This window comes from Vibrio sp. SG41-7, assembly GCF_014164465.1.
Classification (GTDB): Bacteria; Pseudomonadota; Gammaproteobacteria; order Enterobacterales; family Vibrionaceae; genus Vibrio; species Vibrio splendidus.
Map to the genome: position 1 here is coordinate 1 of NZ_JACJFF010000010.1, position 57,671 is coordinate 57,671.

55 protein-coding genes and 1 riboswitch (1 of these 56 running past the window's edge) are annotated in these 57,671 nt (G+C 44.6%); of the genes, 24 read left to right on the forward strand and 31 right to left on the reverse strand.

Going from position 1 to position 57,671, the window contains the following annotated elements:
* Positions 1-731: 731 nt before the first annotated feature.
* On the reverse strand, positions 732-1,256 hold the full coding sequence (locus H5300_RS04235; protein ID WP_102549413.1) for a DUF3087 family protein: 525 nt from the start codon (positions 1,254-1,256) through the stop codon (positions 732-734).
* A gap of 256 nt (positions 1,257-1,512) precedes the next feature.
* On the opposite strand from H5300_RS04235, the gene trmY reads away from it, so the two are divergent.
* Both trmY and H5300_RS04245 read left to right on the forward strand, forming a co-directional pair.
* A complete protein-coding gene (gene trmY / locus H5300_RS04240) occupies positions 1,513-2,112 on the forward strand; it encodes a tRNA (pseudouridine(54)-N(1))-methyltransferase TrmY (protein WP_017083166.1) in 600 nt (199 codons plus the stop codon).
* Between the two features lie 245 nt (positions 2,113-2,357).
* The gene (locus H5300_RS04245) at positions 2,358-3,560 is read left to right on the forward strand and encodes a hypothetical protein (RefSeq protein ID WP_182795491.1); all 1,203 of its coding nucleotides are present in this window, start codon (positions 2,358-2,360) and stop codon (positions 3,558-3,560) included.
* A gap of 111 nt (positions 3,561-3,671) precedes the next feature.
* Here the strand turns inward: H5300_RS04245 and H5300_RS04250 are convergent, their stop codons facing one another.
* Positions 3,672-4,772: a permease gene (locus H5300_RS04250; protein WP_182795492.1), complete on the reverse strand. Its 1,101-nt coding sequence runs from the start codon at positions 4,770-4,772 to the stop codon at positions 3,672-3,674.
* A gap of 232 nt (positions 4,773-5,004) precedes the next feature.
* Here H5300_RS04250 and H5300_RS04255 point away from each other — a divergent pair, with 232 nt between their 5' ends.
* Together H5300_RS04255 and sigZ are read left to right on the forward strand one after the other, a co-directional pair.
* The gene (locus H5300_RS04255) at positions 5,005-5,301 is read left to right on the forward strand and encodes a helix-turn-helix transcriptional regulator (RefSeq protein WP_004733042.1); all 297 of its coding nucleotides are present in this window, start codon (positions 5,005-5,007) and stop codon (positions 5,299-5,301) included.
* Positions 5,285-5,899, forward strand: a complete 615-nt coding sequence (gene sigZ / locus H5300_RS04260) for an RNA polymerase sigma factor SigZ (RefSeq protein ID WP_182795493.1) — start codon at positions 5,285-5,287, stop codon at positions 5,897-5,899. The genes H5300_RS04255 and sigZ overlap by 17 nt, the downstream gene beginning before the upstream one ends.
* A 137-nt stretch (positions 5,900-6,036) precedes the next feature.
* On the opposite strand, the gene H5300_RS04265 is transcribed toward sigZ, so the two are convergent.
* Positions 6,037-6,651 carry a YitT family protein gene (locus H5300_RS04265; protein ID WP_136997082.1) on the reverse strand — a complete coding sequence of 205 codons (615 nt, stop codon included), beginning with the start codon at positions 6,649-6,651 and terminating at the stop codon, positions 6,037-6,039.
* 396 nt (positions 6,652-7,047) lie between these two features.
* Between H5300_RS04265 and H5300_RS04270 the strand changes: the two genes are divergently transcribed.
* The 4 genes from H5300_RS04270 to H5300_RS04285 all read left to right on the forward strand — a co-directional run bounded on the left by H5300_RS04270 (position 7,048) and on the right by H5300_RS04285 (position 9,887).
* On the forward strand, positions 7,048-7,275 hold the full coding sequence (locus H5300_RS04270) for a hypothetical protein (RefSeq protein ID WP_076644891.1): 228 nt from the start codon (positions 7,048-7,050) through the stop codon (positions 7,273-7,275).
* A 15-nt stretch (positions 7,276-7,290) separates the two neighbouring features.
* On the forward strand, positions 7,291-8,496 hold the full coding sequence (locus tag H5300_RS04275; RefSeq protein WP_017090862.1) for an MFS transporter: 1,206 nt from the start codon (positions 7,291-7,293) through the stop codon (positions 8,494-8,496).
* A gap of 224 nt (positions 8,497-8,720) precedes the next feature.
* Positions 8,721-9,446 (forward strand): sulfite exporter TauE/SafE family protein, encoded by a 726-nt coding sequence (locus H5300_RS04280; RefSeq protein ID WP_017083156.1) that lies wholly within the window; start codon positions 8,721-8,723, stop codon positions 9,444-9,446.
* 78 nt (positions 9,447-9,524) lie between these two features.
* Positions 9,525-9,887 carry an MmcQ/YjbR family DNA-binding protein gene (locus tag H5300_RS04285; protein WP_182795494.1) on the forward strand — a complete coding sequence of 121 codons (363 nt, stop codon included), beginning with the start codon at positions 9,525-9,527 and terminating at the stop codon, positions 9,885-9,887.
* 53 nt (positions 9,888-9,940) lie between these two features.
* On the opposite strand, the gene H5300_RS04290 is transcribed toward H5300_RS04285, so the two are convergent.
* Positions 9,941-10,687, reverse strand: a complete 747-nt coding sequence (locus H5300_RS04290) for a phosphatase PAP2 family protein (RefSeq protein ID WP_017090860.1) — start codon at positions 10,685-10,687, stop codon at positions 9,941-9,943.
* 387 nt (positions 10,688-11,074) lie between these two features.
* A riboswitch (FMN riboswitch) is annotated at positions 11,075-11,225 on the forward strand.
* Positions 11,226-11,413: 188 nt separating this feature from the next.
* On the opposite strand from H5300_RS04290, the gene ribB reads away from it, so the two are divergent.
* Both ribB and H5300_RS04300 read left to right on the forward strand, forming a co-directional pair.
* The gene (gene ribB, locus H5300_RS04295; protein ID WP_004733029.1) at positions 11,414-12,070 is read left to right on the forward strand and encodes a 3,4-dihydroxy-2-butanone-4-phosphate synthase; all 657 of its coding nucleotides are present in this window, start codon (positions 11,414-11,416) and stop codon (positions 12,068-12,070) included.
* Positions 12,071-12,451: 381 nt separating this feature from the next.
* Entirely contained in the window at positions 12,452-13,300 is an 849-nt protein-coding gene (locus H5300_RS04300; RefSeq protein WP_017090859.1) for a hypothetical protein, read from the forward strand.
* Positions 13,301-13,446: 146 nt separating this feature from the next.
* On the opposite strand, the gene H5300_RS04305 is transcribed toward H5300_RS04300, so the two are convergent.
* Positions 13,447-14,343, reverse strand: coding sequence for a LysR family transcriptional regulator (locus H5300_RS04305; protein WP_065681112.1), 897 nt, complete (start codon positions 14,341-14,343; stop codon positions 13,447-13,449).
* Between the two features lie 154 nt (positions 14,344-14,497).
* On the opposite strand from H5300_RS04305, the gene H5300_RS04310 reads away from it, so the two are divergent.
* The gene (locus H5300_RS04310; RefSeq protein WP_102449298.1) at positions 14,498-15,136 is read left to right on the forward strand and encodes an NAD(P)-dependent oxidoreductase; all 639 of its coding nucleotides are present in this window, start codon (positions 14,498-14,500) and stop codon (positions 15,134-15,136) included.
* Between the two features lie 77 nt (positions 15,137-15,213).
* On the opposite strand, the gene H5300_RS04315 is transcribed toward H5300_RS04310, so the two are convergent.
* Complete coding sequence (locus tag H5300_RS04315) at positions 15,214-15,867, reverse strand: cupin domain-containing protein (protein ID WP_102449299.1); 654 nt, start codon at positions 15,865-15,867, stop codon at positions 15,214-15,216.
* A 135-nt stretch (positions 15,868-16,002) separates the two neighbouring features.
* Complete coding sequence (locus H5300_RS04320; RefSeq protein WP_004733019.1) at positions 16,003-16,770, reverse strand: SDR family NAD(P)-dependent oxidoreductase; 768 nt, start codon at positions 16,768-16,770, stop codon at positions 16,003-16,005.
* Positions 16,771-16,875: 105 nt separating this feature from the next.
* On the opposite strand from H5300_RS04320, the gene H5300_RS04325 reads away from it, so the two are divergent.
* Positions 16,876-17,214, forward strand: coding sequence for a helix-turn-helix domain-containing protein (locus tag H5300_RS04325; protein WP_004733017.1), 339 nt, complete (start codon positions 16,876-16,878; stop codon positions 17,212-17,214).
* A gap of 57 nt (positions 17,215-17,271) precedes the next feature.
* Here the strand turns inward: H5300_RS04325 and H5300_RS04330 are convergent, their stop codons facing one another.
* Positions 17,272-18,177 (reverse strand): LysR family transcriptional regulator, encoded by a 906-nt coding sequence (locus tag H5300_RS04330; RefSeq protein WP_004733015.1) that lies wholly within the window; start codon positions 18,175-18,177, stop codon positions 17,272-17,274.
* Between the two features lie 210 nt (positions 18,178-18,387).
* On the opposite strand from H5300_RS04330, the gene H5300_RS04335 reads away from it, so the two are divergent.
* Entirely contained in the window at positions 18,388-19,107 is a 720-nt protein-coding gene (locus H5300_RS04335) for an SDR family oxidoreductase (protein ID WP_017083148.1), read from the forward strand.
* A gap of 106 nt (positions 19,108-19,213) precedes the next feature.
* Here H5300_RS04335 and H5300_RS04340 read toward each other — a convergent pair whose 3' ends face one another.
* Positions 19,214-21,031, reverse strand: coding sequence for a choice-of-anchor I family protein (locus H5300_RS04340; RefSeq protein WP_182795495.1), 1,818 nt, complete (start codon positions 21,029-21,031; stop codon positions 19,214-19,216).
* 202 nt (positions 21,032-21,233) lie between these two features.
* Positions 21,234-21,875, reverse strand: a complete 642-nt coding sequence (gene ompW / locus H5300_RS04345; RefSeq protein WP_004733008.1) for an outer membrane protein OmpW — start codon at positions 21,873-21,875, stop codon at positions 21,234-21,236.
* A 399-nt stretch (positions 21,876-22,274) separates the two neighbouring features.
* On the opposite strand from ompW, the gene glgC reads away from it, so the two are divergent.
* The gene (gene glgC, locus H5300_RS04350; protein ID WP_182795496.1) at positions 22,275-23,495 is read left to right on the forward strand and encodes a glucose-1-phosphate adenylyltransferase; all 1,221 of its coding nucleotides are present in this window, start codon (positions 22,275-22,277) and stop codon (positions 23,493-23,495) included.
* Between the two features lie 122 nt (positions 23,496-23,617).
* Here the strand turns inward: glgC and H5300_RS04355 are convergent, their stop codons facing one another.
* Positions 23,618-25,048 carry a YfcC family protein gene (locus H5300_RS04355; protein WP_182795497.1) on the reverse strand — a complete coding sequence of 477 codons (1,431 nt, stop codon included), beginning with the start codon at positions 25,046-25,048 and terminating at the stop codon, positions 23,618-23,620.
* Positions 25,049-25,459: 411 nt separating this feature from the next.
* A complete protein-coding gene (locus tag H5300_RS04360) occupies positions 25,460-26,044 on the reverse strand; it encodes a hypothetical protein (protein WP_004733002.1) in 585 nt (194 codons plus the stop codon).
* 420 nt (positions 26,045-26,464) lie between these two features.
* On the opposite strand from H5300_RS04360, the gene hpf reads away from it, so the two are divergent.
* The 3 genes from hpf (at position 26,465) to H5300_RS04375 (ending at position 28,144) form a co-directional block, all read left to right on the forward strand.
* The gene (gene hpf, locus H5300_RS04365) at positions 26,465-26,821 is read left to right on the forward strand and encodes a ribosome hibernation-promoting factor, HPF/YfiA family (protein ID WP_004733000.1); all 357 of its coding nucleotides are present in this window, start codon (positions 26,465-26,467) and stop codon (positions 26,819-26,821) included.
* A gap of 278 nt (positions 26,822-27,099) precedes the next feature.
* Positions 27,100-27,255 (forward strand): DUF3012 domain-containing protein, encoded by a 156-nt coding sequence (locus H5300_RS04370; RefSeq protein WP_017076890.1) that lies wholly within the window; start codon positions 27,100-27,102, stop codon positions 27,253-27,255.
* Between the two features lie 109 nt (positions 27,256-27,364).
* Positions 27,365-28,144 (forward strand): HAD-IIB family hydrolase, encoded by a 780-nt coding sequence (locus H5300_RS04375; RefSeq protein WP_061021483.1) that lies wholly within the window; start codon positions 27,365-27,367, stop codon positions 28,142-28,144.
* Positions 28,145-28,320: 176 nt separating this feature from the next.
* Here the strand turns inward: H5300_RS04375 and phnE (H5300_RS04380) are convergent, their stop codons facing one another.
* The 12 genes from phnE (H5300_RS04380) to H5300_RS04435 form a co-directional block, all read right to left on the reverse strand.
* Entirely contained in the window at positions 28,321-29,124 is an 804-nt protein-coding gene (gene phnE, locus H5300_RS04380) for a phosphonate ABC transporter, permease protein PhnE (protein ID WP_004732994.1), read from the reverse strand.
* Positions 29,124-29,948: a phosphonate ABC transporter, permease protein PhnE gene (gene phnE / locus H5300_RS04385; protein WP_017087092.1), complete on the reverse strand. Its 825-nt coding sequence runs from the start codon at positions 29,946-29,948 to the stop codon at positions 29,124-29,126. Before phnE (H5300_RS04385) ends, phnE (H5300_RS04380) begins: the two co-directional genes overlap by 1 nt.
* The gene (gene phnC, locus H5300_RS04390; RefSeq protein WP_004732991.1) at positions 29,936-30,706 is read right to left on the reverse strand and encodes a phosphonate ABC transporter ATP-binding protein; all 771 of its coding nucleotides are present in this window, start codon (positions 30,704-30,706) and stop codon (positions 29,936-29,938) included. The genes phnE (H5300_RS04385) and phnC overlap by 13 nt, the downstream gene beginning before the upstream one ends.
* 129 nt (positions 30,707-30,835) lie before the next feature.
* Complete coding sequence (gene phnD, locus H5300_RS04395) at positions 30,836-31,876, reverse strand: phosphate/phosphite/phosphonate ABC transporter substrate-binding protein (RefSeq protein WP_004732989.1); 1,041 nt, start codon at positions 31,874-31,876, stop codon at positions 30,836-30,838.
* Between the two features lie 300 nt (positions 31,877-32,176).
* Positions 32,177-33,397, reverse strand: coding sequence for a glycerophosphodiester phosphodiesterase family protein (locus H5300_RS04400; protein ID WP_182795498.1), 1,221 nt, complete (start codon positions 33,395-33,397; stop codon positions 32,177-32,179).
* 307 nt (positions 33,398-33,704) lie between these two features.
* Positions 33,705-35,057 (reverse strand): sigma-54 dependent transcriptional regulator, encoded by a 1,353-nt coding sequence (locus H5300_RS04405; RefSeq protein ID WP_182795499.1) that lies wholly within the window; start codon positions 35,055-35,057, stop codon positions 33,705-33,707.
* Positions 35,054-37,027 (reverse strand): ATP-binding protein, encoded by a 1,974-nt coding sequence (locus H5300_RS04410; RefSeq protein WP_182795500.1) that lies wholly within the window; start codon positions 37,025-37,027, stop codon positions 35,054-35,056. Before H5300_RS04410 ends, H5300_RS04405 begins: the two co-directional genes overlap by 4 nt.
* Positions 37,028-37,409: 382 nt before the next feature.
* Positions 37,410-38,396 carry an N-acetyl-D-Glu racemase DgcA gene (dgcA, locus tag H5300_RS04415; RefSeq protein WP_182795501.1) on the reverse strand — a complete coding sequence of 329 codons (987 nt, stop codon included), beginning with the start codon at positions 38,394-38,396 and terminating at the stop codon, positions 37,410-37,412.
* A 57-nt stretch (positions 38,397-38,453) separates the two neighbouring features.
* Complete coding sequence (gene dgcN, locus H5300_RS04420) at positions 38,454-39,461, reverse strand: N-acetyltransferase DgcN (RefSeq protein ID WP_182795502.1); 1,008 nt, start codon at positions 39,459-39,461, stop codon at positions 38,454-38,456.
* A 91-nt stretch (positions 39,462-39,552) separates the two neighbouring features.
* Entirely contained in the window at positions 39,553-40,443 is an 891-nt protein-coding gene (locus H5300_RS04425) for a LysR family transcriptional regulator (RefSeq protein ID WP_182795503.1), read from the reverse strand.
* A 99-nt stretch (positions 40,444-40,542) separates the two neighbouring features.
* On the reverse strand, positions 40,543-41,379 hold the full coding sequence (locus H5300_RS04430; RefSeq protein ID WP_182795504.1) for an SGNH/GDSL hydrolase family protein: 837 nt from the start codon (positions 41,377-41,379) through the stop codon (positions 40,543-40,545).
* Positions 41,380-41,489: 110 nt separating this feature from the next.
* Positions 41,490-42,002, reverse strand: coding sequence for an RNA methyltransferase (locus tag H5300_RS04435; RefSeq protein ID WP_182795505.1), 513 nt, complete (start codon positions 42,000-42,002; stop codon positions 41,490-41,492).
* 275 nt (positions 42,003-42,277) lie between these two features.
* Here H5300_RS04435 and H5300_RS04440 point away from each other — a divergent pair, with 275 nt between their 5' ends.
* Positions 42,278-43,939 carry a methyl-accepting chemotaxis protein gene (locus H5300_RS04440; protein WP_065206308.1) on the forward strand — a complete coding sequence of 554 codons (1,662 nt, stop codon included), beginning with the start codon at positions 42,278-42,280 and terminating at the stop codon, positions 43,937-43,939.
* A gap of 170 nt (positions 43,940-44,109) precedes the next feature.
* On the opposite strand, the gene H5300_RS04445 is transcribed toward H5300_RS04440, so the two are convergent.
* Both H5300_RS04445 and H5300_RS04450 read right to left on the reverse strand, forming a co-directional pair.
* Positions 44,110-44,787 (reverse strand): endonuclease III domain-containing protein, encoded by a 678-nt coding sequence (locus H5300_RS04445; protein ID WP_061021469.1) that lies wholly within the window; start codon positions 44,785-44,787, stop codon positions 44,110-44,112.
* A gap of 4 nt (positions 44,788-44,791) precedes the next feature.
* Positions 44,792-45,661 carry a LysR family transcriptional regulator gene (locus tag H5300_RS04450; protein ID WP_017076903.1) on the reverse strand — a complete coding sequence of 290 codons (870 nt, stop codon included), beginning with the start codon at positions 45,659-45,661 and terminating at the stop codon, positions 44,792-44,794.
* A gap of 262 nt (positions 45,662-45,923) precedes the next feature.
* Between H5300_RS04450 and H5300_RS04455 the strand changes: the two genes are divergently transcribed.
* Positions 45,924-46,271 carry a DUF3316 domain-containing protein gene (locus H5300_RS04455; protein WP_017076504.1) on the forward strand — a complete coding sequence of 116 codons (348 nt, stop codon included), beginning with the start codon at positions 45,924-45,926 and terminating at the stop codon, positions 46,269-46,271.
* Between the two features lie 176 nt (positions 46,272-46,447).
* Here the strand turns inward: H5300_RS04455 and H5300_RS04460 are convergent, their stop codons facing one another.
* The gene (locus H5300_RS04460; RefSeq protein WP_182795506.1) at positions 46,448-48,085 is read right to left on the reverse strand and encodes a methyl-accepting chemotaxis protein; all 1,638 of its coding nucleotides are present in this window, start codon (positions 48,083-48,085) and stop codon (positions 46,448-46,450) included.
* Between the two features lie 261 nt (positions 48,086-48,346).
* Between H5300_RS04460 and H5300_RS04465 the strand changes: the two genes are divergently transcribed.
* Positions 48,347-48,772: a DUF3010 family protein gene (locus tag H5300_RS04465; protein ID WP_010432976.1), complete on the forward strand. Its 426-nt coding sequence runs from the start codon at positions 48,347-48,349 to the stop codon at positions 48,770-48,772.
* 106 nt (positions 48,773-48,878) lie between these two features.
* Here H5300_RS04465 and H5300_RS04470 read toward each other — a convergent pair whose 3' ends face one another.
* Positions 48,879-49,778: a DMT family transporter gene (locus H5300_RS04470; RefSeq protein ID WP_102458992.1), complete on the reverse strand. Its 900-nt coding sequence runs from the start codon at positions 49,776-49,778 to the stop codon at positions 48,879-48,881.
* A 124-nt stretch (positions 49,779-49,902) separates the two neighbouring features.
* Here H5300_RS04470 and H5300_RS04475 point away from each other — a divergent pair, with 124 nt between their 5' ends.
* The 4 genes from H5300_RS04475 (at position 49,903) to H5300_RS04490 (ending at position 55,251) form a co-directional block, all read left to right on the forward strand.
* The gene (locus H5300_RS04475) at positions 49,903-51,330 is read left to right on the forward strand and encodes a PLP-dependent aminotransferase family protein (RefSeq protein ID WP_182795507.1); all 1,428 of its coding nucleotides are present in this window, start codon (positions 49,903-49,905) and stop codon (positions 51,328-51,330) included.
* Positions 51,331-51,449: 119 nt separating this feature from the next.
* The gene (locus tag H5300_RS04480) at positions 51,450-52,454 is read left to right on the forward strand and encodes a LacI family DNA-binding transcriptional regulator (protein ID WP_182795508.1); all 1,005 of its coding nucleotides are present in this window, start codon (positions 51,450-51,452) and stop codon (positions 52,452-52,454) included.
* A gap of 145 nt (positions 52,455-52,599) precedes the next feature.
* Positions 52,600-54,063: a Na+/H+ antiporter NhaC gene (gene nhaC, locus H5300_RS04485; RefSeq protein ID WP_182795509.1), complete on the forward strand. Its 1,464-nt coding sequence runs from the start codon at positions 52,600-52,602 to the stop codon at positions 54,061-54,063.
* Positions 54,064-54,075: 12 nt separating this feature from the next.
* Entirely contained in the window at positions 54,076-55,251 is a 1,176-nt protein-coding gene (locus tag H5300_RS04490) for a MalY/PatB family protein (RefSeq protein ID WP_054541518.1), read from the forward strand.
* Between the two features lie 90 nt (positions 55,252-55,341).
* Here H5300_RS04490 and H5300_RS04495 read toward each other — a convergent pair whose 3' ends face one another.
* From H5300_RS04495 to H5300_RS04505, 3 genes are all read right to left on the reverse strand, one after another.
* Entirely contained in the window at positions 55,342-55,890 is a 549-nt protein-coding gene (locus H5300_RS04495) for a carboxymuconolactone decarboxylase family protein (protein WP_054541517.1), read from the reverse strand.
* A gap of 237 nt (positions 55,891-56,127) precedes the next feature.
* Positions 56,128-56,697, reverse strand: coding sequence for a GNAT family N-acetyltransferase (locus H5300_RS04500; RefSeq protein ID WP_054541516.1), 570 nt, complete (start codon positions 56,695-56,697; stop codon positions 56,128-56,130).
* Positions 56,698-57,671 carry the 3' portion of a MerR family transcriptional regulator gene (locus tag H5300_RS04505; protein WP_182795510.1) on the reverse strand. The gene runs 259 nt beyond the window's last position, so 974 of the gene's 1,233 nt are visible here — the last part of the coding sequence; the start codon falls outside the window, past its right edge; the stop codon is at positions 56,698-56,700.

Sequence of the window (57,671 nt, forward strand, 5' to 3'; positions counted from 1 at the left end):
GCCCATTAACGCACCCGAAGGATTGTTAGTGTCGTTTCCGCTCGACTTGCATGTGTTAGGCCTGCCGCCAGCGTTCAATCTGAGCCATGATCAAACTCTTCAATTTAAAGTTTTGATTACCTAAACTAATAGGTGTGACTCAACGAATACTGACTTCAAAACTATTCTTTATAAATAAAGAGTGTAATTTTAAAGCTATTATCTTTCCAACAGAAAGATAATGAATTGACTGTGCTCTTTTTGGCTTTCACTTTAAAAAGTGAAATCAAACAGCTCAAGGCTGTACCAAATTGAATTGGTCACTCAGTTCATTGAAATCAATTTTGATTCCGAGGAATCTGTTTTACTTCTCTTTATAAAAAGGGAAAATAAAACGTTTTGATATTCATCAACGAGTGCCCACACAGATTGATAGGTTTAAATTATTAAAGAGCTTTGCTTATCGAAACTTTCTTTTTACAAAGAAACCTTTGAAAGCGGACGTGAATTCTAGCGATTTAATCTTAAGTGTCAAACACTTTTTAAAATTAATTTCTTTCGAACTTTCCGTCTTACTGACTACCGCTGAAGCCTTGTGGCATCTGCCGTGTCAGTGAGGCGGCATTATAGAGATCATCGAAAACATGGCAACCCCTATTTTAATAAAAATTCAAAAAAGTTGCTTAAGCGGCTACTTTTACGTCAAAACCCTCTTTCACAGGTTAAAGCTCATACAATCAAGAGCATATAACTTAGAATTTTGCGACTAGATCTTTCGAAAATGCCTCTATATCCAGTTCGATACTCCACTTTTCACTTAGCTCCACTATGTTATCTAGCGATTGCTGAACCGTTTTTATCGTCAATGTATTGTTATCTAGGTCGTATACCTGTTTTTGCGTAGTGTAATAGAAGTAAAGGATAGTTAATGCTTCTCGATCACCTTGCTCAGCTTTCGGTTGAATACGCTTGAGCTTACGATAGATTTGATTGTGAGTTTGTTTAAGGTTCCACACATAAAGCGCTTCCTTAAAATACTCATGCCCTTTCACTCGGCTTGCGATAAACGCATTCAAAGCGACAGATAAGATCACCCCAAGTACGTTCAAATGAAAGTTCCCTGTCGATTCACCAGTAATTGAAGTTGCCGAGCCAAACAATTCGATCAGAATGGTGCCGAATACAATGGCAAACAAGGCGAGTGACCCAACCAATGAAACCAACAGTAGGTTCATCTTCTTTCTATATTCTTCTTTATTTATCTTCTGTAACTTCATCGACTACTTCCTTATGTAAGTCACCTAATAATTTGCGCATACTATCTATGTAAACCTTGGTTCGCTTCAACCTTTACCATCTTGTAATGTGGTCACTCTCTATTTAATACGTATAGTTCTTCTGGTCAGTACTATACATAACTCCATTTGACTTCATTAATAGAAAAGAGTTACATACCGCCATAATTTTGGTTATTCATCAATTCATGTTGATAAAGTCTGTTTCGCTTTATCACATACTGACAAGGTACATTCCATGCGTTCATTTGTATTACGCGCTCGCGCAGCCCCTACAGAGAGCAAACTTATCTTAGAGGGTGTTGGGCAAGATGCTCATACTGAGATTCTGGCTCATACTCTGATGAACACGATCTTCGTTGCTCAATCTCACCGTGAGAATGTCACCGTGCACCTTGTGCTAGAGAGTACTAAAGACTTTTCACGTACCATTACATTCGATTCAAATGAAATCACCAACATTGGTGGCTTTCATGAATCTGCACTGTTATCTGCGGTAGTGAGAGCGGTTGACGCTTCTCAAGGCATGACAAAAGAACAGACACGTCAGGTAGAACCGGGCATCACTGTCCGTACCATGAGCTTTGAAAAGTTGGTCAAAGAACTGGCCGAAGACCACCAGCTGTACATGATGGATAAGAAAGGCGACTTTATCCGTGATGCAGAGATTGCGGAAAACCCATGTTTCCTTCTAACTGACCATATCCCTATGCCGAAGAAAAGCTACAACAGCTTGAAGCGTTTAGGGACAGAGAAAATCAGCTTAGGTCCAAACATGCTGTTTGCTTCTCAGTGTGTTGTGTTGATCAACAATGAGCTTGATTTAAGAGACTTCTAATTCTCTGCCACCACTTATTAAGCGATATCCCTTAAAACCCAGCCTTCCGTTGGGTTTTTTATTGCTTATCCTCCACATGACAATCCTCTCTTTACTACATAGTGACCTGTAATCATTTCGCTATTTTCAGCTTTGTTGCATTAAACCTCGGAGCAATGCCTCTCTCTAACTCATTCAATCTTATAAATTTCTCATATCACTTCTATACTGATTCCAATCTTAAATAATTGTGTTAAAGGCAAAGGATGAGCGTATTAACCGTATTCTTCTGTGGTACAGGCTCAAACTCAGAAGACAACAATCACAAAAACTATGTTTCTGGCGAATTGATTTCGACGCTAGCGAAGAATGCAACGGGCAGAGACATGATTGACTACATTCAAGTGGATGGCGTTGGCAGTGGGAATCAGAACGAGTGGTTGAAGCAAGGTAAGGACGACACGTATTCTGGAGTTAAGGGAACATTGCTAGGCAAAGGCATCGACAGCAACATGCGTCATGTACTGAATATCTTGCGCGGAAGCCAACAAGATAAGAATAACTACATGAAGAGAGCAAAAGGACTGCTTAGCGAATCTCGCCCAGAAAAGTCAGCTTGGCCTTTCGCAACCAATCAGAAATATCAAGATTGGTTGAAAGATTCACAAGCTCTAGCTGCAGATTTAAAACAAGGGATTGCCGCTCGTCAGCAAAACATTGCGATTGAACGCCAAACTAAACCCATTAGCCAAGTTAACATCGTGGGTTGGAGCCGCGGCGGTGTCAGTTGCTTTGAATTGGCGAACCGAATGCTCAAAGATCCCAAGCTAAGCCATATTCCAGTCAACATCTTTGCGTGTGACCCAGTTCCCGGTGGGATGAACGCATTCAAGGATTACAAATTACTGGGCAAAAACGTCAAACAGATCGTATGTGTTTTTGCTGAAGACGAACGCTCATTGGCTTTCAAAGCGAGAATGCCACGCTTGTCCCCTTCCACTAAATATTACACTACCTACATGCCAGGCCGACACGGTACTTTGGTGGGTAATGCCAATACCTCAGGCGGAAGTAAAGGTGCGGGGTTACTTACTGGCCCCGGGCTAGTGACTCGTGATTTCATGGAAAAAGTGTTAACTGGTTGGGGAGCGCAACTTAAGGCGAACTCGACGTTGAATTTTTCTAGGCAGCGCATCATCGAGTTATACGAGCAAATGCGCAGTAATGAAGAATACTTCAATAAAATGCACGGCATGACTTACACGGCAAAAAACCGACTGTTATGGACAAGCAAAGATAGAATCGGCCAGCAGAGAGAGCGTCGCTATGGGATTCCAATGTATCGTTTTCAGTTCCCCGGAATCACTAACAATTATGGCGATGCTATTAATCGTCATCACTGTGATGTGTTAGCCACCAATGCTTTCGCTGCATACGGTACTTCGGCTGCGCTGCCAAACGCAGTCTGATAATCATGCTTTGTTAATCCCATTTCAGGGCGGAACAACCTAAACAAAAAAGAGCTCAACTATGTGAGCTCTTTTTTATTATCGATGGTGCTATCTCGTAATCAGAACTGATTAACCAAAGATGAAGCTGTATAGGAAGCCCGCACCCATCGCCATGCTTAGGATAACGAATAGGAATGCTGCAATCATTTGGTTTTTGAAGATTGATTTAAGCAGGATAACTTCTGTCAAACTTGCACCCGCACTACCAATGATCAATGCCATTACCGAACCTAACGCCATACCTTTCTGAACTAGAGCAGCACTTAGTGGGATTACCGCTTCAGCACGAATGTATAATGGGATACCAATCACGGCTGCTACTGGAATCGCATACCACATACCTTCACCAGCGTATTCTGCAATTAGGTCTGTAGGAATGAAGCCGTAGATGAATGAACCAATCGCGATACCCATCATTAGGTAAGGGAAAACTTGTTTGAAGTCTTTCCAAGTTGAGAACCAAATTCTCATCCAACGGCTAGGCTCTTTCTTCTCTACGATTTCAGCCGTCGCACTTCCATCCGTTGAGCAGCATGAAACAGTGACTTGTGGTTCTTCTTTTTTAGAATCGCAGCAAGATGTCTCCTTAGTCATTACTGGTGCAGGTTCGCCACATACACTTGTACCACATGAAGATTCCGCTTTAGCCGGTGCTGCTTTCTCAGGAGCAGAGTCACCACAGCTAGTGCCACAGCTTGAAGCTGAACCTGTTGATTCATACGCTTCAGGTTTTACGTAACGCTCAAAGCCAAGCTTCTCAAGTGCGTAACCAGCCACTACAGACACCGTCATTGCTACAAGGAAGTAGAACACAGCAACTTGCCAGCCGAAGGTAATCACGAACAAACCAATGATAACCGGGTTCAATAGTGGGCTACCGAATAGGAACACCATCATTGGACCGAAACCCGCTCTTGCACGCAGCAATCCTTTTAAGAAAGGAATGGTCGAACATGAACAGAAAGGTGTAATTGCACCCAATAGTGCTGCAACCACATAACCCTTACCATTACGTGAGCTCAGGATAGATTGAATCTTTTCTGGTGTAAGGAACTCTTGAAGAATCCCAACAATGTAGCTGATCGCTAAGAAAAGGATAATTAGCTCTACTGCTAAGAAAGCGAACATATCAAGTGCGTCTTTTAGCATTGTTAACATTTCATTGCTCATAATTAACTCCAAACTGGATTGAAGGTCGGGCTCTATGAGAAAAGTAACCAACCCTTAATTCGAATATTCTCGAATTATAGAAATAAACAGCTCCAGATCAAGCTTTATTTCGATAAAAATCGAAATGACTTTCTAAAACACATTTTTTCAATGACTTACACAGCCACCGTTTTTAAATTTGAATTCGACATACATTTCGACTAACATCGAAATTAAATCTTGAGGAGTTAATATGAACTTAGAAGTCGTTGCGAAAGCACTTAAAGAGTTGGGCCACCCTATTCGCCTAACCATTTATAAGAGTGTCGTTAAAGCTGGCTACCAAGGCATTGCAGTTGGCGGCCTACAAGAAGAGCTAGGAATTCCCGGTTCTACCTTGTCTCACCACATATCAAGCTTGGCGTCTGCGGGCCTAATCAGCCAAAGACGAGAAGGAAGAACTCTATTCTGCGTGGCGGAGTATGAGTGCCTAGAAGGTGTGATTGATTTCTTACAAGACGAGTGTTGCGTAAATGAACAGTGCAACTGATGCACCTTTGAACGGGGCACCTTTGAATAAGGCACCTTTAAAGCTCGAACAAGTCTGGGCCGAGTATCAGCAAGCGTTAAAGTCATTCTTGAATTCTAAGGTCAACAACACCGCCGATGTAGACGACTTGCTTCAAGAGATCTTGATTAAGACTTATCAGAACTTAGATAAGGTACAAGATGCGAGCAGCGTAAAGTCGTGGCTATTCCAATTAGCCAATCACACGATCATCGACTTTTACCGTAAGCACGCTCGACAACAACGTGATAGCCAAATTGATGCTGAAGATCTTTGGTTTACCGATTTAGACCACAATTCTGAGTTCAAGCAGAAGCTTTCATTATGTATTGAACCCTTTATTCAGGCGTTACCAGAACAAAGTTCATCATTACTGCTTGCTGTCGACATCAAAGGCCAAAGCCAGAAAGAGATCGCAGAGGCTCAAAACATCAGCTACTCAACCGTTAAGTCTCGTGTTCAGAAAAGCCGCGGGGATCTTAAGAACTTGTTTGAAGAGTGCTGTAACCTGTCCCTTGATCAACAAGGCAATGTGATTGATTGCGAGCTTAAGTCGGACGCTAGCTGCGGCAAGTGTTAATCGCTACATGGAACCCGTTATTTCAATAGAACAAAGCCAGCAATTGATGCTGGCTTTATTGTTTTCATAATCTGCAAATCACGCTTTGTTTATGCGAATCGAGTGCTTAAGCGAACCTAGTGCTTGAGCGAACCGAACTATGTTGCTTCCGCTTTTACCACAGGTTGATAGCGCCCCGGTTTATGATTCATTGCTAGAATCAAGTTGGTGACTATCGCACCAAGCACAGACAGGAGAACCAATGACACATCAACAATGAACAGAGAAAGCACAACAATCGTGCAGTCTAGTGCCATCTGAACCTTACCCGCTCGAATTCCAAAACGTTCTTGTAAGAACAACGCCAGAATGTTGAAGCCACCTAAGCTCATCTTATGACGGAAAATCACCAGCATGCCGGTACCAATCAAGCCACCACCAAGTAAAGCTGCATACAATGTATGAATTTCGGCAATTTGAATCACGTGATACAAGTGATCCACGGCGAACGAAACAATCGAAACAGCGATAAAGGTATTGATGGTGAAGCGCCAGCCCATACGAGAAACCGACAAAATATAGAAAGGTAAGTTAAGTGCGAAGAACACTTGGCCAAAGCTTAGGTCTGTTACTTTGGTAATGAAGATCGCTAGACCAGCCGTGCCTCCGGTGAGCAAACCGACTTGGTTGAAAAAGATAACGCCGAGTGAAACCAGTGCGCTACCTAAGAGCAGTGCCAGTAAATTTTCGCGAAGGTTATGATCTTTATCCATGTGAATGACTCTCCCTGAATCTTTTAACATCGCGTTTCAGTAGTTTTGAAACGATTTATGCCCAAATTTACGATGTTTGACAGATAAGTCGAGTTAATGGCCAATGTTGATTAGTGATTAGTTTGTATATTAGTTTTTACAGTTTTGTGAAATCTTCAATTAAACAGACAGTTACAATCTTGCATTTGAACTTTCATTCTTAATTACATACTTCTATCTATTAACCAGTAAACTTCGAGTTTTCCTATTTATTGGTCACGTTTCGCCCCAATTCTAACGACGCATAAATCTATGCGTAAAACGCATAGACTAAATCACAAATGGTCATTTGATACATACCCTACTCGTCATTATGATGCGCGACTTCTTACAACATTGAGCGCATGTAAACACCTTATGTTTTCACAATCTCTTTTTGCCCAACTGGCCAGAATGACGCTATTTCTCGTCATTAGTTTGGTTATTGTGCATCACAGTCAGCCATTGATTGATCTCTTGGCTCAGCATGCCGTGAGCAGTGGCTGCCACCAGCAATCAGCGCATGAGCATTCTGGGCACGAACATCACCATGAGATGACTGACCAACACATGTCAGCGCAAGACCACTCACATCACCACCATTAATTTAAGAGTATTAGAATGAGCATTTTCCGTTTTCCTTTACTGGTATGGCTTGGGATAGGCACACTTATTATCAGTCTAGGGATCAGACAATCATTCGGCATTTTCATGATGCCAATTTCAGAGCATTTCGGCACGGGGCGAGAGTTTTTCAGCTTCGCGATTGCGCTACAAAACCTATTGTTTGGCGTGTTCCAACCTTTTGTTGGTATGGCTGCTGACAAATGGGGAGCAAGACGCATCATTATTGCTGGCGCATGTGCTTACGGTTTGGGTTTACTTCTTACCTCTATTTCTACCGAATCAAGCATGCTTTACGTTTCACTAGGCGCGCTCGTTGGCCTTGGGTTAAGTGCGACGAGCTATGTGATCGTATTAGGCGCGGTAGCAAAAGTAGTACCTGCAGAGCACGCAGCGAAGGCATTTGGTTTAACCACAGCAGCAGGTTCATTTGGTATGTTCGCGGTAATTCCGGGCGCGCAATACATGTTGAACGAATTTGACTGGCAGAGTGCGATGCAAGTCTTTGGCGTACTTTGTTGTTTCATGATCTCTTTTGCGCTGTTTATGCGAGCGCCGAGATCGACAACCAATAAACAAGTTGAAGACAACCAAACACTAAAAGAAGCGCTGTCTGAGGCGTTTGCGAACAAAAGTTATTGGTTAATTCATGCAGGCTTCTTCGTGTGTGGTTTCCATGTGATGTTCATTGCGACGCACTTACCGAGTTACTTAGCCGACAAAAACCTGCCAGCGAGCAGCGCTGCGATGGCACTGGCTTACGTTGGCATCTTCAACATCTTCGGGTCTTACTTCTGGGGTGTGATGGGCGACAAGTTCAGCAAGCGTCATGTAATGTCAGCACTGTACTTAGTGCGTACCGTGGTTATCGGAGCTTTTGTCACTTTGCCTGTTACTGAGTCAACCGCGGCTATCTTCGGCGCGGCAATTGGATTCTGTTGGTTGGGTACAGTTCCGCTAACTTCTGGCTTAGTTCGTCAGATCTTCGGTGCTCGTTACCTGTCAACGTTGTACGGTTTGGTGTTCTTTACTCACCAAGTAGGTAGCTTCTTAGGCGCTTGGGTTGGCGGTCGTATTTACGATTACTACGGTTCTTACGAGCCAATCTGGTGGTCAACCGTGGTACTTGCATTTGCGGCAGCGCTTATCCATTTACCAATCAATGACAAGCCGATTGAGCGACTGAAATTGGCAATGGCTTAACGTTTAACACTGACTCCCCCACTAGTGTAAACAACAAGTCGTTCCAATAAAGCGAGTGAGTATTGAAAGGAAGCATCCTGATATACTCACTCGCTTTTTTGTTAGTCACTATTTCACCAATTAAAACGGTCGATATTTGCATAAACCTCACTGAATAATAAGACTATCCTTTTCGTTTTAATTTATAGTATCCACTCGCTCCTTTAAAACTAATCCGCAGGCTTATGGAATACATAGATCAGACTGTCCTTATCGCAATGGCACTCATTTTTGCTGGCTCATTTGTGCAAACCGCAATCGGCTTTGGTTTGGCTATTGTTGCAGCCCCACTGCTGTTTTTGGTCTCACCAGACTATGTACCTGCGCCTATCTGCTTGGTTGGCCTGTTTATCTCTTTATTCAACGCCTTTAAACACCGTGCAAACATTTCTATTGGCGGGTTAAAAATCGCATTGCTGGGCCGCATTCCAGGCTCACTGGCAGGCGGAGCATTATTGGTGATGGTTTCAACGAGCGTGTTGTCATTATGGTTAGGCTTATTGGTGGTATTTGCAGTGATTGTTAGCCTACTGCCATTCAGACTCGAACCAACCCCAATCAAGATGGGTATTGCAGGGTTCTTCTCTGGGTTCTTTGGCACCAGTTCTGGTATTGGTGGTCCACCGATGGCACTGCTACTCCAACACCAAGATGCCAATCAGCTTCGTGGTAACCTTTCTGCGTTTTTCGTGTTTAGTTCGATCATTTCGTTGGTAGTACAGATCCCAATTGGCTTCTTCACGCTACACCACTTGATCATCACTATACCTTTGCTGCCTGCTGCTTGGTTGGGTTACAAAGTGGCGTTAATGACGACACAAAGCATCCCTAAAGAGAAGATACGCATTGGTTCATTACTGCTATGTTCTCTCAGTGGCTTTACGGCAATCTGGCAGGGTTTAGCTGGCTAGTTATTGGCGATAAAGACCGAAAAAGACAGCTTAAAAAACCAACACAGTTCAAACACCCAATAGATAAAAGGACGCTCTATGACTTACGACGAATTCAATGCATTCTGCGAGTCACTGCCTGCAACCAGTTATGTGATGCAGTGGAATAACTCGCACGTTTGGAAAGTGGGTGGCAAGGTGTTTGCGATTGGTGGTTGGGGACCGAAAGATGAGCCTGCGTTTATCTTCAAGGCATCTGATCAGAACTTCGATTTTCTGAAAGAGGAACCCGGTTATAAACCTGCTCCCTACTTTGCTTCGCGTGGTATGAAATGGATTCAGCTGTTTGAAAGCACGCCAGAAAGGGATGAGGAGCTGAGATACTACCTCACTGAGTCACACCGAATTGTGTCCTTAAGTCTAACCAAAAAGAAACAAGCAGAGCTAGGGCTCAATCAATAACGTTTATTACGTACTGCTAGTCTGAGCCCTTCTTTTACAGTGAGGAAGGCTCCCTAAGAAGTCTGTTTCAAAAATGCAGGTAAATAGCGTTCTATTTTTTGCTCTGAGATAAGCGGCACCAATAAATAGATCAAACCCGCAAAGGCAATAGATCCGGCTAAGTCTTCTGGTCGATGCATGCCAAGCCAAACACGGCTATAGGCGACACCACCAGCCCAAACCAGTAAACCGCCGACTAGATAAAAGCGTTTCGCCTCTAGGAGAAGACCACCAAAGAACGCCAAACACACACCGACAAAGATCATATGTCCAGATGGGAAAGAGTAGTCCGTTTCACCCAGCCAGTGACGCGTTCGCCACTCGCTCACCTTATCTTGTACAGACTCAATCGCAGCATTCTTTTCAACCAATGGTAATTCGTAAAACACTTCCGGCATTTCAACCACTTCCTGCGTCACCAAATACTCAGAATAAGGACGAGGGCTCTCAGTGGAATGCTTTAAGAAGGTTTTCGCTGCAAAGCTAAGCACCAACAACAAGCCGAGCTGCAGACAAAGACTGACTAACTTAGCTTTGGAAAACTTCATCGTGAACAATACTAAAGACAAAATCGCTAGCGTTACCAAGAATCCTTGATTGCCCGCAGAGTAAGTCACAAACGTTATGAAGGCTCCATAGAAAGGCAAAACAGCACTTCCAAGGTCGAAGTCAGATCCAAAGATCAAAAAGGGTATGAGGGAATACAAACTTAGAACGAGCAGTAATAAGCCTTTGGATTTGTTAGAGAACAGAGAAGTCATGGCTAAGATCTTTTAGATAAAGTGGTCGGATGCTATCGCAGCTTAGCATCGTCAATATCAATTTTATGTCAAAACGGTCAGTCAGCCGTCATGGTGTAACAATATTCGATTAATGGACCTCTTGAGTATTGATTCGGTGAACAGCCACGCCAGCACCAATAATGTTCAACATCCATTTATGTTCATAGAGATAGCAAAAACCACTGAAACCAGACGAGACAAAGGCATCATCCCACTAAGTAGACTACCGGACGCGTTCTGCTGATAAAGTGAACACTTACCGGATTATAAGGCCAGAATCTTAAAAACTTTGCTGTCAGTCCTTTAAATCCACTATTGAAAGGATTACCATCTGGTCTGCTTTCAAAAGCAAAACAGATTATTAATTTTTATTCTCAGGGCGGGGCGAAATTCCCCACCGGCGGTATGTCCTTAGCAAAATCTAAAGATAAGCCCGCGAGCGCTCGATTCGTCGAGGTCAGCAGATCTGGTGAGATGCCAGAGCCGACGGTTATAGTCCGGATGAGAGAGAATGAAAACACACTCGTTTAAGTTGGAAAGGCGTACCCGCGTGAGTTGGGTTCATGCCTCCAACTTAGACGGGTGCATTTCGTTTTGGATAAAACCATAATGAGCTAAAGTTGACTTGTAATGAGTAGGCTTTGTTGTGCTCGGTTGAGATCCCTCATACAGCCCTGATTCTGGTGATATTTTAGGAGTTTAACCATGAATCAGTCTTCACTACTTGCCGAATTTGGCGAACCAATCACTCGCGTTGAAAACGCACTGCAAGCTCTACGCGAAGGTCGTGGCGTACTTCTACTTGACGATGAAGATCGTGAGAACGAAGGCGACATCATCTACTCAGTAGAACACCTGACGAATGCTCAAATGGCGCTTATGATCCGCGAATGCAGCGGCATTGTGTGCCTGTGTCTAACTGACGAGCAAGCGAACCAACTTGAACTTCCACCTATGGTTGTTGATAACAACAGCGCAAACCAAACTGCGTTTACCGTAACTATCGAAGCGAAAGTTGGCGTAACAACAGGTGTTTCTGCCGCTGACCGTGTAACAACGATCAAGACAGCTGCAAATCCAACAGCTAAGCCTACTGACCTTGCTCGCCCTGGCCACGTATTCCCATTGCGTGCTCGTAAAGGTGGTGTACTTGCTCGTCGCGGCCACACAGAAGGTACAGTGGATCTTATGCAAATGGCTGGTCTTCAATCGGCAGGCGTACTGTGTGAAGTAACCAACCCAGATGGCACGATGGCAAAAGCGCCAGAGATCGTTGCTTTCGGTAAAATGCACAACATGCCAGTACTGACCATTGAAGATATGGTTATGTACCGCACTGAGTTCGACCTTAAGCTTGCATAGCGCTTAATCGTCAGTGTCCAGCGCTGGCGATAATTGGATCGCTAATAAATATTGAAAGGCCTAATTCTTTAATGCTGTTTCTAGTTAATAGCATTAAAGAATTAGGCCTTTTTAATTTCCGTATTTTGAGACGAGCTAGAGATTGATCGCCGAAGTGTCCCTACCTATCGAAACCTCCCCAGCCTAATCACAAGAAAAGCGTAACCTCTCAAAAAATCCTGCAAAATATGAGAAACAGTCACTCAAATGGTGAAGTCATGCACCATTATTGATCATTCATAAGCACATGAAAATCATAAATAACTGAAATATAACACTTATTTATTTTGGCACGGTGTCTGCACTACCACTAAGTAGGTATACACATATTAGGAGTTAAATATGTTTGTAATTATTTCAGTTGGTTTATCCATAGCAGTACTTGCTGCCCTATTTCATTTCTCAAGGAAGAGACAAACGGCGCTATCACACAGGTTTGAAACCTTAGTTTTGCTTAGAGAGCTATTGTTGTTATCACGTAAACATCGCGCTGCAACGCATTACGCTCTGGCGTATAAATTGTCTAGCGACTCGATTCGTAAAGTGAACGAGATTTACGACAACATACTTGAGGTCTCTGAATTGCTTCAATCTCATGTTTCGTTTGATAGCCGCCCTATGTATCGCATCTATCACCTTAAGCTCATTGCCATGCACAGCGACTGGCAAAACCGCAGTTTGGTGCGTAACCAATCGATTCATGGCAAAACAATTCGCCACAGCATGTTCTTGATGGATGAAGTGATGATCATCTGGCTGATCCAGTCTGAGCGAGAAGACATGAGTAGTGAATACCACATGAATTGGCAACAGATCTTAGACTGCATGGAGATCTTGACCAAGCTGAGAATGTGCATACCTGATATGGAGAAGCCTGAGGAGTATGCGAGATTCAAATTCTACGCATCTCAGACACACCGCAAACTCAACCAATTATCGATTATCTGCCCTATCAGCAGTGGGTCACCCATTTGTACACGTGCGATGCATGCACTTACCGAGATCGCATCAAGTACTGAAGCGACCCAGCCAGCAGATAGCATGTACGAGTTAACCAGTGATATCTCTACTGTGGTATCGCAAGTCTACGACCAAGTATTATCAGACATTACCAAAAGCTTGTATCAGCCTTTACCTAGCATCAACGATAAGGTGATAAATACCCGATTATCCGTACATCATTACATGTAAAGACTTCGTGAGAGGAGAGCGTGCTGGAACTCTGAATTATTGAGTTCAAATCCGATATCACCTTTGATATCGGATTTTTGTATTTATGGGCTTATATATTTATTTGGTTCTATTTTAGGACGAGACAAGTTATGAGCGATGTAAGCTTAAACGTCTTCAGATTTAATATCGTTAGACCAAGCTTCTGCTGCAAAATCAATAAACTGACGAACAACAGGCAGCTGATAACTGCGAGACAAGTACACCGCCCAAAGCACACTACTCGGTGAAACAAAATCATCCAAAATTCGTTTCAGCTTCCCTTCAGCAATCAACGGATTCGCTAAATCACAAGGTAATCGAACAACCCCTTTGCCATGCTGTGCGGCGCGAGCTAACACCCCAACATCGTTGGCCTTAATAGTCCCCGACACCTCAACCGAATAATGTTGGTTATCCTTAACAAAATCCCACTTAGAGACACTCAAATGACGAAAACAATTGTGTTGTCTAAGCGCTTCAACCGTTTCAGGTTCACCGTGTTTGTCTAGGTAGTCTTGTGAGGCACACACCACCGAATCAATTTCCATTAGCTTTCGAGCAATCAAACTATCGTCAGGTTGATCGGTATAGCGCAGCGCAATATCGATTCTATCATCCACCAGCTGAGCAAAATGGTCAGAAGCAAATAGCTCTACCGTGATACTGGGATGAAGCTCTGTGAACTGTTCAACCACACTCAACAGCATATGTTGAGTCAAGCCAATTGGGGCTGCTATTCGAATGGTTCCGGAAAGAGCATCGGTTTGATTAAGTGCTGTGACTTCTAGCTCCGCCGTTTCATGGAGTATTTTTTCGCAACGTTGTAGCGCAATCTCCCCTGCTGTCGTCAAACTTACCTTACGAGTCGTTCTGTGCAGAAGCCTTTGTTTTAACCACCCTTCGATCTCTTGAACATGCCGTGAAACCTGTAAACGGCTCATGTCCAAATGCTCTGCTGCTTGAGTAAAACTGGCGCAATTTGCGACTTCAACAAAGCTACGCATCGCCGTCAACCTGTCCATCACACTCTCCCTTACCGACTTAACCAAGCCTATTAGATAACTGTATAGATACAATCTACATCATTTCACGATATTTATCGCAATCTAGTGAGCTATTAGACTGCAATGGCTGTCGAGAAACAGACTCAATAAATTAGATAATTGGAGAGACATTATGAAAATTGCAGTATTAGGCGCATCAGGTTGGATTGGTAGTCACATAGCTCAAGAAGCTCAATCTCGCGGACACGAAGTTGTTGCTGTTGTAAGAGATGCAAGCCGCGTAGAAATCAGCGATGTTGAAGTTCGTTCATTTGATTTACAAGATGAAGCGGCAAGTCTAGCGACCGCTTTCTCAGGCGTTGATGCGGTAATTGCTTCGATTGGTGGACGCGCTCTAGGCAATCACGACATCGTAAAAAACACAGCAGTTAAGTTGCTTGATACATTGCCAAGCATTGGCATCGAACGTCTACTTTGGGTAGGAGGTGCAGGCTCATTAGAAGTGGCGCCAAACGTACCGTTAGTTACCGTTCCTGACTTCCCTGCGGACTACAAAAACGAAGCGCTAGCACAGGGTGAAGCGCTTGAAGTGTTCAAACAATCTAATGACAAGGTTAACTGGACATTCGTTAGCCCTGCTGCGGAAATCTTCCCGGGCGATAAGCTATCAACCTACCGCACAGGTGGTGATCAACTGCTCACTGACGAAGATGGCAACAGCAAAATATCCGTCAGCGACTACGCTATCGCGATGATTGATGAACTAGAAGCTGGCAAGTTCCCACGCCAACGTATTGGTGTCGCGTACTAGTCAGCTCATATATAAAAACTAAAAAAGCCGCTTGTTCAAAACAATGCGGCTTTCTCATCTTTATATTGAGCATTCCTTTAATCCAATGGCAGGTGCCCCGTTTTCACTAGGATAACCGTCTCTTCTTCCACATAAGGGAAATGCTCGCTCATATGAGGGCTACGCATCCATGTGTGTTTTGGATATTCGCCATGTTCATCTTTAAAAGTGCCTGACAACACAAAAATCTCTTCACCACCAAAGTGACGGTGCGGCTGAAAACGTTCGCCAACAGGCCACTTCACTAAAGCGACATGCTCGTGCTCGAATTCATGCAGTGGCATCACTTGTAAACCACCAATACCCGGAAGCCACTCTGTTTCTAGAGTATTAATGCGAACTTGAGTTAAGTCTCTCGCATCAAACTGGTTAAGCTTCACCAAGATCGTGCAACCATTTTTGCTTGATGGAGAATGCGCACTGCCCGGGGGATTACGGATATAAGTACCGGCAGGGAAATCTCCAGTTTCATCAGAGAAAACACCGTCTAACACGAAGATTTCTTCGCCTTGCGGATGTGGGTGCTCAGAAAACGAAGATTCCGGTTCGTACTTCACAACACTGGTCGTGTGACCTGATTCTTTCTCTTCTCTTTCAAGTGGCTTACGCCAAACCCCTTTAGCAGGGCTCGCGATCCAATCTAATGTCTCGGTTTCTATAACCAGTCTCTTTGAAAAGTCCATGTTGAACATAATGGCGACCTTACTCTTGTTATCGTTTTAATTATTATTGTTGTCTTTCTCGTTTCTATTCTACGCGAATACTCATCAAGGAGGCCATCTCGCTGCTATTTTACCCGCGCGACAGCCACCTAAAAAGAATCCTGATTAATTGCGGCCAGCGATCACGCCACCATCAACATCCCAGATTGCACCCGTTACCCAATCAGCACTGTCTGACAATAAGAAAGAGATGCTATTGGCGATGTCTTTCGGCAAACCTACTCGACCAATAGGGTGGAACGCGTTGAAGCCTTCTAACGCTTGATCCACTTCTTCCGGCTTAATGAAAGATTCGTAAATCGGTGTTTTAACCACAGCCGGGGAAACCGCATTCACACGAATGTTATGCTCAGCCAGTTCCATTGCCATGTGTTGTGTTAATGCGTGCAGGCCAGCTTTAGCCATTGAATAAGCAGAAGATGGCGTCGCTTTGATTGCTTGCTTGCCCCACATAGAACCAACGTTAACCACACTGCCACCGCCATTCTTGATCATCAATTTACTTATCGCTTGAGTAATGAAGAAGGTTGCCTTATTAAGCTGCATGTATTGCTCGTAATCCGATTCTTGGTGCTCAATAAACGCTTTAGGGTTGAAGTAACCCGCCGCATTAACAAGGTAACCAATACCTTCATCTAACGACTCAAGGTGTTCGATAAGGCGACACACACTCGCATCATCATAAAGGTTAGCTTGCCAACCAGAAGCATGGCCTATTGATTGAAGCTCTGACACCGCTTTATCTAACTTAGTTGGGTTATTGCCGACAACCAACACATGGATGTTCTGAGCGACTAACTGCTTCGCTGTTTCAAAGCCCATACCACTTGTGCCACCGATTACTACTGCAATACCATTTTTAGTGAAGTTCATTTTGTTATCTCCTAAGTCATGTGAACGTGGTAATCTTAGGCCTTGAACTAACACTATGAATAGTAAGTACAAATCGGTTAGGTAGGTACTTATTGGTACATCTTTATGAAAAATCAGGAAAACTTTTTTTCAAGAAAATCAGCACCAGAGCGATCAGCTCGCATGGTAGAAACCATCTACGGCTGTAAATGGTCGCTAACGGTCTACCAATTGCTCGCAAATGGCATTAATCGCCCTGGTGAAATGGTGCGCTCGGTCGAAGGGTTATCGACCAAGGTATTGAATGAATGTTTGAAGCGAAATGTAGAATTTGGGATTTTAGATAAGCAAATGTTCAACGAACTGCCACCAAGAGTTGAATACCAAGTGACTCCGTTCGGCGAGAAGTTTTTGTTGATTCTAGACCAGCTAGAAAACCTACAAAACGAAATCGACGAGATGTAAGTTCAAGCCAGTCCAACTATTGTCAAAAGAAGGAGGAAGGTAGGCAGCACGCACTATTTAGCTGACTGGCATTTGCTCAAAGCGACCTTTTACAAAATCAATGAAGGTTCGAATTCGGCTTGGTTGATAGCGGTCTCGATGGTAGATCGCTGAAAAGTCGACCTTAGGCACCACCCATTCTTCAAACACTTGCAGCAATTGCCCGTCGTTCAGTTCTTGTAAGCAATAGATGGTTGGAACACGAATAATTCCGTTGCCCGACTTCGCGCCCTGCACTAACACTCGGCCATTTTTACATTGCAGTCTGCCCGTCACATGCACATCGACCGTTTTCTTAGTGTCGTCCAGTGCTTGAAAACTCCACTTACGCACCGACCCCGTTAAGCAGTCATGGTGGATCAGATCTTTAGGATGACTTGGCTTTCCTTTACGAGCGAAATACTCAGGGCTCGCGAGTGTTCCCATCTCAATGTCCAGAAGCTTTCTTGCGATAAACCCTGCATCTTCTAAGCTTCCCATGCGAAAAGCGATATCGAACGCGTCTTCAATCAAGTCGACTCGGTTACTACTGAAATCAAGACTGATGCTGATGTCTGGGTAGAGCTGCATAAACTCATTCACTAGATCCGCAATGATCACCTCACCCAAATAACCGCCGACACAGTTTACTTTTATATCGCCGCGCACCTCTTCGACATCGTCCACCGCAGCAATCAGAGCTTGGTCTATATTATCTAAGGCTTGTTCACATCTCGCGTATAGATCTTGCCCTGCGTGCGTCAGCCTTAAAGTTCGAGTGGTGCGGATAAACAGGGTCACTCCCATCTGCTTTTCTAGACTACTCACTTGGCGTGATACGTGGGAACGAGACACATCTAACTCCTCCGCCGCTTTGGTGAAATTACCTAAACGAGCGATCAGCACGAAGGAGCGAATATCAGACAGATTAATTTGATTGAGCATAGTCGCCAGCTTACTAATGAAGTTATGAGATAGACGCTTTTATTGTTGCACCACAGCAACAGTGTTTCAAGTAAAGCGCTATATATCAACAATGCTATTTTCCTTAATATACCTCCATCGCAACGAAGCAAGGCAACAAGCACTTGATTCGAAGGCACTTAAACAATACGTCGTAGCCAACCGACGCAATAAAAGTACAGAGGAAATAAAATGAAAAAACTAATCGTAATTACAGGTGCAAGCTCTGGTATTGGTGAAGCAATCGCTCGTCGTCTAAGCGATGAAGGCCACCCTCTGCTACTTTTAGCTCGTCGTATTGACCGCCTTGAAGCGCTGAACCTACCAAACTCTCTATCTGTGAAAGTAGACGTAACAGACAAATCTTCTTTTGATGCAGCAATCGCACAAGGTGAAGAGAAATTTGGTCCTGTAGATGCGCTTATCAACAACGCTGGCGCAATGCTTCTTGGTCAAATCGATACTCAAGACGCACAAGAGTGGAAGACAATGTTCGATGTGAACGTGATTGGTCTTCTAAACGGCATGCAATCTGTACTTGCTCCGATGATGGAGCGCAACACAGGTACTATCATCAACATCAGCTCTATCGCGGGTAAGAAAACATTCCCAAGCCACGCAGCTTACTGTGGTACTAAATTCGCTGTTCACGCGATTTCTGAAAACGTTCGTGAAGAAGTGGCGGCTTCAAACGTTCGTGTTACCACTATTGCACCGGGTGCTGTAGAAACTGAGCTTCTGTCTCACACAACATCTCAAGAGATCAAAGACGGTTACGATTCTTGGAAAGAAGACATGGGCGGCGTATTGGCAGCTGACGATATCGCTCGCGCTGTATCATTCGCTTACCAACAACCACAGAACGTATGTATCCGTGAAATTGCTCTAGCACCAACTAAGCAACAACCATAGGCCTTTGCTATCGCTACTAAACAAGCGATGAACTAAAAAGCACCACTACTTATTCAGTAGTGGCGCTTTTGTTTTTATTAAGTCTAGCTACAAGCAGTAACCGTGATTAAAACTCAACGCGATAAACTGATGTGCTACCACTTACTTCGTTCCCAACCGCAATAAAGTGGTTACTTGAACGTGTGAAATACTTAATTGATTCAGGGCCTAAGTCACCCGCTTTCGAGTTGTAAGTATCGTTGTCGCAATCACCGTCTTCGTCAACCTTAGTGCACACTGGTTGTGTAAAGTCTCGATTGTTCAAGTAGCTGATGAAGCTTGCATTTTTAGGCTGTGTTACGTCGTAAACCATGATGCCACCTTGGCGCTCAAGTCCAACAAAGGCATAGTGCTTGCCGTTGATCTCAGCCACTTCGATAGCTTCAGGCTCTACGCCTTTATCATCACTACGATCGTCACCGCTTTGGTTGTTATCATTGGTGCTGTTGAAGTTTGCAGGATCTTGCTCAAGTACGATTCGAGCAAAATCATCACCGCTATCAAACACTAACTCGCCTGACTCATCCCAGATAGAGAACGAGCGGCTACCGAATGCTTGAACCTTTTGGTCAGCAGCGAGTGTCCCTTGTGGCTTAATCACCTTAAGACGTGCAAGTTGCTTGTTGTCTTTCAATGTGCCCGCTAATGGGTGGTTAGCGTCAACGTCTAACTTCTTGCCACGCACTTCATCGACATAAGCGATACAAAAGTCTTTTTCTGTGGTGTAGTTTTCGGTGCCTTGATAGTCGTCACCGTCCCACTCAAAACCTTTCTCGTCACACATTTCTTGCGTGGTCTTGATGCCATATTCACGACCATCACCTTCGTTCGCAGTCACGATATAGGTGTTGCCATCCACACTGTAGCTAGTGATGCTATCTGGCATGTAAAGGCCTTCTAACATTGCGTAGCTTTGTAGATTACCGATGTTTTTGTCTTTGTTTGACGCGTCTAGCTTAGCGCTGTCCCAAGGCTTTCCGCCTAGTCCAAAAATCGCATCCACTTGTGCACTCGCCACATCAATCGCGGCCAAAGCGTTGTTCTCTTGAAGGGCAACGTAGAGTTTTCCGTTATCAGCAAACGTTAGGTATTCCGGTTCAAGGTCTTGAGCAACGGTTGCATTCGGCGCAGAGATTCGAACCTTGTCAGTCAGTTCTGCATGGCGAGGCTGACCTTGATTAAATGCGTTGAAATCAATTTGAGTGACTGTCGCTTGCAAAGGGCCATTGGTTAAATCCACCAGCGTTACTGAACCTTCAGGATCAATGCTGTAATCCGCATTCGGCTCACCTTCATTTGCAGAGGCAATGTAGCGACCATCTTTCGAGAAGCTCACCATGTCCGGTAATGCACCAGCCGTATAAGTAGTGATCAGCTCTAACGTGTCTGAACGATAAAGTGCAATGATGCCGTTTCGTTGCTTGTCGGCATTTTCAATAGCGACAGCAACTAATCCTTGATGAGTCGACACACTATTCGCTGCACCAATATCAACACCCGAAGCTGCAGCCGCTGATTGAAGATCAATAGAACCCGAAGATGTTGGTTCGCTAGCTGAGTTCATTGATAACACATCGACTTTCTGCGCTTGAGCGTTCACAACATAAAGCTTATCGGTACATGAATCGTAGCTGACGATTTCGGCTGCTGAGGTATCAAACGGGGCGTCGGCAATAGCACGACCAACCAGACTGATTCCGGTTACCTCAGCATTGGAAGCGCTTGGCTGCTCGATGGATTGGCATTGAAAGCTAAAAGCATCAAGTGACGTTTGAGATGGGATAGCAGCCGTTGGTGATGTTGACGTTGATTGAGAACACCCTACTAGAGCAGAACTTACCGCAATAGGTAGTAATAGTGTCAGCTTATTAAATTTACGATTCATATATCCTCCATGATTTGAAACGCGATCATAGAGGGCTGTTATGACACTTATCTTTCTCTTTCATTAACAATAAATGACAACAATCAGTTTGCTTCACCCATAACAACAATAAGTTGGAGTGAGCATTTCGTTAACAAGCAAGCAAAAAAAAGCGCCCAAGCTGGCTGGTGCTTGAGCGACTTTAATAAACTGATTAAATGGCTTAGAAGTTGTAACCACCACCGATCATGAATACCCATGGGTCGATATCAACGTCAGTTTTGAATGTATCTGTCGCAGTCTTGTATGTTGCTGTTGTTCCGATATCTGCGTACCAAACCGATGCATTTAAGAACCAATCTTCATTGATCATGTAATCCATACCAATGTTTGCAGCTAGACCCCAAGAGTCATCTAAAGACACATCCGTAAGGCCTGCGTTTTTGCCGTTAGCATTCAAGCTTTCATCGAAAAATACCGTGTAGTTGATACCCGCACCTACATAAGGACGGAAGTCACTGTTCGCTTGACCGAAGTAGTACTGAACCATAAACGTTGGTGGAAGGTGCTTGGTGTCAGCAACTTTACCTAGGCCATTAACAGAAATACTGTGAGAGAAAGGGCTCGCCGCTAGTACTTCAAAACTGATGTTGTCAGTGAACATGTAGCCGAAAGTAAGGCCTAGTTGAGTATCTGAATCTACTGAAAACTCTAGGTCTGGATTGTTAAGCACTGCGCCGCTGCTGTCGTTTGGAGATACCGTTGCTGCACCTGCACGGATGATGAAATCACCTTCTTTATGAGCAAGAACATTGGTTGACATAAGAGCCGCAATAACCGCAATACCACATACTGTTTTTTTCATTATAATTTCCTTTTGAGGGCTTAATTTTTATTGGTGAATGAGTAATCATTTCTTATTTTGCGTGCAAGGTAGCATATAATAACCCTACTTTATTGATGGAAATCAATTTGTGAAAGGTTATGATTATTTGTATAAATTTATATCGACCTGATCACTTTATTCCTTCATTTTATTGACAGTTTTGTAATGCAACTTTCCCGTGCGTCATCTTGTTAATTCACCCCCTCACTTTGCCCAGATCTCTTCGGATCAAAATAGAGCAAGCCAATATCTCGTACGCATCAATTTGGTGCAGTTCTACAAGAATCAATCTCACCTCGTTTAATATTCAATGAGTTACATTTGGCTTAGTGCTTGCAAGTCTATGTTCATAATCATAAATACATTGAGGTTCTGACCATGCAAGACACTCTAACAATCGTTCTGGCCGGCGGTGTTGGCTCTCGGCTTTCTCCCCTCACCGATAACCGTGCAAAACCTGCGGTGCCCTTTGGTGGCAAATATCGAATCATCGATTTCACACTCGCGAACTGCCTGCATTCTGGGCTTCGCCAAATTCTAGTGCTGACTCAGTACAAATCTCACTCTTTGCAAAAACATTTAAGGGATGGTTGGTCGGTGCTTAACCCCGAGCTCGGCGAATACATCACCAATGTTCCCCCACAAATGCGAACCGGTGATAGCTGGTATAGCGGTACAGCCGATGCGATTTATCAAAACTTGTATCTGCTTTCTCGTAGTGAAGCTAAGCATGTGGTGGTGTTATCAGGCGACCATATCTATCGCATGGATTACGCGCCAATGCTCAAGCAACACAAAACGAACGAGGCCGACTTAACCGTGGCGTGCATGGAAGTTTCAATTGATGAAGCCAAAGAGTTTGGTGTGATGGAGATAGACGAATCTCTCGAGATCAATAACTTTACCGAAAAGCCACGTTACCCGGCATGTGTACCCGGTAGGCCGACTCGAAGCATGGCTTCAATGGGTATTTACGTTTTTGATAAAGAGGTGTTAACACAAGCGCTACTGGCGGATGCCGAAGACCCGAACTCAAGCCACGATTTTGGTAAAGACATCATTCCTAAATTGGTCGGCAACAACAGTGTTTACGCGCACAAGTTTGGTGATGAAGAAGGCCGAGTGACCCAAGATGCTTACTGGAGAGATGTGGGTACGATCGACTCATATTACCAATCGAATATGGACTTGTTGAAACCAGCCTCGCCTATCGATTTATACCAACAGGATTGGGCGATTCGCACCTATGATCCGCAACTGCCGCCAGCACGAACCATCGCTTCGGTAGAAGGAAACCAAGGGATATTCATCAACTCGATGATCGCGAATGGGGTGGTGATTGAAGGCGGTTCGGCGCAAAACTCTATCTTCTTCCCTAAGGTCAAAGTCAGCAATGCCGCGATTGTGATTGATAGTATTCTGTTTGAAGACGTCGAGATTGGGCGAAACTGCCACATTCAGAACTGCATCATCGACAAAAACGTTAAGGTGCCAGATGGAACCCAAATAGGCATTGATAGACTTGCCGACGCTAAACGCTTTCACATATCGAAAAAAGGCGTCATTGTCGTGCCCTCTTCTTACCAATTTGAAGAGTAATCTTGGTCATTGTAATAGCTTTTCTTTAAACGAAAAAAGGCAGCGAATTCGCTGCCTTCTTATTAGTTCACACGGCCTCAGTTAAACCCTAACTGTCCATGCATTCGATTAAACAGAAACCCTTAGAAAGGCCCTAGCTCAATCATTTGAGCAATCACAACGGAAATCAAAGCGCCCACTGACCAGAACAAGAACAGCGGTAAGAAGAAACGAACCCACTTGGTGTAAGGTACTTTTGCAATAGCCAGTACCGCTAACAAGCCACCGTTGGTTGGGTAAATATAATTAGAAATACCATCACCCAATTGAGAAGCAAGTGCTGCTACTTGGCGAGTCACTTGACCAATATCTGCCAATGGAATGATGATTGGCATAGTGATCACCGCTTGGCCACTGCCAGACGGAATGAATAAGTTGATCGCAACCTGCGAGAAGTAGATCCCTGCTGCTGCCACAAGTTTAGAGCTACCAGAAATGATCTGTGCAAGATAGAAGATAATAGAATCAACAATCTTCGCGTCTTCCATAATGGTCAACACTGAGCGAGCGAAGAAGATGATCAGCACAGCAACCAATACATCGCTGACACCTTTGGTCCAATATTCACAAATCTTGTTCGGAGATAAACCGGCAACCAAACCCGGAATGATCGCCATCGCCACAAATGCACCCGCAATCTCGGTAAAGCCGAACCCCATCGTCAACGTGCCGAAAATCATGTATGCGAATACGCCCAAGAACGCGATGCCCGCAAGCTTTTCACGAGTAGTCAGTGTTTTCGCTTCAACGCTAGATTCGTAGTGGTAACCCGTACCATGCAACAAACCTTTGGTTGGATCCTGCTTAACTTTACGCGCGTAGTTAAGTACATACCAAGCACCCGTTAACAACATGAACATGCCCACAATAAAGCGGTACCACATGCCTGAATACATAGGCAGTTCAGCAATAGTGTGTGCGATACCTGTGAAGAATGGGTTAGCTAGCGCAGCTGCAAAACCAGCACAACTTGCCAGTAAAACAACACCAAGTGCCGTTATCGCGTCATAGCCAAGTTTGATACAGATAGGGATCATCAAAGAGATAAAAATCACATCAAGCTCACGCATACCGGTGAAGGTGACGTTGAAGAAGATCGCAGTCATGATCACAGGTGCAATCACGTACAAGCCTTGCTTCTTTAGCTTAGTGGTTAGCGCAACGACGGATGCGTCTAACAAACCCATGTGTTTGATAATGCCGAAAGCACCACCCACAAATACCACAACACCCATCACACCAGAAGCGGATTTGAAGCCTTTAAAAAATGATTCGAAAAAAGAGGCTAATGTTGTTGGGTTACTGGCTAATAGTGTGTAACTGTCTGGGTCGATAACCGTGCGGCCATTCATAACCACTCGTTCAAACTCACCAGCTGAGATGAAGTAAGTTGCGATTGCAGCAACAATCACCATGATAACCAAAGAGAGAAACGGGTGGTTTACTTCTTTCTCTATCGGAGCTGTGTTACCAGCTTGAGATGTAGGTACGGACGTAGATACCGTAGTCGTCATATAGACTCCTTACTTGTCAGCAACTAAGGAGTACTTAGCTGCCGAGAGGGATTTTTGGAAAAACGAAACCCTTCACGCAGAACTAAGCTCGCGCTAATTTAGGCTGTTTCAAAAAGGCCTTTGATAGATGGTGCTCTCAAATGTACATAGTGAAGTAGTGAGTACTACTCTCTTTGCGTCCGAGCAAAATGCAGATGTTCAGCCAAGTCAGGCCAAACTGAATGAGGTCATTACGGGCAGATAAACAAAGAAATCCGCTGAGTAATATGTTTTTTATCAATTACAAAGACAAGCCGCGCATGCTAACACAACGAGCGGTAAATTGTCAGAAAAGTGTGAGTTTCGTCATGTTTTGGTGGGCTTAAAAAAAGCGCCTAGCAAAAACTGGGCGTTTTTCTTACATTGACTGAATTACTTAGGCGCTAGCTCATAGTTTTCTTGCATCTCATGAGGGGCAATCCCGTACTCATAGTCCGCTAAGTAACCATCCTTATAGACCTTCATTCCCTTCTCATCCCAGCTCACTTTGATCATCGCCGTGTTGCCATCTTCACTGCCTAACAGCTCAAGCATTTCAGCATCGATCTTAATCGCTTTAATGGTTTTAATACGCTTAAAGGGCTTAAATTCAGTGGTCGAGGTTGGCAAAGATCCGTAGCTGCTGATCCATGTCTCTTTAGGAACTAGCCATTGGTTGAAAACATCATCCACAATCGCTTTCGGCATGCTTGCGATAACAACAGAATCTGTCATTACGTTATTTGTCTCGATGCTGTAACCGCCCTCACCGTCTGAAACATAGGTAGGGAAATCAATGCCAATTTCAGACTTTGCTGGCAAACGGCCTAGAGTGACCGACTTCTTAACGTACAGTTCTGCAGTTTCAAACTGCTGCATGATCTCAGGGATCTTCTGAAATTCAACAGGGGCAGCAAAGGCATTGAAAGCGAAAGAAAGGGAAGCTGCAAATGCAGCGAATTTAACAGGCATTTTCATGATAACGGATCCAAATAGAAGATAGCTGTTAGAGTATCCCGTACTAAAACTCATCTCAATATCTCATTGTTCTTTATATCAGTAATTGTGATATCGACAGAGCAAGTACGTTTTGTTCACTAAAATGGATGTGGATTTATAAAAGCAGACTAGAATAAGTATTTGGAGTGATGCGTGATTAGGGCGATAAAAACTAAGTTGAAAGAGTGAATTGGAGTAATACTTCAAAGGTGAGGGATTTTTAAACACGTTTGAAATTCACGAAACATAATATGCGACCAGTTCATCGGACTTTCAAGGGAGTAATGGGAGATTATTTGATAACACTGAAGTGAATCACACATGTGCTATTTCGCAGTTGGTTAAACTCACCGATGTTTGCTACGTTTAAATGACACAGTCATTGGAAAGGTATGATTTATGAAAATAAATGTTCAAACACATCACGTATCAATTAACGACGAGTCACGCAAAGACATCGAAAGTAAATTCGAGAAGATATCGAACCATTTCCCATCACTGATCAGTTGCGACATCATCATTACTAAAGAACACGGTCAACATCAGGTAGAAGTATTCACCAACTACGAAGGTGTACGAGTAACAGCAAAATCTACAGACGATGTTATGTACCCAGCTATCGCTGCAGCACTCAAGAAACTTGAAGCAGGCCTAAGTAACCGTAAGGGACAATTGAAAGCAGACCTACACGAGAAACCAACGAGCACGAAGCCAGAAATCGCTTCGGACATCATCCAAGAGATGAAACTGGTATAACTCGATAAGTAGTTAAAGCGAACTAACGAATAGAAGCGCACAAGAATTTCAAAGCCAGCACATGTTGCTGGCTTTTTCGATCCCCCCTCAATCTCTTTATCAATCTATTACTTTGATTTTGACTATCGCGATGGCCTAACCCCTTCACTTCTCATCTTCGAACCAAGTCCAACTCTATATCGTTTTTAGCAAACTTATGTCACTGGCTGCTATAACAATCTCTAGTCGTATTTGGTACAGTTATAAGCAGAAATTTAGAGAATAAAGGAATGTTTATTATGAAAAAAATCGCGCTAATTCTATTTCTATCGACTCAACTGATGGCTTGTACAGAAGTGGGCAGTGAAGCTTGGTGTACAGATATGAAAGAAAAGCCGAAAGGCGACTGGACTGCCAATGAAGCCGGTGATTTTGCTAAACATTGTGTTTTCTAAACACGGTTAAGCGTTAATTAACGACACTTAGTAGCACTGAGTGAAAAACGTTTAACGACGAACAGAGCACTCCACGCAACACAATAAACCCGAATAAGTGAGTTTGAGGATGGAACACCAACTAGGTAATGACTGGCAACACATCAACTGGGTATTAACCGACGTCGATGACACGCTCACTTGGCAAGGTTCACTCCCTCCAGAAACCCTGATTGCGTTACAAAAGCTGAGAGACAATGGAATCAAAGTGGTCGCTGTAACGGGAGCCTGTGCTGGTTGGTGTGACCATATTGCGCAGCTTTGGCCTGTCGATGCCGTGCTTGGAGAGAACGGCGCCTTCTTACTAGAGAAGCAAGATGGTGCATTACAACTCTCATCTGAAACACCGCTAGAACAAGTGCGTAAGAACCAAGCTAAGCTAAAACAAGAAGTTGAAGCGATCTTGTTGAGTTACCCCGACCTATCGCTAACTTTGGATCAATCTTACCGCTTGTGTGAGGTCGCGATTGATATCGGCCAAAACCGTAAGCCTGTTGATCCTGAAACTGTTCAAGCGGTACTCGAAAGAATACACGCTTTAGGCGCACACGCGACGGCAAGTTCGATTCATATCAATGCTTGGTATGGCGAACACTCAAAGAAAAACGCTGTGCACCGTTTCCTTACTAATAAAGGCTTATCGCTTGAGCAAATCCACAATCAAGCCTGCTATGTCGGCGATTCAATGAACGATCAACAGATGTTCGAATCACTACCACTCACCGTTGGCGTGGCAAACATTAAGCATTATTGGGATAAGTTAGATCATCATCCAAGTAAGGTAATGTCACAGCCGGGTGGCTATGGGTTTGCAGAATTTGTGGATGCGCTGCTGGCAGTTAAAAGCTAGACACTTAAAAACGAATCACGCCCTTCTACTTCTAACAAGGTCTTAGGTCACTCAATAGACATAAAAAAACGACCGCTAGGTAGACCGAAGTACCTAGGGTCGTTTGAGCTTCAAAATGCTAGATAAGCTCTTAACTTTGACACAAAACACAAAACACGCTGCATTGCACCATATGTTTATATGAGTTTGTTACGGATGTGGATCACCACGGCTTCTGCAACGATAACCACTGCGAAGATACTCACTAATACCATCGAAACTTTTTGCCACTCAAAAAGGTTCTGCGCATCGTTTAGCACCACGCCAATACCACCAGCGCCCACTAACCCCAATACCGCAGATTCACGCACATTGATGTCCCAACGGAACAATACGATGGAATAGAATGCGGGCATCACTTGTGGCCAATACCCTTTAAGCAAGATGCTCATCCAAGAAGCGCCGGTTGCGCGCAGAGCTTCGATAGGCCCCATGTTCACTTCGGCAATCGCTTCCGCTAACAGCTTCCCTACAAAGCCGATACTGCGAATGGCAATTGCCATAATGCCTGCGAGAACACCGGGGCCAAATAGTGCGATAAACAACAAAGCCCAAACCAATGAGTTCACAGAACGTGAAGACACCAGAAAGAATTGAGCCACCCAGTTCAGCGCTTTATTAGGTGTGATATTTGGCGCGTTCAACAACGCCAATGGAATCGCAAATATCAAGGTAAACAAGGTACCTAACGTCGCAATGTGCAGTGTTTCAATCATCGCTGCGTGGATTGATTCAGGATAGAAAGCGTAGTCCACTGGCACCATACGCTCGAACATGTCAGCAAACTGCGCTGGCGCGTCGTATAGGAACTCAGGAATCACTTCAACCGTCTGCCAAGACCAAACAATCGCACACACTAAGCTCAGGTAAACGGCAAATCGAGCCACACGTTCGTTGGGTGTAAAACGCTGCCACTCTTTATCGATAGATGCAGTTGTCATTAGAAGATTCTCCTAACAATGTTGGAAAGAAATTCACCCACAAGAATCAATGCGATAATGGTGATCAAAATAGCGGCGACAAAGTCGTAGTCAAAGCGTTGGAATGCCGAAAATAACGTGCCGCCAAGGCCGCCTGCACCCACAATGCCAACCATGGTTGAGTTACGTAGATTTGAATCCAACTGGTAGCTAGCAAAGCCAATAAAACGAGTAAATACTTGAGGCATTACCGCATACAAAATGACGCTGATAAAACTGGCACCGGTTGCTTTAATCGCTTCAACCGGTTTAAAAGAGATCTCTTCAATCGCTTCTGCAAAAAGCTTGGCAATAAAACCAATCGATGCGAAGACCAAAGTCAGGATCCCAGCAAGGGCACCGAAGCCCACCGCTTTCACAAATAGGATTGCGATGATCACCGGGTGAAAAGAGCGACATAGTGCGATGAAACAACGTATTGGCGTCGATACGATTGAAGGCATCATATTTCTCGCAGCTAACAAGCCCAGAAACAATGAAATAACGATGCCAAAGAAGCTTGAGATAATCGCAATTTGTAAGCTTTCCGCTAATCCACTCAGCAGTAAGCTAGTACGCGAAAAATCAGGCGGAAACATTCTTGATAGTAACCGCTCACTTTCACCAAAACCGATGACCAAACGATCAAAAGTCAGTCCTAACGTCGCAAAGCTGTAAAACAGGTAGCCAATGATTGCAGCGATGATTGCTCGGTTAGTCCATGAGGTTTTGAACGGGTTTTCATGCTTCGCTGGCGACTGGTTTGACGGTACGCTTGGCGATGAACTTGGGGTTAATCCAGCCATGACTCACCCCCGTAAATGATTTTTAGATCTTCTTCTGAAATCCCTTCAGGGCTACCGTCATAATGCACTTTACCGTTACACATGCCGATGATGCGCTTGGCATAACGCTTGGCTAAGTTCACATCGTGGATATTCACCAACACTGGGATGTTTTTCTGTTCTGCGAATGTCTCCATCAACTCCATGATCTCAACCGCGGTTTTCGGGTCGAGTGATGAAGTCGGTTCATCTGCCAATAAGATATATGGGTCTTGCATTACTGCGCGAGCGATACCGACACGCTGTCTTTGGCCGCCCGATAAACTGTCGGCACGTTGGTTAGCAAAGTCTTGCAGGCCAACAAATTCAAGTAACTCAAACGCTTTTGCTAGGTCTTGCGCAGAGTAGTTACGACGCCATGCATTCCAAGCGGTCATGTAACCCAAACGGCCACTCAACACGTTCTCGATAACCGTTAAACGTTCCACTAGGTTATATTCTTGAAACACCATGCCGATGTGTCGACGCTGTTTACGTAGCGCTTGACCTTTTAATTGAGTCAGGTCTGCGCCATCAAATATGATCTCACCTTGGCTTGGATCGTTGAGTCGGTTGATACAGCGCAGAAGCGTACTTTTACCGGTACCAGATGGACCAATGATCGCGATGATACCTGGCTCATCGATATCAATATTAATGCCTTTAAGGATTGGCTTGCCTGCCACGTATTCGTGGAAAAGGTTGTTTATCTTTATTCCTTCATAGCTTGCTACGGCCATACTGCATTTCCTTGTGCGAATTTTCGAATGATCTATGCCCTACCCGCGAGGGCATAGATATTTAGTTGGAGTAGGTGTTTTTAAAGGGCTAAGTCTTTCTAAAACTTAGCCTTTCAACAGAACTAAGAACTAGCCGTTGTTTGCTTGTTTTGCTAGCTCAGCGGCTTTTTTCTTTGCACGTTTAGCCGCATCTTTCTCAGCTAACTTTTTCAGACCAGTTTTGGTGTAAGCCGTACCTGTCGCATGAGCGATATCACGAATCACATCCCACTCTTCTTTGTAGCTGATTGGCGAGAAACGGTCTGCACCTTTAAACGATGCGCTCATTTCTGGTGTAAAGCGGTAACTAAAGAAAGCCTCGTTGATCTTCTCAACTAGCTCTGGTTTTAGGTTGTAAGCATAGCCAAACGCAGACGTTGGGAAACGTGGGCTACGGTAGATGATCTTCAGTTCAGAATCGTCAACACGACCTGCTGCTACCATACGATCGTACACGTCCGATGCCACAGGTGCTGCGTCATAATCTCCATTGAAGACACCTAGAATCGATTGGTCATGCTTACCTGAGTAAAGCACTTTGTAATCTTCATCTGGCACTAGGCCTTTCGCTGGGAATAACGCACGTGGAGCTAGGTTGCCAGAGTTGGAAGATGCAGAAGTGTGTGCAACCTTTTTGCCTTTCAGATCAGACATTTTGTTAATGCCGCTGTCTTTACGCACAATCGTGATTAGGTTGTAGCCTTGAAAGCCAGACTCATCGCCCTTCACCGCAATTGGAACGTAACCTGCTAAGTTAACTGCGTAGCCTGTTGGACCCGTAGAGAAACCAGCAACGTGCAGTCGACCAGAACGCATCGCTTCTACTTGCGCAGAGTTCGAGTGAACTGTGTAGTAAATCACTCGCTTACCCGTGATTTTACTTAGGTGAGCTTGGAAATCCGCAAACGCATCTTTGTACAACGCAGGGTCTTCTACTGGCGTGTAAGTAAACACAAGCGTACTTGGGTCATTCCACTCATCTGGGTTCTTTGGTGAATCGGCCACCAAATCTTGGTTTTCATCACAGTATCGATCGTCTAACACACCACGGCTAGAGCAGTCGCTTGCCATAGCCATTGAAGGAAGTAGTAATGAGCTAGCGATTAACAGTCCTTTAACACTGATTTTCATATTCAAACCTTACTTTTACTTATTGTTGAGAGTCACCTTCACTATTGCAGCCTTTGTGCCACCTTTTTATAGCTTTAATTTCAGCAACTTAAATAAAATTCCACACTTTCAAATTACTTTTGAGTCATAAGTGTCCAACTCAAAACCCATCATTTGGGTCATTTTTGTCCCACCAATTTCAGTGGTAAAAAAAGAGCCCGAAGGCTCTTTGGTTCACTGCTTTTTCTCTTATTATTCTTTGGCTAAGCGCTCTCTATACAAACGCTATAATTAGCGACGTAACAGAGCTCTCAGAATCGCCTATGCGTCGCTGTCCATGCAGTTAGCGTAATAAGTTACCGTTGCAGGCCAATCGCTGAATACACCCATTACACCCACATCTTGTGCCAGCACATCAAGCATTTTCATCATATCGCCATCATTGTTGATGCCGTCTTTCACGCTCTTGTAATACCAACCACCGCCTTGCGCAAGCAGGCCAGAACGCTCCAGTGTCCATGCGATAATGTCGAGGTCTGCATCCTTAGCCAGTTTCGCGTAGTTAGACGCCACTAATTCGTTGTTCTTATCAAGTTCAACCAAAGCAAACAGAGGTGGTGCGATGATATTCACGCCCGCATCGTGTAGCTCTTTCATGTTTTCAACAGACGCGACAAAGTCCGCTTGCTCATAAACACGGTCATCAAGATAAACCGCTTGTTTGCCGAACTTCGGCGTTTCATTGATCCAATACTTCACATCATCCAAGTTGAATGACTGGAGGTAAGTCTCAGAAGGCTTGAAACCCGCTTCTTTCAGTTCATCCACCAACTTCTGTGCATACATCTCTTGGCTAAATCCATTGAAAGGCATATCTACCGCGGCTGATTTCAATTCAGGAGTCACTTTCACGCCGTGCTCTTTAAACAGTGCTGCACTTTCTGCGTGCGTCATCAGTGTGCCACTTTGGCTGTAAAGATCGGTTCTCCAACCTGGAGTCCCGTTCATGTACTCTTCAACCGTGGTGGCTTTTGGGTTCGCACCATCCATTTTACCTTTGAGCGTCTTAAACTCAGCCAGCGTGAAATCAGAAGTACGGCACTCAACCTGAGCATCTTCGCCTGTCGCTGGATTAGCTGGTGTAAACGGGGTTGAGCACTTCTTCGCAAGATCTGGGTGTGCTAATACATCGGTCGTCGTGTGCAGATCACTTTGCGAGTGACGGCATACCAACGCCTTATCTTTGGTGAAGGTCACATCACACTCGACAACGCCTGCGCCCATTTGAATCGCCGCTAAATAAGATTCCTTAGTGTGCTCAGAAAACTGCATCGCAGCTCCGCGATGCCCAATAGAAAAATCACTACGATGAAAAGGTCCTTCGCTGCAACTCAACAGCTTAGTTTTCAAAGGGCTCTCATCCATATTGTTGACTAAAAAGAGGGGACGAGGTCCTAAGTTTGCTGGTTCTGCAGCGGCCCATGCCGTTATTGAACTCATGCCTAATATCAGAGCAATCGAACCTTTCAGTATTTGCTTCATGTTTGTATCTCCTTGCAACAAGCAATTATTTTTCTAATGTCCTTTATTCGATCATTCGGTGTTGGATAGCTGTCATATATAGATAGCTGTCATATGTTTTTTGACTCAACACCGAATAACCTCGTGTGGGCTGACGCCACAATGTAGGGGTTGCACGCTTTGTGCCAGATGTTAAAGCTCTTTTATTACAATCACTTGAAACAGTTAGCCATTCGACTAAAAACCAAATGGGTCATTGTTGTCTTGTGCTTTTTCTTTTGGCTTTGGTTTTGCTTTTGGTTTTCCATTTAACAAACACCTGAACGAATTAGGCTTTGAAACTCTCTTTATCTAATTGGTGTTTCTTCATTTTTCGATAAAGGGTTTTACGCGGTAAATTCAGCTTACTTGATACCTCGTTAATGTTACCTGCGCTTTCTATTAGCGCCTCCGTCAGTACATTCCTTTCGTACTGCTCCATCTGCTTTTCAAAAGCGAAATCTTCTCCGGACGCTTCACAAATTGGCGATTGAAGATCGAAGCCATCGCCGACGATACCCAACACAAATCGATCAGCGACATTACGTAGTTCACGAACGTTACCCGGCCATTCATGTCGACATAGCTGCTGTATCTGCTCAGGGTAAATCGTTGATGGGCGCGTCTTATATTTGTGGCTCGCTTGAATCACAAAATGGCGAAACAGCACCTGAATGTCTTCTTTTCGTTGGCGCAGTGCCGGAAGGTTTAAGCTCGCAATGTTCAATCGATAGAAGAGATCGGCTCTGAATTCCCCAGACTCACTCAAGCTCACGAGATCGGCTTTACTGGCTGCGACCACGACGATGTCGACAGGTATCAACTCATTACCACCAACACGCTCAATCATTCGCTCTTGAATCACGCGCAGCAGTTTTATTTGCACCGCAATCGGCATGCTCTCAATTTCATCGAGAAACAGAGTGCCGCCATTGGCTTGTTCTATTTTGCCAATACGCTTCTTGTTCGCGCTAGTAAACGAACCCGCTTCATGGCCAAACAACTCACTCTCAATAATGCTCTCTGTCATGCCACCACAGTTAATCGCGACAAATGGCTTAGTCTTACGACGACTGAATTGATGCAGAGCTTGAGCTATCACCTCTTTGCCCGTTCCCGTTTCTCCGTTGATGATGGTGTCGACGCCAGTATGCGCTAAAGCGAGCACTTGCTTACGTATGGTATCCATCGCTTTTGATTGGCCAATAACCAAAGATTCAATCGGTAAATCCTCTTGCTCATCACCATCCGAGGTTGACGGGCAGCTGTGCTGACACTGGGTAATTGCCAAATCAAGCTTCTCCACCAGCTCACTCGAATTAAGCGGTTTTTCCAGAAAGTCGAAAGCGCCCAACTTCATCGCTTCGATCGCCATTGGAATATCGCCATGGCCACTCATCAATAAAACGGGCACATTCGGGGCACGGTGTTGGATTGAGCTCAACAACGTCAAACCGTCCACTTTCGGCATGCGCACGTCACACAACACAACCGACTGACTGTTTGCTTTAAGCGACTTTAGGCCAAGGTTGGGATCAGTAAAGGTGGTGACACTAAACCCTTCTAGCTCTAACATTTCGCTCACGGCTTCGACGACATCTATTTCATCGTCGATAAGAACTATGTGTTTTTCTGAAATCATGAACCTGTGCCTTTTGGTAGAGTGACGATAAAGGTGGTGCCTTGGTGTTCAACCGATTCCACGTGAATCGAGCCGCCAAAATCTTTTATTATGTTGTATGCGATAGACAAGCCTAGCCCAAGCCCCTTACCTGTTGTTTTGCTGGAATAAAATGGGTCAAACAAATACGGGATATCTTCTTCAGGTATGCCCAGTCCGTTGTCCTTAACCAAAATCTGAGTGGTGTTCGAAAGCTCTTGCGTAGCAATACTAAGTTGAGGCTGCTCTTTATGCTCAATGGCATCCAGAGCATTGCTGATGAGGTTCACCAGCACTTGTTCCAAGCGTATGCTGTTGGCTCGAACCATCTGGTAGCTTTGGGGCGAATATTGAATCGATACTGGGCTCTGTCTGGTTTCAAACAGATCAATCGCATCACCAATCACCTTCTCTAGTTCCACATTATCAATCTTGCCATCGCTCTTACGTGAGAAGGCTTTTAAGTGACGAGTAATCGCAGCCACCTTTTCTAGCAGGACTTCGATCTTTTTAAGATTCTCTTGTGCTCTGTCTGGTCTATTTTTACCGAGCCAAAGCTGAGCACTTCGAACGTGGCTATTCACAGCCGTCAGAGGTTGATTAATCTCGTGCGTTATCCCGACACTGAGTTGCCCCAATGCAGCCAATTTTCCGGCTTGGATTAACTCATCTTGAGTCACTCGCAGCTTAGCTTCGGCTAGGGTGCGCTCTTCCACTTCAGCTTCTAATTTTCGGTTGGTTTGCTTAACGACTTTGGCCGTGGTTTGGAATACCTTTAGGTACTTGGCCATTTGCGTCACTTCGTCTTTACCCCGAATAGAAACCTCGGTATCTAAATGGCCAGTAGAAATCGCGAACATGTTGTCTTTGAGCTGTAAAAGCCTTTCTAAAATACTCTTACGTACGTAGAACCACGAAATGGCAGCGGCAGCCAACACGCTAAATAGAGAAAGGAAAAGAGAGAGACGCTGGTTAGATTGCAAAGATTGCTGTGCCTGCTGAATCGATTGGTCAATATTGCTATTCACCTTGCTGGTGTTGCTTTCGATCTGCACGGTTAATTGGTTCAAATGCTCGCGGCTGTTTTGCAGGAAGTATTGCTCTTGATAAAGATGATCGAGCGCTTTGTTTTTCATCCCATACAAGCTGCTATCGCTTGAGGCAAGGTTATAAATCACCGTGAGTTGATGATCTAATTGAGGAAAATCACTTCTTAAATCACCACTGACCCAGAGCTTCCACCACTCTTCCCCTACCTGCTCTAATCGCAAACTGGTGTAATCCAGTTCATTAAAACTGGAGTCGTTATACAGCTTTTCGACCAAGCCTAATTGGTAATAAAGCAGAGACTTGAGCTGTGTGTACTGGATTTGGTCTTTGGCAGACTCAGGTAAGCTATCGAGTGAATCACTGGCCTGTTGCAGTAGCGGGTAAAAACCTTCCAGTAGATTTCGAAGTTCTTGGTTGAGCTGTTCTGACTCAATTTCACTTTGATACAACAAGCTAAGGCTGTTATTAACTTGGGCGATAAGATCTTTAAAATAGGAGTGATAATCCGGAAATTGAACCATTACGCTATTCATCACAGAAATAGCGCCTTCGATTTTTAGCATCGCCTGTTTGCGCTCTAAATTCGATTCAGCGTCACCGAGCTGAGAAGATGTTGTGATAATCACTCGCACCATATCATTTAGGCGTGCGGCATTATCTAAGGCCGGGATTTCACTCTCCTTTAGCTCAACAAGACGTTGGTTTAAATCATCGAAGGTAAAGCTGGAGACAACCGAGAGGAAGATAGTGGTCATCGATAGCATGGCTAACGCAAGTACCAAGCGCAGCTCAATACCTTTCCAACCAAACCACTTACGACGTGGAATTTTGATCGAGAACGGGCGCTCGAAACTATCCTTATTTTCTACAACCTCGGAGACATGACTACTCACTCGCCCCACCTTCTTCTCATCAAATAATCAACAGGAACTGTCAATGATTCAATCAGTTAGGGTGTGAGCCTTACTTGGGCTTGCATCGAATAGCTTTAGTGAAGCTATTAAATGAAGAGTAATCATTAACATTTCACATAAGATATCATAACAATTGTTTTATAAAGCTTGAGCTGTCTGTTTTGCGATAATAGAAAGTGACCGCACCGACAGAAACGTGATTACTTTATCAATACGCCCGTAAATTATACGAATAGCGCGCTCAATCAAGCAGTAAAAACCTTTTATTATTTAATAAGTTAAGGTCTAGAGATCTAAAAAATCGCACAAGCTTTCACTCATGCGATTTCATTTATGTCATATCCATCGACTAACCCGAGGCTCAACGAACTTAGAGAATAATCATCCCATCGCGATAAGTCAGAGCAGGAGAAACGTCTTGGCCAAGTAAGACCGGGCCATCAAGGTCGACGATTTCAGATTGAACGGCGATAGGCAGAGCTGCACGCATCGCTAATGATGTACCAAGCATACAACCAGACATCAGCGTAAATCCTAGCCTTTTGGCTTCTTCTGCAAGAACCAATGCTTCAGTCAAACCGCCCGTTTTATCGAGTTTGATGTTGACCATTTCATACTTACCCAACAGCGATGAGAGCTGTGAAGTAGTATGACAGCTTTCATCAGCACACAGTGGGATCGGGTGATTGATGTGTGCCAGTGACGCATCGTGCTGCTGTGGAAGAGGTTGTTCGATCATCGCAATATCAAATTTTGTCAGTTGATTGAACAACTCTTCGAGATTCAGCCCCGTCCACGCTTCATTGGCATCCAGTACAATCTGAACATCTGCCGCCGCTTCTCGTACCGCGCGAACACGCTCTACCACTTGCTCTCCATCAAGCTTCACTTTCAGGAGTTTTGCCCCATTTTCGACATAGTCTCGAGCCTGAGTCGCCATCGCTTCTGGAGTGCCAATCGAGACGGTCATTGCTGTCACGATTTGATTGGGTAACTCAAACAGGCTATTTGGGAAGACCTGGTCATGTTGTTTAGCTTCAAGCTCCCAAAGCGCACAATCGACCGCATTTCGCGCTGCCCCTCCGGTCAATAAAGACTGAAGATGATCTCTTAGCTCTGCCGGATCGGTAACGCCTCGCTCAAACATAGCTTCAAGTGCGCTAGACGCTTGTTGGATTTGCGCTAACACAGACTCCGATGACTCGCCGTATCGTGGGTAAGGCGTGCATTCGCCCTGAGCTCGTTTGCCATCATGTTCAATGTAGACACGAACAACGTGACACTCGGTTCGGCTGCCACGAGAGATGCGAAAAGGCGTTTGCATCGCGATAGTAATGGGTTCTGCTGTAATCTTCATAATTTCACTCGGTTGATGTTCGCTTTAACAAATGGAAACGTAGAAATGATGAAGTCGTTAAAGTGAATGTCGCAAATGATCAGTAATGTGTTGTACACCAAAACGCACTGGATCCGTCACGGGCACTTGATAGAGTGTGGTCCATTCTTGGCATAATGTCTCAGCGTCTTCACCGCTAATTGCCGACGTGTTCAAGCAGATGCCGACCAGTTTCACGTCTGGATTCGTCAGTCGTGCCGCTTGTAAGTTGGCTTCAATCGTCTGTTCTATGCTTGGCAATTGAGCATGAGGAAGGTTACGAATATGTGGTCGCCCGACTTCATGGCACAACACCAAAGCATCGGCTTGTGCGCCATGTAATAATCCCAAACTCACGCCTGCAAACGAAGGGTTGAACAAAGAACCCTGCCCTTCAATGATGTCCCACTCGTGGTCGGTAAATTCGGGGCTAATCGCTTCAACCGCGCCGGAAATAAAATCCGCAACCACAGCATCAATCGAAATTCCGCTGCCTTCAATCAAAATACCGGTCTGCCCTGTCGCTTTAAACTGAGCAGATGTTCCCACTTGTTTAAGCGATTTTTCAATCGCTAATGCCGAGAACATTTTACCTACTGAGCAATCTGTTCCGACAGTAAGCAGGCGCTTACCCTGACGAGGCTTACCGTTACCAACCTTTAGAGAACCATCAAAATGGCGTACATCATGAAGCTTAGTCAATCCTTGCTGTTGCATGTCAGCAAGCGGTGAAAATTCACTCAATCGTTGGTGCATGCCAGATGCAATCTCAAATCCCATTTCTGCAGCAGCCATTATGGTTGACTGCCAAGAATCAGGAATGACGCCCCCCGGATTTGCAGTGCCAATCACCAGCGTCTTCGCACCCTGCGCTTGCGCCTCTTGTAAGGTCATGTCAGTTAAGCCCAGTGAAACGATATCGCCCGTTAAACGCAGTTGACCTAGGCAGATTTCAGGTCGCCACTGGTGAATACCGCGAGCAGTTTTTGCGGCGAGTGGGTCAGTAACATCCCCAAGAAAAAGAAGGTAAGGTTGAGCGATAGACATGAGTGTTCCTAATTAATAAATCCTTGTATGGATTTACTTTAATTAGGAATTAGATAGCTGCCGAATACCTATTTATGGCGAGCCTATAACCTTAAGTTATAGGGTGAGTATAGATCTTCAATGAAGCGATAAATTGCTTAACGGAAATTGACTGAGGGGTGTGCTCTGCGCAAAGCATCGATACCGAGAATTGAATATCTGGTTGAAGTGGCAACACACAAACCGCATCGTCATTTTGATACTGATCTGCCGTCCACGGGTCAACAATCGCAAATCCTGCTTGGTGCTTCACCAGTTCCGCCGCCGCGCTGTATCCACGTACCGATATAGGGTGGTGATAATGCTCATCGCGTGCAATAAGGCTTTGATGTAACAGGAGGCCTAATGGATCGCGGCTATCAAGCCCGATTATTGGTAGCGGATAATTGATAAGATCATCTAGCGTTAATTCTGCCGGTAACTGCTCAACCGTATTGGATGGAACCAAAACCTTGAGCGATTCGGTTAATAGCGTTTCACTTAATATCGCAGGCGGTGCTTCATCGCCAAACGCGATAGTAATATCAAGCTCATGCTTTAACAACCCAGCACACAGTTCATCACGGTTTGCTGTCAGCAACTCAAAAGAGAGCTCTTGTTCGCGAGACATTTGAGCAATCACTGGCGTCAGCAACTTGGTCGCCAGAATCTGCGGCGCGCCAATGCGTAAATGCTGATGGCCTTGCTTGACTTTGTTGGTCAAAGAACGAAATTGACCCAGTTGTTGGTAGACCTTCTCCGCTTCTGGTAACAAAGTTTTCGCTTCAACCGTTGGCACTAATCGCCCTTTAACACGTTCGAATAAACCAAACCCAAGTTGTTGCTCTGTGTGCGCCAGAATACGAGTCACATTAGGTTGCGACACATGTAGATTACGTGCGGCTCCAGATACGGTTCCGGTTTGCATGATGGCGTAAAAGACTTCCAACTGTCTTAGGTTCACATTGATGTCCTTATGGTTCGCGAAACAAATCTAGGGGTTGGCTTTTCTTGTATTAGCTAAGCTGGTTATCGGTCTATTTATTTGGCTATTTGCGTGAGTTTATTTTAGTAACTCAGCTATCGTAGGTTGAAGCACCTCAGCCCAAGCTTGGTAAGCTTTAGCATTCAGATGCAGATCATCACACGAGTACTCATTCGACAAAAGCTTATTAGGTGACAATACAGAATTCACATCTAAAAACGCAATGCCTTGCTGAGAACAGTACTCGCTTATCTTACTATTGAGCAGTTCAACCGACGAATTCAATCCTTGCAGTTTAGATCCCACATAAAGCGTTGATTGCACCAAGATTCGAATATCGTTTTCTTGCCACACCTTGAGCATATCAATGTAGTTCTGGTAGATATGTTCGACATCATACCCCTGAGCTAAATCGTTTATCCCTGCCATAAAACATACAAGTTTTGGTTTCACATTCAACGTGGTATCAATACGGTGCAACATGCCTGTTGTGGTATCGCCCGCCAAGCCGCGATTGACCATCGAGACATCGCGGAAAATATCTGCCCAAGGTGCCCACTCGGTGATCGAATCACCAAACATCACTAAGTCTGCATTTGGAGAAAAATGGCGATGATTATCTGATGTCATGATGTAACGGCTCATGCTATGGCCTCGTTGTTGAATCTCAGACTGAAGAGCGACCGCTTTGAGAATATCACTATCCAGCGTAGTGCCATCAAATTGAGCCAGTAACCCTTCGATGTGTGGCTTAAAAGGGCTAAGACGAGTACTCAGTTGGTGGTGTTCTTTAAGGGAAGATAACCTCTCTAATAGTGCGTATAGAGAGCTATTTTGACCAACTTCTTGGAATAACTGATAAAGATCGAGGACAGGGTGTTGTTGCAGCGCGGCAAGTAATTGCTTGTCTTCCATGGTGTTATCTAACCCTTCAATTATCTAATGATGAACCAAAGATAATATCCGATTGCTTACGGGATAGATAACACTAGAAGCAGATCGTTACTTTTACTAGAAGTAAATAGTTACTTTTCTTTGACTAATAAGTGATTGCGGTTATCACGGCTTTTCTTAATCAGCTCGTTGCTCTCGTCCATTTCATCAGATTTCGCAAGGCGATCATAAAGTAGCACGTTAACCGTCGCAGCCAAGTTCATGCAACCAACCGTTGGTACATACACGACGTGATCAGCTCTATCCGCAACATCTTGAGAAATAGAGCCGTCTTCAGGGCCAAAGATATAGATAGCGTTTTCAGGGTGTTTAAAACGAGGCAGTGGTGTCGCACCTTCTGCTAGTTCTACACACACAATCTGAGTTTCCGCGTCAAGATTATTTAAAAATGACTCAGCGGCAGTAAGCGGGATCGTGCGCGCTGCGCTCTTCGTATCAGTGTGGAATTTAGCGGCTTTTTCGTAGCGTTGCCCTGTGTATTTAACTTCGTCGACTTGGTAACAACCAGCCGCACGCATAACAGCGCCAACATTCGTCGGGCTCTTTGGGTTAGTTAAACCAATAATCACATGGCTTTTGTTCATGAATATTTCTCACTTAACGAATAAACATAGCAAGGTGCTACAAAGGGCCGCATTCTACCAAAACAACGTCGAATTCAAAAGCATCGATACAAACTCGCTTTTTCGCTCTTAAGCCTTTAATTGCAAGGCATCTCACATTAAAAACTTAACCGCCATCATGTTTATCAAACAAAAATATTCTAGGGTAACAATTAGACAACAAGCCCATTTACATTTTGAAACCACATTAATAATGTGTTGAAAATTGTATGAGAAAATCACACAGGAAGCGTGAAATGACCCTAACCATCAAAAACCGCCTTTATATTCTCTCTTTCATTCCTTTGCTACTAATGGCAATTGGCATGATGAGCGTGACGTATATGAAGAGCACCGAGCTAACCGCACAGCAAGTAGAATCGACGCGTAGCAATATGATGGCGATGAAAGAAAAGGAACTCAAAGCGTACCTGCAAATGGCCTACTCTTCGATCAGCCCATTTTTAGATAAAGGGGCAACACTAGAAGAGGCTCTACCAACATTGAGAACCCTAGAATATGGCGAATCAGGCTATATTTTTGGCTATGACTCTAAAGGTGTCCGAGTTGTGGTTGGGCAAAGTAATGATGGTATTGGTAAAAACTACTATGACCTTCAAGACAAGCAAGGTAATTACCTAATCCGAGACCTGATCAAGAACTCAAAACTGGGTGAATTTACGACTTACTATTTCCCGAAACCGGGCCAATCTGTCGCGTTACCAAAACTTAGCTACTCAGTATTTGTTCCGCAATGGGACTTAATGCTTGGTACTGGATTCTACACCGATGACATCGACGCTGTTATTGCCGAGATGAAAGAAAGTTCGAATGTCGCGCTACAAAGTTCCCTGACTGCTATCGCGATTTTCTGCGGATTGATTGCCCTAGTGGTAGCCGTTTTCGCTGTTGCAGTGAACCGCACCATCATGCAACCTCTTGAGCAGTTCGACCGTTCAATTAGTGCCTTTGCAAGTGGCGAGGCCGATTTAACCGCTCGAATGGAAAAATTCAAAGCCCCTGAGTTCACTAAGCTCAGCGAGAACTTCAACGCCTTCGTTGCTAGCCTACAAACCATCATCCGCAGCGTGAGTGATGTTGGCCAGCAAGTCGTCGCTGAAACCAGCAGTATGTCTTCTCGCGCCGCTCAGGTTGATGAAATTGCCACTGGTCAGCGTGAAGAGACTGAACAAGTTGCAACAGCAATGACCGAAATGACAACAACAGCACAAGAGATCTCCAGTAACGCAAGTCAGGCAGCTGACTCAGCGAAGCTTGCAGAGGGTAATGCCAAAGAAGCTCAACAAATAGTGAATGCGGCTGCCAACTCTGTTGCTGGTCTTGCTAGCGAAGTATCCGAAGCCAACACTGTGGTATCTAGATTAGAGGGTGATGTACAAAACATTTCGTCGTCACTGACGGTCATTCAAGATATTGCCGAACAAACAAACTTATTAGCACTGAATGCAGCAATTGAAGCCGCTCGTGCAGGTGAGCAAGGGCGAGGATTTGCAGTGGTTGCGGACGAGGTTCGTAAACTGGCAAGCCGAACTCAAGAAAGCACTGGTGACATTCATAAAATGATTCAGCAGCTAAAAGCTGCCTCAGATGCTGCCGTGAAAGCGATGGATTCGAGCCAAAATAAAAGTGCTCAAACGGTGGAAGAAGCAAATGCCGCAGCCGCAGCACTGGCGAAAATCCAAGAGTCGATTGATACGATCATGGACATGAACTCATTGATTGCTACCGCGACAGAGCAGCAAAACATTGTTGGCCAAGAGATATCTCAACGCATTGTGGTGATTTCCGATCAAAGCTCACAATCGGCATCATTAGCGAATCAAAACCGTGCGGGGAGCCAAAACCTCAACAGCCGCGCAAATGAGCTGTACCACTTGGTTGATCGCTTCACGGTCTAGGACATTTACGGTCTATTAAATAGTAAGTAAACGCTGCTTATAAATAACAAGTAAGCGCTACTTAACGTTAAGACTTTTCACACTAAATAAGAACGGGCTTCAGAATCTCTACTCTGAAGCCCGTTTTTAATTAAATGGGGTATTGATGTAAGGGTGCATATTGCACGGCTCTAAGACCCAAATTCAGCCTCAACACAACTTTGATTCAGAGGACAATGTTCACACTTGGGCTTAGGGTTACAAAACTGCTGACCATGTTCGACCAGCAAACCATGATAGTGGCCGTACTTTTTAGTATCTAGAGGGATCACGCTTTCCATCAAGGTTCGAAATTTTTCATACGATTTAGGCACATCGAGCCCATTGCGAGTGAAGATCCTTCTTGCGTACGCATCAATCACAAAAGATGGTTTACCTATCGCATACACCAGAATCGCGTCAGCCGTTTCACCACCGATTCCTTTGACTTCCAATAGCTCATTTCGCAGCTTATCTTTGTCCTGTTCTCGCACCACAGACATATCGTATTGATACTTCAAAAACCACTCAGTCACGGCCTTCAACTTAATGGCTTTTTGATTGTAGTAGCCACTCGAACGAATCTTTTGGGCAAGGTCATCAAGATCCATACCGGCTACTGAGCTTGGATCGCACTTATCGCCTAAGTTGGTGAGCGCTTTCTCTGCGTTCTTCCAGTTGGTATTTTGAACCAGAATAGCGCCCAAAACTATCTCGTAAGGGTCTTCCCTTTGCCACCAATCAAAATAGCCATAGTGCTGCTCAAGGGTATCGAACACGCTAAGGATCAGCTCTGCTTGACCCTTTGAATTGTTGTGGCTTTGGGTCATAGAACTAATCCAATTGCTCAGACAGGAAGTCCACTAGCAAGCGAACCTTTGAAGACAGGTTACGGTTCTGAGGATAAAGCGCCCATATCCCTTCTTTGTCGTCTCGATAATCGGATAGCACTTCGACTAACTCTCCCGACTCTAGATCTTCACTCACGTAATATTCTGGCAGTTGAACCAAGCCAATGCTCTGTTTAGCGGCATCCAATAAGGCTAAGCCACTGTTACACCTAATTCGTCCATTAACACGAACCGAGCGAGGGCGTTTATTCTCTTTGAAGCGCCAATGTTCAAAGCCACCGACCAAACATTGATGGTGACTCAATTCAGAGAGCGTATGCGGCTCACCATAGCGTTCAATGTATTCAGGGCTTGCACATACATAAAGCTGTCGCTGCGATAACTTCTTTGCGACCAAGCTTGAATCTTCTAAGCGGCCAAGACGAATCGCCACATCAACACCAGAATCGATAAGATCGAGCTTTTGATTGGTCAGCATCAGCTCAAGTTCTACTTGTGGGTGAAGCTTTAAAAATTGATGAAGTATTGGAGCGAGTTGGCGTTCACCATAAGTCACAGGCGCAGTGACTTTCAGTAAGCCTTTTGGTGTGGATTGCATCTGCGTGACCGCAAGCTCAGCAATTTCTAAGCCTTCAACCAGCAACTTACACTGTTGATAATAGAGTTGCCCGGCCTCTGTTAGAGACACCTTACGCGTCGTTCGATTGAGCAGTTTCACCGCGAGTCGTTCTTCGAGATTTGCTACTCTACGACTGATTTGAGCCACCGACGTAGCGAGCTTCTGCGCCGCACCGGTAAAGCTTTCACGCTCTGCCACTGCAACAAACTCACTTACCCCTTCCCAATTGGCCATGTTTTTACCTTATGCTGAACGATGGTTACCCAGACAGTGTATTGAAGATAGGTATCAGTGTCACCTTGCTTGATATGCGCTGTTCATAAATGGTCTGCATCTACAATCGTTCAAAATCAATACAACCAACACCTGACATTTCTCCATATTCCTTACCTAATACTAACAAAATCGGCTTTTCTCCTGACACTCATCTTACCACTTCATTGGTATGTTGGTTCTGTACCGGAACACAGGTATTCCAACAAAGTAAGGTAATCCTATGAAAAAATTAATCATACTTGCATCAACTCTTGTTCTCAGCACCACAGCGTTTGCAGCAACTAAAACAACGATTCAAGAAACAACGCTAAAGTCTGATACATTTGTTACTGAAGCGGAAGCATACGATGCAGGCACAAACCTTATGGATGAGTTAAGCGCAAAAACACCTTTTGAGCTTTCAAGAGAACTGCCACAGTTCCAACAGACAACCAAATACGATTCGTTCAAGATTGATGACGCGAATATGGAAGTGAAGAAAATCACTAACATGAGCGGTGACATTCATTACCAAGCGAACGTAAAAGTTGACTACCGTTACACATACAAAGACGGTCGCAGCAGCTAACACCGAATGATTGATCAGGTCTAAAAACTGATCACGTAGTCAAAAAAACTGATCACCTAGTCAAAAAGAAAGCCCGCACTCATAGAATGCGGGCTTTTTTGTCGTTCAGCTATGATTAATGGAATTCAAAACGAGCAACCATTATCAGCTCATATTCGTCTGGCTAATTTTGAAGATTACACTTCAAACTGAGACACAAGGCTATCAAGCGCTTCACACTGTTCGGCCAATGCCATGCAAGCATTCTCAGCGCTGCTCGCCATTTCAACCATTTGCATGGTGCTTTCAGCGATGCGTTGAACATTCTTGTTCACTTCTTCAGACACTTGAGACTGTTGCGAAGCTGCCGTCGCGATTTGTGTGTTCATGTCATTCATCTTGCCGATTGAGTTACGAATCTCACTCAGTGAAGACGCCGCCGTTCCTGCCTGAACAATGGTTTTCTCGCCACTCACTTTGCTTTCAGTCATCACACCAACCGCGTGTTTAGCGCCCACTTCTAAGCGTTCAATCATTGATTGGATTTCGCCAGTGCTGTCTTGAGTTTTACTCGCCAACGCTCTTACTTCATCTGCAACTACGGCAAAACCACGGCCTTGCTCACCGGCACGAGCGGCTTCAATCGCCGCATTCAATGCAAGCAGATTGGTTTGCTCTGCAATGCCTTTGATCACGCCAAGAATTGAAGCAATGTTCTTCACATCGGTATCCAGATCTTGAACCACCCCACCCGCGTTCTCGATATCTTGCGCAAGGCGTTCAATAGAAGTCACGGTTAAACCCAGCGTCGTATCAGCCGATTCCACTTCATGATTGGCAACGTTACTTGCAGTTGCGGCATCCAGTGCATTACCACTGACCACTTCGCTAGTTGCTTGCATTTCATGAACCGCCGCAGCTACCACTTCACTTTCTCGCTGCTGATTTGAAGAAAACTCAGCAACACTTTGCGTGAGTGATTTGATGTTTTCCATCTCGCCACGTACTGCGTTCGATGTGAGAATAACTTGTTCCACGGTTACATGGATCTTGCCAACAAACTGGTTAAATGCGGAGCTTAAGCGAGCAATTTCGTCGTTGCCTTCAACCTTCATGCGTTGAGACAAGTTACCGTCGCCCGATGCGATCTCATTCATCGCTTTCTCTACGTTCTGGATTGGTTGGACGATAAAACGGTTAGATAACCACATCGCGAAAAGCGCAGCGAAAACAGCGACCGCCATACCCACTTCAATGATCAACTTACTTGATTCGATAGAGTCAGCAGCTTGCTGACGAAGCTCTTTCTGCTTCTGTTCAATCAGGGTTCTGATATCACGAAGCTGAACACGAATGATTGCAAACTCAGCGTCTAATGCTGGCGAGTAATTGATGTTGTATTGGTATGCGCTGGCAGGGTCTGCAAACATTGGCTCATGCAGCGCCACCCACTTGCTCATCGCGTTCACAAGCTTTGACAACTCACCGCGAGAAGAAGGATCTAGCACGCCCGCTGCATATAAAGTTTCCACACTTTCAAAACGAGGAACCGCTTTGTAAGCATTGTCTTTAAACTCAAATTTTTGGTACTCAATCGCCGCTTGGTCTTTCGCGAGTAATAGACCTTGAGCAGAAGCGATAACTTGGTAAATGTCACGATACCCATCTTCCAAATTGTCTAACACGGGCTGAACCACATTATTCAGCTCATGGTTGATCGCAGCCTGAGCATTAGATCTAATGACATTAAGCACAGTAACAGTCGAGAAAACAATCACGATCACCATTAGTGGAATCGCAATTTTACTCTTAATAGATAGGTTGTTGATACTCATAAGGGGGTTAATAACCACACAGTAAATAGGGACGCGCGCATAATATACAGTATCAATATAAAAGCTAGCTAAAAGTTTGTGAACCTAGTCGCATAGAAAACGTTACCCTTGAATCGACTGTCTATTATTCAACCAAAGGTCAACTTTAAAAAGTAGAGCCAAAGACGTTTTTGCACTTATTTACCACAGACATGCTCAAATACTGGAGAAGTAATGGAAATAGCACCATAATGTACGGCTCAAAAGTAAATAGGTATGAACATGAAAATTTGTGGTGTTGAAATCAAAGGTAACGATGCTGTCATCTGTCTTCTTTCTCTGTCAGATGGTGTATTTAATATCCCTGATTGCCGAGTTTCAAAGGTTGCGATTAGCGACGCTAACGACACGCAGAATATGAAAGACTTTCAATTCTCTTTTGCAAAGTTAATGGAAGATTACCAAGTAGACAAAGTTGTGATTCGTCAACGCCAAACTAAAGGCAAATTTGCTGGCGGTGGCTTTGGTTTCAAACTAGAAGCAGCAATTCAACTGATCGACGGCCTAGACGTAACCGTTGTATCACCTGCTGACATCAAGGAGAGCCTTAAGCGCAACCCTCTTATGATGAAGTTCAAAGAAACTGGCCTTAAGCAATACCAAGAAGCACCGTTTACAACGGCTTACGCTTGTTTAATGCAGCGCTAATCAATAGTCGCTAGCCAATATTTGATACAGAAAGAGCCTGAATATTCAGGCTCTTTTTTGTTTCTATCACTCGGCTTTAAACCCAGTTAGTTTTGATGAAATACGCTTACCGCTCTAACGCTGTTCGCCTGCGAGCCTTAATCCATTCCGGCTTCTTCACCACCAAATAAACCGCGGCGGCAGACAACGCGAAGCCCATTGCACCATAGATGTCGAACGACTCACCAAAGATAAGCCAGGCTTGAATTGCTGTCGTCGGTGGCACCAAGTAAAACACCGACGCCACACTTGAAGATGCACCGTGCTCTACCATGTAAAGCAGCAAAAGGATGGCAACACAAGACAGAACCACCACCAGCCAGGTAAGAGTCAACGTGAATTCTACAGTCCAGTTCACTTGCATAGTTTCGTAACGCATTGCGAACGGTAGAAACAGCGCAGCAGAAGCCAAGTATTGCACCATCGCACCGCCGACCATATCTGTCCCCTGACAGAAGCGCTTCTGATACAAAGTTCCGCAGGTAATACCCACCAAAGAAACCAAACACAATAATGTTGCCAAGCCTTTTTGGTCGTCTGACTGCCATTCAATATTGCCCATCAACACCAAACTGATACCCGCAAAACCAAGCGCTAAACCCAACCACTGTGCAAAATTAAAACGCTGCGAAGTACAGCTGATCATAATCAATGCGGTAAGAATCGGTTGCAAGCCAACAAGTAGAGAACTCAGCCCGGCGGGCATACCCATATCAATCGCCAGATAGGTGCCACCAAGGTAGAAACCATGAATCAAGATGCCGACCACACTAGCGTGGAAGAATGCTCGACCACGAGGGATACGACGCTTAAGGATTGCAATCAAAACCAAGAACAGCGCCACGTTGGCTACCATCCTCAGTGAAAGTAATGTTGCGGGTTCCGCGTATTCCACGCCAAGACGTGCGCCGACAAAACCTGACGACCACAATATTACAAACACAAACGGAATCATTTTAATCAGCATTACAAACCTCTGGTCAACTCTTCATCAATGCTGTTACCTTAGTTGGGTACAGATAACTAATAAAGACACAGATATAACACTTTAAATGGTTACAGATTAAAAGTGAGCAACGAGGGAGAATAACGTGGAAGTAGAACTCAGCGGCAATAAATATCTTGCTACCGAACAACATATTAAGGCTCAAATTGATAAAGGGCTCTTTCACCCAGATGATCGTCTTCCTTCGATCCGTCAGTTAAGCGAACAGCTTGGTGTGAGCAAAAACACCGTGATTCGCGCCTATCAAGAATTGGAAGCAACGGGTTGGGTTTACTCAGTACCTAAATCTGGCTATCGCGTAAAGACACCGAACACCACCAACTGGGATACACCCAGCCAACCTCAAAAAGTGGACCTCTTATCTGTCACCAAATCTGTACTCTCTCGCCCGAAAGGTCGTCTGAAACTGCTTGCTGGTTCTGCACACCCGAACATAAACAACCCTGCGATTCGTAGCTTGTACGCCGAGATTGGCCGCCATAGCCGTTTGCAAACTCAACTACCGGGCTACTATCAACTCCCTCCCGGTGACGAGCAATTAGTAAAGCAATTGTTAAAGATCACCCATGATCTAGGTGTACCCGCGGGATCGAAAGAGATTGCGATTACTCACGGTGCTCAACAGGCGATCAGTTTGGCTTTACGTGCACTCACCAAACCGGGTGACATCGTGGCCGTAGAGTCACCGTGTTACTTCGGCAATTTACTTTTACTCGAATCACTTGGTTTGCAAGCCCTAGAAATACCAAGCAGTGTTAGTCACGGAATCGATATTCAATCACTACAGAGTGCGTTGGACAAATGGGAAGTGAAAACGCTGCTGCTGACACCAAACTTTACCAACCCGACTGGCTCAAGAATGCCTCTGGCTAATCGAAAGGCCTTGCTGGAGATCACCGGATCTTTACCGATTATCGAAGACGATGTATTCGGTAGCTTGGCGTTTGACGCACCAATCGCGAGCCTCAAAGAGCTAGATCATCAAGACAGAGTCATCTACGTCAACTCGCTATCCAAGACCTTAGACTCACGATTACGAATCGGTTGGTTACTGTCGGGGCGCTATCAGCCCTTGGTCGAGAAGTATCTACTATGCGATAACATGGGCAGCTCAAACCTGATGCAATCCGCTGTGGGGCAATTCCTCACGACAGGCAAATACCTCAGCCATTTATCTAAGATGAAACGGCTCTATCAAACCAATCAAAAACAATTCCAAAGTCTATTAATACAAGCTCTGGATAGCTACCCGCACCTTGTTGGGCGCTACCATTTGTCAAAGCCGGAAGGTTCATTTCTCAACTGGATAACACTGCCAGAATCAGTCGACAGCTATGCCGTCTATCAAGATTGCTTGAAACACAAATTAGGCATCTTACCCGGCACCGTGTTTGGCACACACGACCAATACAAACACTGCTTGCGTTTCACCGTAGCAAACATAGAAGAGAGTAAAGAGTGGAAAGAAGGCGTGGTGACACTAGCGAAGATAATCGCTAAACATACGTGCTAAATGTCGCCAGACCTAGCTAAACTCATAGAATTGGCGTTAACAAGCTTTGACCTTATTAACATTTTCAACAGCAAAGATTCGCTACACTCGCAGCCTTTCAATGCCTAGCGGAGTTCGACGTGGCAACTATCAAAGATGTAGCAGCACTTGCCGGAGTTTCAACAGCAACCGTTTCACGAGTAATGAACCGTACCTGCTATGTCGAACCTATCACGTTGGAGCGCGTAGAACGTGCAATCAAAGAACTCAATTACCACCGAGACGCACGAGCCACGGCTTTAGCAAGTCGAAGTAGCAACACGTTAGGCTTATTGACGGGCAACTTAGCTGACCCTTTCTTTGCGCTTGTTGCCAAGAGCGTTGAAGAAGTCGCGAGAACAAACGGATACCAGCTGGTTGTGGTGAGTGGCGGGCACAATGCTCAGCGAGAGAAAGAAGGCCTCGACTTCCTAATCAGCCAAGGCTGTGAGGCAATGGTGATTCACTCGAAAATGCTCGATGATGTGACCTTACTTCGCTACTCCTCTCAACTGCCAGCAATGGTGCTACTCAATCGCACTATTGCTCAGATATCAAATCGCTCAGTGTGGGTAGACAACAAACTCGGCTCTCAAGTCTCGGTGCAACATTTGATTGCACTCGGACATCGAAAAATTGCCTATGTCTCGAGCGACCTTCCAATCCAAGATAGAACAGACCGTTTGCAAGGCTACCAAGAAGCCATGAAAGCGGCCAATATCGAAATACAATCAAACTGGATCATCAACCAAAACTTTAGTGAATCAGGTGGTGAAGCGGCAGGTGATATCTTGATAAACCAATGCCCAGAGGTCACAGCCGCCGTCACCTTTAATGATGTTATGGCAGCCGGATTAATGACGAGCTTACAAGATCAAGGTATCTCGGTTCCCAACGATATTTCAGTCATCGGCTTTGATGATGTTTTACTCGCTCGCTACCTTTACCCTCGGTTAACCACCATGCATAACCCTATCGACGAGATGTCGACTTATGCGGCTAACCTTGCCATTAAACTTAAAGCCGCAGGATACGCGCCTCCCAAACAACATAAATTCGAAGCGACACTGGTTGAAAGGCAGACAGTTAAGTCAATCAAGCACTAAAATGAGACAAAATGTGACCAAAATCTCATGTACACACCTCATGTAACCGCTTACATGAAAACAGTATTGAAGTCGCACTTTCGATGTCAGAGCACGCTTATTATCCATTCCGAACAAACCCTACATTCACCTGAGGACAACAAATATGAATAACTCAAAGCCTCTACCATCGTTCGGATTAGCATTAGCACCTATAGCCGTTATGTTTGCGCTGCTTGCTATTGGATACGGTGTTTTAGGACTTCGCATTGAAGTTCTGCTACTCATTTCTGCGACTTTCACAGCATGTATTGCTTGGAAGATGGGCTACAACTGGGATGACATCATCAACGCGATTGTTGAGAAACTCGCAAAAGCGATGCCTGTTATCCTGATATTGGTTTCAGTGGGCGGCCTTATCGCCAGTTGGATGATCAGTGGCACCATCCCTTACATGGTTTACTGGGGACTTAAAGTCATCAGTGCTGAATACATACTCATTGCTGCCTTTTTTGTTACTTCTGTTGTCTCTGTGTGTACTGGTACTTCTTGGGGATCTGCGGGTACCGTTGGTGTTGCACTGATGGGTGTTGCGGCAGGTTTAGATGTATCACTGGCTGCTGCTGCCGGCGCCGTTGTTTCTGGCGCATATTTTGGCGATAAGATCTCGCCTCTTTCTGACTCAACCAACTTTGCACCTGTCGTTTCAGGCACGACCTTATACGAACACATTCAACACATGCTTTACACAACGCTACCGGGCTTTGTGATTGCTTCTATTGTCTTTTTCTTCGCAGGACAAAGTGCCGATATCAGCACGGTTGGCGAACCAGAAAAAGTGACTCAAATTCTTGCTGGGTTAGATAGTCTTTATAACTTCAACATTCTTCTGATTATCCCACCAGTAATTATTCTTTGGGGTGCATTAACCAAAAAGCCTGTTCTGCCACTGATGCTAGGTGCGTCTGCCCTTGCGATTGTATTAGGTATGGTTCTACAAGGTTTCTCTCTACAACAAGGTTTCCAAGCTTACGTCGACGGCTTCAATGTCGCTCTATTTGAAGCGAAAGGTACAGCGATTGACGGCCTAATACCTGATGTGTCTAAGCTGCTAAACCGTGGTGGTTTGTTCTCAATGATGAGCACCATCCTACTGGTTTTCTGTGCGTTCTCTTTTGCAGGTGTTTTAAGCCTAACCGGTGCACTGAATGTGGTACTAGGTCGTTTCTTGCATATGATTCACTCAACAGGACAGCTTATCGCATCAACAGTGATCGCGACGATTACCGTAGTTTTCACGACATCAGATGGCAAACTCGCGCTTCTTATTCCAGGTGAATTGTTCCAAAACGCTTACCGTAAAATGGGGCTAGATACGAAAAACCTATCCAGAACCATCGAAGACGCAGGCACGATTATTGAGCCACTGGTTCCTTGGACAGCTGCGGGTATTTACATGGCAAGCACACTCGGCGTAGCAACGTTGGATTACCTACCTTGGGCTATCCAATGTTACACCGGTGTCGTTTTTGCTCTGATTTATGGCTTCACTGGGTTTGGTATTGCACGTGCAAAGCCTGAACAGTCAGAAGACTCCGTAGAAACTTCTCTAGCTCACAGCACTAAGTAAGGCTCACATCCTATGAATTCTTTCGACAATACGATTAACCGCCGAAATACAGGGTCGGTAAAGTGGGACTTTATGGAGCAGAAGCTAGGACTGGAAGGATCTGACTTACTGCCAATGTGGGTATCAGACTACGATTTCCAAGCTCCTCAGCAAGTGCTCGACCGTTTAGCTCAAGATATCGCTCATGGTATTTTTGGGTACTCAGAACGTCAGGATGACTATTACCAAGCTGTGATTGATTGGTTTAAAAACCAACATAACGCTGACATCGAAAAAGAGTGGATAACCACGATACATGGTGTATTGCCGGGTATCGCAATGGCGCTGCAAATGCTCACGCAAGTGAATGACCAGATCGTTATCCAAAGCCCAGGTTACGGTTCATTTCGTAAGATCATCGAACTGAATGACCGCAGAGTATTGAACAACCCGTTGATTGAATCTGATGGTCACTACCAGCTTGATTTTGCTCACTTGGAAGACTGCTTTGCCAGTGGTGCAAAGGCATTGGTCTTCTGTAATCCTCATAACCCAACAGGTCGAGCATGGAACGAGCAAGAGCTAACGCAAGTTGCCGAGCTGTGTAGAAAACACGATGTGTGGCTGATCAGTGATGAAATTTGGAGTGACCTAACGCTAACACCTAATGTATTTCATTCGACGTTAAACTTACCAAGCTTGCTAACCGACAAACTTATTGTGGCGACCGCGGCCAGTAAAACGTTTGGTTTGTCATCATTAAGAATCTCAAACTTCATCATTCCAAATTCGGTGTTGAAGGAGCAGTTTGTTCGCCGTTTGGATGCGCATGGCATGGATTGCTTCAATAGCCTATCCATGTCAGCGGCAACCGCTGCGTATCAAGAGTGTGAAACTTGGTTAGCGGACTTAAAACACTACCTGCAAAACAATATAGAAACGCTGAACGGATTCATAAAAGCTGAATTGCCTCATATTCGCTTCACGAAACCCGAAGCGACATATCTTGCATGGCTAGACTGCAGTTCAATGAAACTAAGCGATGCAGAGCTGGAACGTAAACTCATTGCAGCCGGCATTGTACCAAGTATGGGTTGTGCCTTTGGCGAAGAAGGTTCAGGGTTTATTCGCTTGAATCTAGGGTGCCCTGCAGAAGTATTAGCAGACGCTTTGGTACGACTAAAAGTAGCATTAGCTGTAGATAAGTAACTAGAAAACGTAACCCACTCCAAACAACAAAGCCCCACTCAACTGAGCGGGGCTTTCATCATTCTTACTATTTACCTATTTAAAGGTAAATTAACCTTGCCAAGCAAACTGTTCGAATACTTTGTCTACTGGCGTTTCAGCAACACGGTTTACATAGTTACTGATCACTTTCTGAGACAAGCCAAGAATCACTTCTAACACTTGTTGTTGACCATAACCCGCCTCAAAGAATGCTGTCATTTCACTTTCAGACACATTGCCGCGGTTGCGTACCATACTCAGCGTAAAGTCATGCAGTGCTTGCAGCTTTTCAGTGGGTAGAGCGGTGCGATTACGCAGTGCTTCAGTGATCGTAGGATCAACTTTCATTGAATGTGCAATGCCAGTGTGCGCCGGTACGCAGTAATGACATTCGTGTTCAACATTAATGGTTTGCCAAACAACCGTCAGCTCTTCAGCATCGAAAGATGAGTCACTAAACGCCTGATGAAGCTGGGTGTAGGCTTTCAACGTATTTGGAGATTCAGCCAACACACCGAAAAGACCCGGTACTCTGCCCATCTGCTTTTTAGCACCTTCAAGAATAGGTTGGCTTTGCTCTGGCGCTGATTCTACTGAGTGAATTTTGAAGTTGCTCATTGTTTTATCCCTATCAATTTATGATTCTAAAGTTATTCAATCACGGAGCAATTAATGACTGTTCTCCGTTGGTGTGAAAACAATATAGATTAAATCAGAACGATCGTTCAAGTATTATTTTGAACAATCGTTCAAATTTCAAGTTAGAACCTTTCTAATATCTTTTGCTCATAACAAAAAAGCCCACAGGCAACACCTGATGGGCTTTCTCGATTTCTCAATTTTTATTGCAAGCGGTTACCAATATTCTGCGCGAGCCAAAGCTTCAACACAGCTCGACTGTTCACTTGTTACTTTAATCTCTCCACCAACCAGCGATTGAGCGATCCAGCCATGAGGGTAGCTCAACTCAAATGGTGCTGGGATCTGTTCAGTAGTGATTTGTTCAAAGCCGACTTTTGAATAGTAGCTAGGATCACCATACGTCACTGCAAGTTCGATACCCTGTTCTTTTAGGTTCTCTAAGCCGAAGTTAATCAGCTTTTGACCTATCCCACGCTTTTGAACCTGTGTGCTCACCGCCACTGGTGAAAGTAAATATGCCTTGGTTTCATCGTTAAATGAAAGCGGCGTAAAGATAATCGCGCCTACAATAGTGCTATCTACATCCAACTCACTAGAATCGTCTTCAGCAACAAAGCAAAGTAGCTCTGTTGGATCTGTGGTCATCAAAAGATCGTTGGCAAGCTTACCCACTGTTTTACCTTCGTTCTCGCCTTCTGAATCAGTAAAGGTTTGAGTAAAAAGTTGAGTGATCGTTTCGATCTCGCTTGAATCATATTGTCTAAATTTCATGGTGTTCTTCACTTACTGTACTTTCTTCAACACAAAAAAGTGATAATCAAAATCACGCTTAGCAAAGCTTGGGGAATCTTCCGAGAGTTCACTCTTAAGCCTGCTGTTATTGAAGAATTGTTTAATTTCATTGTCGCAATCTGCGAGCGCTTTTGAATTGGGCATGGTTGCTTTCAAAGCTTCAACTTGCTTTTGTAAAGGCTGATAATAGGCAAGCCAGCCTTCATCGCTCATCGTAAAGTCACCCAAGATTTGGTAACCCGCCGCCTTTGCATGCTTGATACGCTCAGCGACTGTGGTCATATCTGGGTACTCTTTCTGCCAGAACGCTTTGATTGATTCACTTGGGTTCTCGGTGTTCCAGACCAAATCATTCATAACCAAGATGCCATCATCGGTAAGTAGCTTCCTCCACTGCTTAAGTGCCTTCTGGACACCCATAATGTAAGCGCTACCTTCTGACCAGATTAGGTCGAACGATTTAGCTTCAAACGGTAAATCGATCATGCTTGCGCACACGGTTTGAACATTACTTTCTAAGCCAGATGCTTGCGCTTGCTGAGTTAGAATATCCAAACTCGGTTGATCATTGTCGACCGCAATAATGTGTACATCAGTTTGGTGCTTTTTGATGGCTTTCGCTAACACATTGGTCGCGATGCCTTTGCCACAACCAATCTCGAGTACGCGCTTAGGTGAAATCGGAACTTGTGCTAATGCTGCTAAGGTATCTTCAGCCGTTCCCGGCCCTAATCGTTCTAACCCTTCGAAGATAGCGCCAAAATCCGCCATGTATTGATCATGTTCATTCATGTCTTTCGATAACCACTTCAATCGCAGCGCTTGTTTCTCATCAAAACCCTGCTTCATTAACCAATCGAGGTGTGCATCTGGTGCAAGCTTATCCATCGACTCATGCCACTCTTCTAAACCACCTTCACCTAGCATTGCCGCTAGTAAGTCGCGTGATCGTTGCTTTTGAGCGA

What these genes read in the sequence shown, in the direction of transcription:
- H5300_RS04335 (WP_017083148.1), top strand. Translation starts at nt 18,388, where the DNA reads ATGAAAAAACTAATCGTAATTACAGGTGCAAGCTCTGGTATTGGTGAA.
- H5300_RS04275 (WP_017090862.1), top strand. Translation starts at nt 7,291, where the DNA reads ATGAGCATTTTCCGTTTTCCTTTACTGGTATGGCTTGGGATAGGCACA.
- H5300_RS04315 (WP_102449299.1), bottom strand. Translation starts at nt 15,867, where the DNA reads ATGTTCAACATGGACTTTTCAAAGAGACTGGTTATAGAAACCGAGACA.
- ribB (WP_004733029.1), top strand. Translation starts at nt 11,414, where the DNA reads ATGAATCAGTCTTCACTACTTGCCGAATTTGGCGAACCAATCACTCGC.
- H5300_RS04495 (WP_054541517.1), bottom strand. Translation starts at nt 55,890, where the DNA reads ATGAGCAACTTCAAAATTCACTCAGTAGAATCAGCGCCAGAGCAAAGC.
- H5300_RS04255 (WP_004733042.1), top strand. Translation starts at nt 5,005, where the DNA reads ATGAACTTAGAAGTCGTTGCGAAAGCACTTAAAGAGTTGGGCCACCCT.
- H5300_RS04285 (WP_182795494.1), top strand. Translation starts at nt 9,525, where the DNA reads ATGACTTACGACGAATTCAATGCATTCTGCGAGTCACTGCCTGCAACC.
- H5300_RS04470 (WP_102458992.1), bottom strand. Translation starts at nt 49,778, where the DNA reads ATGCTGATTAAAATGATTCCGTTTGTGTTTGTAATATTGTGGTCGTCA.
- H5300_RS04435 (WP_182795505.1), bottom strand. Translation starts at nt 42,002, where the DNA reads ATGAACAAAAGCCATGTGATTATTGGTTTAACTAACCCAAAGAGCCCG.
- H5300_RS04360 (WP_004733002.1), bottom strand. Translation starts at nt 26,044, where the DNA reads ATGAAAATGCCTGTTAAATTCGCTGCATTTGCAGCTTCCCTTTCTTTC.
- nhaC (WP_182795509.1), top strand. Translation starts at nt 52,600, where the DNA reads ATGAATAACTCAAAGCCTCTACCATCGTTCGGATTAGCATTAGCACCT.
- ompW (WP_004733008.1), bottom strand. Translation starts at nt 21,875, where the DNA reads ATGAAAAAAACAGTATGTGGTATTGCGGTTATTGCGGCTCTTATGTCA.
- H5300_RS04290 (WP_017090860.1), bottom strand. Translation starts at nt 10,687, where the DNA reads ATGACTTCTCTGTTCTCTAACAAATCCAAAGGCTTATTACTGCTCGTT.
- H5300_RS04430 (WP_182795504.1), bottom strand. Translation starts at nt 41,379, where the DNA reads ATGGAAGACAAGCAATTACTTGCCGCGCTGCAACAACACCCTGTCCTC.
- phnD (WP_004732989.1), bottom strand. Translation starts at nt 31,876, where the DNA reads ATGAAAATCAGTGTTAAAGGACTGTTAATCGCTAGCTCATTACTACTT.
- H5300_RS04305 (WP_065681112.1), bottom strand. Translation starts at nt 14,343, where the DNA reads ATGGACAGGTTGACGGCGATGCGTAGCTTTGTTGAAGTCGCAAATTGC.
- trmY (WP_017083166.1), top strand. Translation starts at nt 1,513, where the DNA reads ATGCGTTCATTTGTATTACGCGCTCGCGCAGCCCCTACAGAGAGCAAA.
- dgcN (WP_182795502.1), bottom strand. Translation starts at nt 39,461, where the DNA reads ATGTCTATCGCTCAACCTTACCTTCTTTTTCTTGGGGATGTTACTGAC.
- H5300_RS04400 (WP_182795498.1), bottom strand. Translation starts at nt 33,397, where the DNA reads ATGAAGCAAATACTGAAAGGTTCGATTGCTCTGATATTAGGCATGAGT.
- H5300_RS04310 (WP_102449298.1), top strand. Translation starts at nt 14,498, where the DNA reads ATGAAAATTGCAGTATTAGGCGCATCAGGTTGGATTGGTAGTCACATA.
- phnE (WP_004732994.1), bottom strand. Translation starts at nt 29,124, where the DNA reads ATGACAACTGCATCTATCGATAAAGAGTGGCAGCGTTTTACACCCAAC.
- dgcA (WP_182795501.1), bottom strand. Translation starts at nt 38,396, where the DNA reads ATGAAGATTACAGCAGAACCCATTACTATCGCGATGCAAACGCCTTTT.
- H5300_RS04450 (WP_017076903.1), bottom strand. Translation starts at nt 45,661, where the DNA reads ATGGCCAATTGGGAAGGGGTAAGTGAGTTTGTTGCAGTGGCAGAGCGT.
- H5300_RS04300 (WP_017090859.1), top strand. Translation starts at nt 12,452, where the DNA reads ATGTTTGTAATTATTTCAGTTGGTTTATCCATAGCAGTACTTGCTGCC.
- H5300_RS04460 (WP_182795506.1), bottom strand. Translation starts at nt 48,085, where the DNA reads ATGAGTATCAACAACCTATCTATTAAGAGTAAAATTGCGATTCCACTA.
- H5300_RS04320 (WP_004733019.1), bottom strand. Translation starts at nt 16,770, where the DNA reads ATGAACTTCACTAAAAATGGTATTGCAGTAGTAATCGGTGGCACAAGT.
- H5300_RS04270 (WP_076644891.1), top strand. Translation starts at nt 7,048, where the DNA reads ATGTTTTCACAATCTCTTTTTGCCCAACTGGCCAGAATGACGCTATTT.
- glgC (WP_182795496.1), top strand. Translation starts at nt 22,275, where the DNA reads ATGCAAGACACTCTAACAATCGTTCTGGCCGGCGGTGTTGGCTCTCGG.
- H5300_RS04490 (WP_054541518.1), top strand. Translation starts at nt 54,076, where the DNA reads ATGAATTCTTTCGACAATACGATTAACCGCCGAAATACAGGGTCGGTA.
- H5300_RS04340 (WP_182795495.1), bottom strand. Translation starts at nt 21,031, where the DNA reads ATGAATCGTAAATTTAATAAGCTGACACTATTACTACCTATTGCGGTA.
- H5300_RS04375 (WP_061021483.1), top strand. Translation starts at nt 27,365, where the DNA reads ATGGAACACCAACTAGGTAATGACTGGCAACACATCAACTGGGTATTA.
- H5300_RS04265 (WP_136997082.1), bottom strand. Translation starts at nt 6,651, where the DNA reads ATGGATAAAGATCATAACCTTCGCGAAAATTTACTGGCACTGCTCTTA.
- H5300_RS04235 (WP_102549413.1), bottom strand. Translation starts at nt 1,256, where the DNA reads ATGAAGTTACAGAAGATAAATAAAGAAGAATATAGAAAGAAGATGAAC.
- H5300_RS04405 (WP_182795499.1), bottom strand. Translation starts at nt 35,057, where the DNA reads ATGATTTCAGAAAAACACATAGTTCTTATCGACGATGAAATAGATGTC.
- phnC (WP_004732991.1), bottom strand. Translation starts at nt 30,706, where the DNA reads ATGGCCGTAGCAAGCTATGAAGGAATAAAGATAAACAACCTTTTCCAC.
- H5300_RS04280 (WP_017083156.1), top strand. Translation starts at nt 8,721, where the DNA reads ATGGAATACATAGATCAGACTGTCCTTATCGCAATGGCACTCATTTTT.
- H5300_RS04370 (WP_017076890.1), top strand. Translation starts at nt 27,100, where the DNA reads ATGAAAAAAATCGCGCTAATTCTATTTCTATCGACTCAACTGATGGCT.
- H5300_RS04465 (WP_010432976.1), top strand. Translation starts at nt 48,347, where the DNA reads ATGAAAATTTGTGGTGTTGAAATCAAAGGTAACGATGCTGTCATCTGT.
- H5300_RS04445 (WP_061021469.1), bottom strand. Translation starts at nt 44,787, where the DNA reads ATGACCCAAAGCCACAACAATTCAAAGGGTCAAGCAGAGCTGATCCTT.
- H5300_RS04325 (WP_004733017.1), top strand. Translation starts at nt 16,876, where the DNA reads ATGAAAAATCAGGAAAACTTTTTTTCAAGAAAATCAGCACCAGAGCGA.
- H5300_RS04440 (WP_065206308.1), top strand. Translation starts at nt 42,278, where the DNA reads ATGACCCTAACCATCAAAAACCGCCTTTATATTCTCTCTTTCATTCCT.
- H5300_RS04245 (WP_182795491.1), top strand. Translation starts at nt 2,358, where the DNA reads ATGAGCGTATTAACCGTATTCTTCTGTGGTACAGGCTCAAACTCAGAA.
- sigZ (WP_182795493.1), top strand. Translation starts at nt 5,285, where the DNA reads ATGAACAGTGCAACTGATGCACCTTTGAACGGGGCACCTTTGAATAAG.
- phnE (WP_017087092.1), bottom strand. Translation starts at nt 29,948, where the DNA reads ATGGCTGGATTAACCCCAAGTTCATCGCCAAGCGTACCGTCAAACCAG.
- H5300_RS04355 (WP_182795497.1), bottom strand. Translation starts at nt 25,048, where the DNA reads ATGACGACTACGGTATCTACGTCCGTACCTACATCTCAAGCTGGTAAC.
- hpf (WP_004733000.1), top strand. Translation starts at nt 26,465, where the DNA reads ATGAAAATAAATGTTCAAACACATCACGTATCAATTAACGACGAGTCA.
- H5300_RS04330 (WP_004733015.1), bottom strand. Translation starts at nt 18,177, where the DNA reads ATGCTCAATCAAATTAATCTGTCTGATATTCGCTCCTTCGTGCTGATC.
- H5300_RS04250 (WP_182795492.1), bottom strand. Translation starts at nt 4,772, where the DNA reads ATGAGCAATGAAATGTTAACAATGCTAAAAGACGCACTTGATATGTTC.
- H5300_RS04455 (WP_017076504.1), top strand. Translation starts at nt 45,924, where the DNA reads ATGAAAAAATTAATCATACTTGCATCAACTCTTGTTCTCAGCACCACA.